We start from the raw sequence: 57,671 nt of genomic DNA, 5'->3' as shown, positions 1-57,671 counted from the left end.
CAATCCAGCCAGCGCCTGTGCGACCGTCAGCCAGCCGCGACCGGGGAAGAGTTTGGCGACCTGCGACGAGAAGATCAGGCTGTTGCCGAGCAATTCGGTAGCTGGGCCTTCGACCACAACCTCGCCTTCGCTAAGCAACACTACCCGATCAGCGCATGCAGCGGCCAGCTCGACATCGTGGGTCGCCATTACCACCGTGCGCCCTTCGTCGCACAAGCGGCGCAACATGCTGATCAAGCTGGCCTTGGCGTGATAATCAAGGCCACGGGTCGGTTCATCGAGCAAGATGAGCGATGGGTCGCCGGCCAAACCGGCGGCCAGCGCCGCTCGCTGTGCTTCGCCGCCGCTGAGATCGCGCGGATAGCGCTCGGCCAGATGATGAATGTCAAAACGCGCTAAGACCTCGGCAATAGTAGTAGGCGATGGCTGCAACCCGCGCCCGTGCAAGCTGAATGCCACCTCTTCGCGCAGGGTGTCGTGAAAGAGCATACTGCGCGGATCTTGCGGCACATACGCCACCCGGCGAGCCAGCTCCTCCACCGGAATAGGGGCAATATCGCGGCCTTCCACTTCGATCTTCCCCTCAACGGGCCGCACCAATCCGATCAGCGTCTTGAGCAGCGTGCTCTTGCCGCTGCCATTGCGGCCCATAAGGGCAATGAGCGCACCCCGCGGTAGATCGAGATTCAACCGATAGAGCGCCTCGTGCTGGCCGTACTGCACGGTGACGTTCCGCAAACGGGCTAGTGGCTGATGTTCCAGCGGCGTGGGGGCAGATGGTGGTGAGACAGGCAGATCAGCAGTCACAAAACGCCGGCCTTCTTTGATCGTCAACGGCAAGGGTTCCCAACCCAACTCAACGCCAAGCTGTTGCAGCGGCGGGCGTAGCTCGATGCGAGCCAGCATCTCGCGCGGCGCACCTACCTCAACCCTTCCACCCGGTGCGAGGTAGAGAATGCGGTCGGCGTATTGCACCACCCGTTCCAGCCGGTGCTCGCACAGCACAATGGTAATGCCAAGGTCGGCGTTGAGCTTTTGCAACGCGGTCAAGACCTCTTCCGCGCCGTGCGGATCGAGCTGGCTGGTCGGTTCATCGAGCACCAACGCACGCGGTTGGGCGGCGAGCGCGGCAGCAATCGCCACTCGCTGCTGTTCGCCGCCGCTCAGCGTGGCGACGTGGCGGTGGCGCAGATGGGCAATTGCCAACTGATCAAGCACCTCTTCCACCCGCCGGCGCATCACCGCCGGTGGCACCCCCAGATTTTCCATTGCAAAGACGATCTCGTCTTCGACCCGCTCAACGACGAACTGGCTTTCGGGGTCTTGCACCACAAAACCGATCAGATCGGCCAGATCGCGCGGCTGATGGGCGAGTGTATCACGCCCCCACACGCGCACTCGCCCGCTGAGCCGCCCGCCGTAAAAGTGGGGAACGAGGCCATTGAACAGGCGCAAGAGGGTGCTCTTGCCGGCGCCGCTCGGCCCACAGACGAGCAACAATTCGCCATCAGCGATCCGTATGCTCAGATCACGCAGGATCGGCGCGCCGGCGCCGGGGTAGGTGTAGGTGACGCGGTCGAGTTCGATCATAGGTTTGCATGTTCCTGCATATTGCAAAAGGAATGCGAAAGGGCGCGCTGTTGTTGGTTGAAACCTATTCCCGTTGGCCTCGATGTTGCCAACCTCCACCCCAGCCCTCCCTCAGTGAGGGATGGAGGAGGCTCTCACCCCCAACCTCGCTCCCACTTGACGGCGGGAGGGGAGTGTCGCTGAGGAACGGAAGCATGGGGTTTGTCCCTTCCATCTGGGCAAGCGCGAGGCATCGGCTCCGGCTGGCCGCCCCTCCTCTTGGCCCCTACCGCCTCCGCTCCCTCGGTGGTACCAGCCCCCAAAGGTTCACAACACCGCCCGTAACCCCGCCATTAGCCGCTCAATATCTGCCGGAGCATTATACGCCTGCACCGAGACCCTGATCAACGGGCGGCCTTCCCAGCTAAAACACGGCACTTCGACCCGCCACTCGCGCCACAGACGCGCCTGCACCTGTGCCGGATCGCACGGTGGTAAGGGCAGCGCGCGCATCTGCACCCACCAACCCGCATCAGCGGGAGTCAGCGGTGGCAAGTCGCTGAGCGCTAAGATCTGTTGTGAAGCAGTTTGCAACAGCTCGTGGCACGCTTGCCGCACCGCCGGCCAGCCATGCTGGCGCTGGAACTCGATCGCTGCCGGCACGGTGAGAAAGGCTGACGGATCATCGGTGCCCATCCACTCGTAATAGGCTTGGAGCGGGCGGCCTTCAGGGTAAGCGAGAAAACTGCCTTGGAGCGGGGTAGGCGGTTGCCAGCCCCAACTCACCACCAGCGGCTCAAGGCTGGCTTGGTGTTCAGGGCGGACATAAAGAAAGCCGGCTCCCTTCGGCGCGCACAGCCATTTGTGGCAATTGCCACCATAGAAATCGGCCCCTAGCTCAGCGAGATTGAGATCGATCTGGCCGGGAGCATGCGCACCATCAATCACACTGAGGATGCCGGCAGCGCGCGCCCGCCGGCAGATTTCGGCCACCGGCATAACCAATGCGGTCGGCGAGGTGATATGGCTGAGCAAGATTACACGGGTGCGCGGTGTCACGCCGCGCCAAATCTGTTCGACAATCTCATCATACGTCGCCACCGGCAGCTCAACCGGCTGGTTGACGTAGGTCGCGCCGCGTTGCAGACACACATAGCGCCATGTGCGTTCGATCGCGCCATACTCATGAGTGATGCCCAACACCTCATCCCCCGGTTGCAACGCGATTGAGCGGGCAACGATATTGAGCGCGTAGGTCACATTCGGCACAAAGACCAGATCATCCGCCAGCGCGCCAACGAATGTCGCTAACTGCGCGCGCGCTTGGCGCAGCAGGTCGGGCAAGCGGCGACCGAGAAACTCGACCGGCTGGGATTCGAGGGTGCGTTGCCATTGTTGGAAGGTATCGAACACCGGACGTGGGCAGGCGCCAAAACTGCCATGGTTGAGAAAGGTCATATCGCGCCGGAGCAAAAACTGCTCGGCGAGAGCAGGCAACGGTAGCGAGAGGGTCGGAGCAGCCATATCACATCCTTACCAATTCGATGCAATTGCAGCCATGTTCGCCGGAAACGGCATTTCGTCAAGCGGTTTGACGAGCAACGCAACCGCTTCTACCATGGCGCGACGGCGGGAACCTGAAGGGGCACAGCACACTGTACCCGTACATGAGGGATATTCTATGTGGTTGATTGTTGGGTTGGGCAATCCGGGCGAACGGTACGCGCGAACCCGGCATAATATCGGCTTTCGCAGCGTCGAAACGCTGGCCGAACGCTATGGGCTAGCATTTCGCAACCAGCGCGCCAACAGCGAGATTGCCGAAGGCAACATTCGCGGGCAGCGGGTAGCATTGGTCAAACCGCAGACCTACATGAATCTGAGTGGGCAAGCAGTGTCGGCGTTGCGCAACTGGTACAAGATCGATCCGGCGCGCGAACTGCTGGTGATCTATGACGATCTCGATTTACCGTTCGCCAAACTGCGTCTGCGCGAGCGGGGCAGCGCCGGCACCCACAACGGCATGCGCTCAATCGTCGGCCAACTGGGTACGACTGAATTCCCGCGGCTGCGGGTAGGCATTGGCCAGCCGCCGGGCAAGATGGACGCCGCCGATTACGTGTTGAGCCGGTTTACGCCGGAAGAAGAGGCGGTGCTACCTGATCTGTTAGCACGGATCGCTGATGCGGTCGAAGTCGTACTGGGCGAGGGCTTGATCACGGCGATGAACCGGTATAATCCGTTGTGATCCTCCCGCTGACTGCCAACCTGAGGTAGACTACAAAGAGAGTAGCACATTTCACTAGAAGGAGACTAGTATGCCTCTCGAAACGGCCACGCTGGCTGGCGGTTGCTTCTGGTGCCTCGAAGCAGTCTACGATCAGGTGATCGGTGTGCAAGATGTGGTCTCAGGCTACACTGGCGGCCACGTCCACAACCCGACCTACCGGCAGGTGTGCGATGGCGACACCGGCCACGCTGAAGCGGTGCAAATCCGCTTTGACCCTAGCCAAATTAGCTATCGCGAACTACTGGAAATCTTTTTCAGTATTCACGACCCAACCACGCTCAACCGGCAAGGGGCTGATGTCGGCACCCAGTACCGTTCGGCGATCTTCTACCATTCGGACGAGCAGCGGCAGATTGCCGAGCAATTGGTGCGTGAATTAAGCGAGCAGCAGGTGTTTCGCAACCCGATTGTGACCGAGATCGTACCGGCTACCACCTTCTACCCTGCCGAGGATTATCACCAAGAGTACTTTGCGCGCAACCCCTACCAGCCCTACTGCCAATTTGTGGTTGCACCCAAAGTGGCCAAGTTCCACAAGCTGTTCGCCACGAAGGTGGCGCGCTAGCGGCACACGCAAAGGCGCAATCGGTTACATTGCGTCTTTGCGTTCTGCATTGCTCTGATCGTCGCGCATAATCTGGATAAAACGCCAGCCATACTGCACAAACGACAAGCTAAACGGCACCAATGCCGCGTAGAGCGCTGGTTTGCCCCAACGCGGGCCGCCGGCAAGGTAGAGCAGGGCGACAATCGTCATTGCTAGCGTCGTGAGCTTCCCGCTGCTTTCGGCAGTAGTGATCTGTGCTTTCCGGCGCAGCACGATCAACCCGGCCAGCAGAATCCCAACATCGCGAAAGATGAGCAACCCGGTTGCCCACCACGGAAAACCGCGAGTGCGCGATAGCATCACCGCTGCCGAGTCAATCAGCGCCTTATCCGCAATTGGATCGAGGATCTGGCCTAGCTTCGAGACCTCGCCCCGGCGGCGGGCAATCGGCCCATCAAGCGCATCAGTAATCATCGTTATTGTGAGCAATAGCAATGCCCGTTTGCGCCGATCGGTGCGCTGCATGTAGTAGATCGTCGCCGGCAAGAGTAGCAACCGGCTGATGGTGAGCAGATTAGAGGGATAGAGGAGTTCTCGCGGTTCGATCAGGTCACGGAGCGCCATAGCGTTCTCCCGCTTACATCAGCGACGGTGGTGATGAAACTTGGCGAACGGTTTGCCCGAGTAGGTGACCAAAGACGAGCGCAGCGTAGGCGGTTGTGAATAAGACACCAAAGAACACGACAATTGCGCCAAGGCCGGCGACGAAATTGCACAAGATCGAGAGCAGCCACAGCACTAGCCACTCAGCCGGATTGCGCCGCAGCAACGCAACCACCTCGCCCAATTGTAATGCCGCCCCGGCAGAGCCGGTCTGCACGTAGCGACCGCTGCCCACGATCAGCAACAGTTGGGTAATTAGCGCCAACGGCACCAGCAGGAGATTCAGGCAAAGTGCCAAACCGATCAACATCCCGATCGGCGGTTCGTTATTGCCCGTTGCGACCACCACTGCCACGATCAGACACGCAAAGAGACATATGATCACAACCATTGGCAGGTAGTAGACGATAGAGATGAATGCGCCGTACAAGCCTTCGCTGAAGACAGCGCCGAACTGGTTGAGGCGCGGCAGCGGGCGATCGCTCCCCCTAGCGACGGCGCGGGCTGTGTACAAGATACAACCCAAGGCGGCAATCTGGCCGATGATTGGCACCAGTTGCAACAGGCCGACGACGACGACCACTTGCCACCAATCAGGGTCATCGAACACAAAGCTGAAGGCGCGGGTTAGATTCATGCAGGCGCTCCGGTGTCGTTATCGCGCAGTGCGCGTATGAGGAATGCTCTATTAACAACCAAGGCTTGCGTCACCACCCTTCACAAGGACGCAAACCCCTCTGCCAGTGTGCAGACACGCAACCTCTTGTCATGGTAGCGAGCTCAGTCCCCTTTATCATTGCGAGGGCGCACAGTGCCCGCAGCAATCCTCTGTTCAGGCGCCCCTCCTGCACTCGCGGGGGATTGCTGCGCCGCACTCCGCCCGGCTCGCAATGACATTGGTTCATTTGTCATTGCGAGAGGAGCAGCGCCGCAGCACTCTCCCGTTTCAGCGTGAGGAAGAGTGTAACCACTGTGTTCGCACAACAACCTTACTGTACCACAACCAAGCCAGCTACGCGCACAATTCTCGTTGCGCCTGCCGTTCGGCGGCAACGTACAATTGCACGCCAACCAGTTGGGCGAAGATGCCGACGCTGCACAAGAGCCAGCCAGCAAGGATGATGAGCAGAAGCGGAGCATTGTTCGTGATCAACCAACCAGTGAAGGCTGCGATCAACCCTGCCGGCAGATACGCTGCCAGACTGGCCAAGCGCGCGCGCCAAAAGTGTGCCCGATAGGGCGGCTGCAACGCGCGCCGCACCGTCTCGATGCTGAGGGCGTGCTCGATCTGGCCCTCTTCGGCGAAGATGAGCCGGCCAACCGGCGCAACGCCGATCAGCAAAAAGAACAGCCAGACCAATCCTATCAGCGCCACCATACCGGAGATGATCGGCTTAAGCAGCGCGGTCTGCGCTGCCAACACGAGCGCCAAACCGCTGCAACCGAGCACCAGCCCGCCAACCATCAGCGGCAACAGAAAGAACGCCAGATCGATCAACAAGGCGAAAATCCCGGTCAGCGCGCGCAGCGTCCAATCACGCCACGGCGGCAACGGAATGGGGAACCCGCGCCGGGTATTGTCGTAGCTCTCCATAATAAAGCCGGTGGCCAGCGGCAAGCCGATAATCGTCATTGCCAAGGCGCCGTGGAGCAAGCATTTGTGCCACCACGCCGGATCGCGCCAGATTAGCGCCACGGCAGCCGGTAATGTGGTAGGTGAAGGCAACGGCGCGTACACTACTCCGGCTCCCCGGCCAGATAGCGGCGCAGCAAGTCGAGCGCCGCCGTGCCGATAAACTCGCGGCCCTCGGCTGAGCGCAGGTCAAAGGGGCGGGTTAAGCGCCGTTCGCCGTTTGGCGTCACCAACGCAAAGCCTACCGCAGTAAAACCCTGTTCATTGGCGATGCTGGCTGGTTGCACACCTAACGCCAGATCGCTCTGCCAATGGTCAGCCACGGTAGATGCGCCAGCGGCAGCCAAATCTGACGCTGCCTGCTCGTCGGCTGGCCGGTCAAGCGGATGGATTTCAACGCCGCGCAGGCGCTGTTCGATATCTGGCGCAGCCAGCAGCGCATGCAATACCGGCGCTTGAATGATCCCTTCGTACAGTGACAGGGTGAGGTTTCGTTCGCGCAACAAGCGGGCCACCACCGCCGGCAACTCTTCGTCGCCGAGCAAATATTGGCCGAGGCGCTCGCGGATGATCGCCTCGGTCTGGGTGATCATCGCTTCGGCTGCGGCTTGGCTCTCGGCGCGGGCGCCGATGCGCAACTCGTAGCGCGCCCGCTTGGCCGAAATACCGACGGTCGGATTAGCCTGTTGCATGAGATCGGCGATGCGTTCGCCAATCACACTCTCGCCTAAGCCAACCGCGTGGAGGGTGCGCACGAGGATCACGGTGGTGATGCCGCGTTCCTCCCGCAAATAAGGAATGACTGCCGTCTCGAACAGATAGCGCATTTCGCTTGGCACGCCGGGCAATACGATGACCGTGCCGCGCGCGTCTTCGACTAGAAAAGCGGGAGCGGTGCCGCGCGGATTGGGGATCACGCGCGCGCCTGCCGGCACGTATGCCTGCCGGCGATTGCTCTCGCTCATCGGGCGGTTCATAGCGGCAAAGCGAGCCGCAATCTGGTCGAGCAATTCGGGGCGAAACTCAAGCGGGCGATCGAACGCCGCCGCCACCGCTTCGCGGGTCACGTCATCGAGGGTCGGGCCAAGCCCGCCGGTACAGATGACCAGATTGGCCCGGTCAAGCGCCTCACGCACCGCCTGCTCGATCCGCTTGGCGTTATCGCCGACGACCGTCTTGCGGTAGACATTCACGCCGGCGGCAGCCAGTTGGCGGGCAAGGTAGGCGCTGTTGGTGTCGATCGTTACGCCTAGCAGCAATTCTGAGCCGATCGCGATGATTTCGGCGTCCATAGATTTCCTCATGGGGCGACGCATGTATCGCCCTTACGCTGGAGCGCGATGCTGGGGCGACGCATGCGGCGCCCTTATGGTGTCGTTGATGGATCGGACGATGGCGGTTCGCTTATTCGTTTGCGATACTCGCGCCACAGCTCTTGTTCGCGTTCGGCGGCGGCACGCTGGCCGGCCGCGATTGCGGCGCGCAGCCGTTCAATGAATGACTGGCGGGTGACGCTGGCGCGGGCAGCGAGCGTCTGGCGAATGTCGCGACCCGAACGCGGGTTGAGCAACGCCACTGCTGTGACCCCGACGGCAGCGCCGATGAGCAACCCGGCAATAAACGCAGCGGTGGCCGAAGCAGTTTGGCGTTCATGTTCGCGGCGCAACGCGGCCAAGAGGCGTTGGGCGGCTTCGCGCTCGGCTGCTAACGCATCAAGCGTGGCGGCCCGTTCGGCGTGGATCGACTCGGCAAAGCGGCGCGCGACCTCGGCGATCGCGTCATTCTCAACGGTCATCGGCGTGCTCCTCAATTTGTCAGGATGGGTAGAGCCTGTCGGTGAAGCGGGTGCTCTAAACCACTTGCGCATCGCTCGCTCCCCACTGCATCCCTCTCCCTGTGCGCGGGGAGAGGGAGCATCACTCGCTTGTTCGCTATCGCCACTACCGAAACCTAACTGCGGGTGCGGATCTCTTCCAAGGCGCGGGCCAAGAAGGTCTCAACTGGCATTGCGCCAAGATCTTCACCGGCGCGGGTGCGAACGGCGACAGCATCAGCAGCTTCCTCTCTGGCGCCGATTATAAGCATATAAGGTATCTTCTGCAACTGTGCCCGCCGGATCTTCCCTTGCATGCGGTCGCGATTATCGTCAAGCTCCACCCGTAAGCCGGCAGCAAAGAGGCGTTGGCGCACGTTGCGCGCATACTCCATCTGCTTGTCGGTAATCGGGATGACCACCGCCTGCACCGGGGCCAACCAGAGCGGGAACGCGCCGCCGTAATGCTCGATCAAGACCCCCATAAACCGCTCGGTGGTACCGGTGACGGCGCGGTGCAAGACGACCGGTGTGTGCGGTTTGTCGTCTTCGCCGATGTACTCGCAGCCTAAGCGGGCCGGCTGGATGAAATCGACTTGAATCGTGCTCAATTGCCACTCGCGCCCCAGCACATCGCGGGCCAAGAAGTCGGCTTTCGGGCCGTAGAAGGCCGCTTCACCCTCGGCCTCAAAATACTCGACGCCATTGGCTTCCAGCGCCGCGCGCAAGGCAGCCGTCGCCTGCTCCCACTTTTCGTCGTCTTGCACATACTTGCCCTCGTTGCCACGCAGCGATAAGCGCACCTTGTAATCGGTGAACTTGTAGGTTCCCAACACCTCGCGGATCACTTGCAGGGCAAGGCTAAACTCTTCTTGAATCTGGTCTGGCCGGCAAAAGATATGGCAATCGTCTTGGGTCAAGGCCCGCACCCGCGTCAGGCCGCTCAACGCGCCGCTATCTTCGTAGCGATAGAGCGTGGCAAACTCGGCGAAGCGCAGCGGCAGATCACGATAGCTAATCACGCCAAGCTGGTTGTAGAGCGTCATGTGGCTAGGGCAGTTCATCGGCTTTAGCCGGAAGACCAGATCCTCGCTCTCGACCATCGGCGGGAACATGCTGTCGCGATAGTTGTCGTAGTGGCCCGACTTGCGGTAAAGCTGTTCCTTCACCACATTGCCCGTCCAGACGTGCTGATAGCCGTAACGGGTTTGCACCTCACGCACGAACTTCTCCATCTCGTGCCGGATAATTTCGCCTTTGGGCGTAAAGATTGGCAGGCCGGGGCCAATGTCGTCAGAGAAGAAGAACAGGCCCAATTCCTTGCCCAGACGGCGATGGTCGCGCTTGCGCGCCTCTTCCAACTGGTGCAGATAGGCTTCCAGCTCTTCTTTAGTATTCCAACCAGTGCCATAAATGCGCTGCAACTGGCGATTCTTCTCATCGCCGCGCCAATACGCGCCGGCAATACTCATCAGCTTAAATGCTTCGGGATTGATCTCGCCGGTATGGTTGAGGTGCGGCCCGCGGCAGAGATCCTCGAACGTGTCTTGGCGATAGGTCGAGATAACCGTATCGCCGTGGTGGGTCTCGCCGTATTCGTCCAATCCCTTCGCCAACCCTTCAATCAATTCAAGCTTGTAAGGCTGGTTGGCAAAGAGCTGGCGGGCCTCTTCGGCGCTCACCTCGCGGTAAATAAAAGGATGATTCCCGGCAATAATCCGCTTCATCCGCTGCTCGATCTCGGTCAGATCCTCGGGCGTCAGCGGGCGGGGCAAGTCAAAGTCGTAGTAAAAGCCATTCTCAATCGGCGGCCCGATCGCCACTTTACCATCAGGAAAGATTTCAAGTACAGCCTGCGCCATGACGTGGGCCAGCGAGTGGCGCAGACGGTAATACGGATCGCTCTTGGGATCAACCGGCATAGCGGGACTCCTTTACCTCAACACAATCGTCAGCATCCTATCATCAATCCGAGCGGCGACAATCTGGCGGCCCTGCCGGAGTAACTCGGCATTGAGCCGCTCGTTAAGCGCAACCGTGAGATCGCTTGCCGAAACCAGCGCCGCCAGCGGCCCCTCGATCTGCGGATCGACCGCCACCACTCGGCCATCGCGCACCGTCAGGCCTGTGCTAGCCACGCTGGTCATACCATACGCGCGCACGGTTATGATGGCGCGATCGGCAACCAACCGCACACTAGCAGCTTCAACCGGTAACACCGCGTCGATCCCGGCCAGATAGCCGTTGATCTCGGCTTCGCTGACCGTCATTTCACCGGCGGGCAACGCAGCGATCAATTCGGGTAGCGGCGCACCGGTCGTCGGAACGGGTGGCGCGAGCAGGTCGGCGATGCTACGACCAAGAGCCGCGCTGAGCTGTGGGCGGGCCAGCCATAAGAAGAGGGCGGCAATCACCAATAGACCCACGCCAAGGCGAGCCAACTGGCCGGCGCACCCGCTTGACTCACGGCGTCGCGCCGGCAACCGGCGCGCGGAAGAACGCATAGAAACTCCTTGCAGATCTCATAATGTCAACAGCTCTCCGCCCGCACGGGGACGAAGAGCTGCTTCGTGGTTCCACCCTGTGTTTACGCAACGCCAAACGACAGCGTTGCGCCTCATTGTTCGCGATAACGGGCGAATCCCGTGCTCCCATACTAGCATGCAGCGTTCCGGGAGCCGCTCGGAGGGGGTTTTCACCGGGCCCGTCACCAGACGCGCTCTCAGTCACGGCGCGCCCTCCCTGTGGCCGGAACCGGGTTACTCGTCCTCGTCGGCGCTTTGATTATCTAACCGGTTGACATGGTAGCGCGAAGCACGCGGCGCGTCAAGGAGGAATAGCCGCAAGAAGACGTAAACGACGCGAAAAAGAACCTCCTCCTTGTGCGTGTTGGGTCTTTTCGTGGCTCTTCACCGCCGGTGCGCCACAGCCTAGCAGTTATGCCCCTACCGCGCTGTAGCGAGATACCCCCTCGCGCCACAGCCAGCCCAGCAACAACCCCAACAGCACTGCCCACCCGATCTGGTGGGCAATCCCCCACGCGATCGCCGCCGGTTCGAGCCGACCCAGCAGGAGTTCCAGCGGGAAGGCCAGCATAGCGCGGAATGGCAGCCACGCCAGTACTGCTGTCACCGGCGGCGGCAACAGGTCGAGCGGAATGAGATAACCGCTGCTAAAGGCATAAACCCCAAACCAAAAATCTTGCAACGCCAACACCTGCGTCCACCAAAAACTGAGCGCGCCGATACAGCACTGGTTGAGGAAGTAGACCGTAAACGCCAGCGCGATCGTTAGCGGCAAGACGGCCCAACTAAGCGGATCGGGCTGGGGGATGGCGCCGGGAGCGATCAGGGCGGCGATCAGCGCGATTGGTGCGACCATGATCAGGCGCAGCGGTTTGTCGGCCAGTGCCATGGCTAGATAACGCCAGAGTGGATGCACCGGTCGCAACAGGTGCGGTGACAGCTCACCCAAGCGGATGTCGCGCTCCATATCCCAGATGATCCAGACCCCAGTCAGTTGGCGAATACAGAGCGCACCGACAAAATAGGCGACAAAATCGTCGCTGGCGTAGCCGCCGATCACGCCATTGCCAGCTAACGTGCGCCAGACGGCTAGCATGATCAGCGGTAGCATACCGGTGATAACCCAGATGAAAAGTTGGGCGCGGTAGGCGAGGGCATCGGCCCATGCCGCGCGTATCAAGACGGCGAATTTAGCTGGCATAGGATTGTCGCTGTCAACGTAAGAGCGATCTGCACTTCATTTATGTTATCGAGGATGATCCCAACTTCTTTCCAGTGTTTTAAGGATAGCTAGCACACATCAGCATCGATGTAGCCGATGGCTTTTGAGATGTGCCAGTTCACCCTTACCCCTAGCCCCTCTCCTGTGCCAATGGGAAAGAGGCCGCTGTATTCCGCTCCCACACTGGCGTCACCCCTCTCTTGCTGTGAAGCGGAAGAGGGGGTCGGAGGATGAAGGCTATCAGCCCGCGTAGCCGGCTTCATCGGCCTAGCCCGGCCCGGCAGGGCCGGGTTTCCTGCACAACGGTAAGCGGCTGTACTAGATCATACGTTCTGTTTGCTCCTCAACCTCTAGCAGGGGCGGTTGGGAAGGGTGAAAGCATACCAGTGGCAGTATTGTATCAGACAACTTCCCCACTTTGGATTATGATAGAAGCGGTATCGCTATTGCATTCGGAGACCCCATGCGCATCGCGTTTCTCGACTCGTGGCTCCAGCAGGTAGCCGAAGGTAGCGGCACCGCCGCTGCGATCGGCGGCTTGGGTCGCGCTCTCCGCGCCCATGGCCATCACGTGGCCCGGATTGCCCCGCCGGTGGCATGGCCGTCGCATCTCACCCTGCGCCGGCTCTTGTTTAATCTGTACGTTCCTGCGCTCCTGCGCGCGTTGCCCTACGACCTCATTGTTGGCGTGGACATTGACGGCGTATTGGTGGCGGGGCGCGTCACCACGCCGTATGTGTGCAGTGTCAAGGGGGTGATTGCCGAAGAGCTGCAACACGAACGCGGCAATGTGCGCCGCCTGCTCTGGCTGCTCTCGCGGCTCGAGCGGATCAATACCCGCCGCGCGTCGTTGGTCATCACTACCAGCGACTATTGCCGGCGTAGCATCCAGCACCACTACGGCGTGCCGGCAGAACGCATCCGGCTGGTGCCGGAAGGAATCGATCTGGCGGCGTGGCCGCCGCCGTCACCTCGTGGCGCCGGCCAGACTATTTTGTGCGTAGCTCGCCAATACCCGCGCAAACACATTGCCGACCTGATCCGCGCCTTTGCGCAGGTGCGGCAACGCCTGCCTGCCGCCGAACTGGTGATTATTGGCGATGGGCCAGAACACAACAACCTGCGCGCGCTGGCCGCTGAATTGAAGCTGGGATCGGCCTGCCAGTTGCTCGGCGCGGTACCCGACGATGATGAGGTGAAGGCGTACTACTACCGTGCCGATCTCTTCTGCCTGCCCAGCGTGCAAGAGGGGTTTGGCATCGTCTTTCTTGAAGCGATGGCCGCCGGTTTGCCGGTCGTCGCGACTACCGCCGCCGCGATTCCCGAAGTGGTGCCCCACGGTGAGGCGGGCCTTTTGGTGCCACCCGGCGATGTGCCGGCCTTAGCTGCGGCATTGACCACCCTGCTGGCCGATCCAGCCCTCCGCCAGCGATATGGCGCGTTTGGCCGCGAGTATGTCGCCCGCTTCGACTGGATGCGGGTAGCAGAACGGTTTTTGGAAGTGACGCGGGGATGGTGAATGACTTTTCCTGTCATTGTGAGGGAATGGCGGTACCCAGCCACGCTGGGTGCCGTCCGACCGACGCAATCTCCCGCTCTAGCGGGAATAGGTGCGTGCCGGCATCGCTCTCGTGCGCGGGGGAGATGACTGCGCCGCCTCTGGCGGCTCGCAATGACAGCGCGGGCGATGGCTGCGTCGCTATCGGCACACCACAACAGGACACCCTAGCCGAAACTGGCATTCCCTCTCACAATCATCAGGAGTAGTACAATCTTCCTAGCAACGCAAGCTGTGAGCGCCCCTGCGTTCAGCGAGAACGAACCCTATGTCGATTGAAGTACGTGGCCTGCGCAAATATTACCAAGTCCATCGCAAAGAGGCCGGACTCGCCGGCTCGCTACGTGCATTCGTGCGCCGGCGTTACGAGACGGTGAAGGCCGTCGATGGAATTGATTTCACTATCGCCCCCGGCGAGATGGTCGGGTTTCTTGGCCCCAACGGCGCCGGCAAAACCACGACGCTGAAGGTGCTGGCCGGCCTGCTCCATCCTACTGCCGGCGAAGTGCAGGTGCTGGGGTTTACGCCCTTTGACCGCCAGACCGCGTTTCTCAAGCAGATTACGCTAGTGATGGGGCAAAAGCAGCAATTGCTGTGGGATCTGCCGGCGATCGAAACGTTTGAAGTCAATCGGGTGATCTTCGAGGTACCCGCTGACGACTACCGGCACACGCTTCATGAGCTGGTCGAGCTACTCGAACTCGGTGATCTGCTCAATAAGCAGGTGCGCAAGCTGAGTTTGGGTGAGCGGATGAAGTGCGAATTGGCGGCAGCCCTGCTCCATCGTCCCAAGGTGCTCTTCCTCGACGAGCCGACCATTGGTCTCGATGTGACGATGCAGGCCCGTGTGCGCGAGTTTGTTGCCGAATATAACCGGCGCTACGGCGCGACGGTGCTGCTGACCAGCCACTATATGGCCGACGTAACCGCGCTCTGCCGGCGGGTGATTGTAATTAATCATGGACGCTTGCTCTACGATGGCAACTTGCAGAGCATGGTTGAGCAGGTCGCGCCGCACAAGATCATTCATCTCGTGTTGAGCGAGCCAGTGCCGGTTGAGACGTTGGCTCGCTACGGCGAGGTGCAGCGCGCTGACGGGCTTGAGGTCGAATTGAAGGTTGCCCGCCACGAAACCACCCGCACCGGCGCGCGCCTGCTAGCCGAGTTGCCGGTAGCCGATGTCAACATCGCCGAGCCGCCGATCGAAGCGATCATTGGCGAGGTCTTTGACCAACCGGTGTAGCGGCGAGGCAGGCACCGTCCCTCCTACCCAGACGTAACCACCTCCCCGGCGGCGACAATTGCGCCACGGGTTCGCATGTCGGTCAAGGTCAACATGCCATTGACCACCGCGACCGGTTGGATACTCGTATCTTCGGTTGCGGCAAGCACCACATGCGGCCCAATTTGCGCCCGGTCGTCAAGCCACGAATGGCTGATCATCGCGCCAGCGCCAACCATCACCCCACTGCCGATCACTGATCCGCCTATCATTGCTCCACTACCGATTGTTGCCCCGGCTTCAATTGCCGAAGCAATGATCAATGTCCCCGACCCAACGACCACCCGTGGGCCAATCACGGCTGGCCCAATAATCTTCGCTTGTGGACCGATTACCGCACCCTCGCCAATCACTACCACCCCTTCGATAGCAGCCGCTGGGTCAATCTGCGCAGTGCGCGCAATCTGCGATTGCGCCAGTCGCGCCAGCAAAAACCGCGCTGCCAGTAAAGCTTCCCACGGCGTACCGACCGGGATCCAGTGGCCGGTGCAGATGTGGCAGGCGACCGGATGGTGATTAGCCAATAACGCGATCAGATCGGTCAATTCGAGTTCGCCGCGCGGCGAAGGGATAATCTGGCGTAACAGCGGAAAGACGGCCTCGTCGAAATGGTAAATACCGAGGTTGGCGAGCGCATCTGCCGGCGGGTTGACCGGCTTCTCGATAATCCGGTACACTAGCCCATCTTGGACATCAAGCACGCCAAACGAGCGCGGATCGGCGACGCGCAATCCGGCAACGGCATAGCCGTGCTGGCTCACGCCAATAACATCGGCGCGGTCAATCAAATTATCGCCGTAGAGCAATAAAAACGGTTCGTCAATCGGTTCTGCGGCTAGCAATGCGCCAGCCGTGCCGTTAATCACAGTCTGATGAACGTAGCGCAGCGCCATCCCGCGATACGAGTCGCCGAACGTGGCGATGATCTGATCGGCCCGATAGCCGACCACCAGCGTCACCCGCTCTACCAACCCAACCAGTTCATCGAGGATATGGGCCAGCAGCGGTTTGCCCAGCAGCGGGATCAACGGCTTAGGGCGATGTTCGGTCAATGGCCGCGTGCGGGTAGAGGCGCCGGCAACCAGAATGACAGCGTGGCGAGCAGCAGGCATGGTCTCCTCCCTTGACGGATCGATCCAGCTTCAGGATACCATGACCTGTAGATGTACCGCCAAACTGCAATCGCAGTTAAGGCGCAAAGGTGGCAGGGGTTCTAAACGCAAAGGCACCGAGAATGCAAAGAGTTGGGGGAAACGATTCGGGCACGCTTATACCCTGCCCTCCTCCACGTCTTCTGCGCCCTCTGCGATAAACGAACACCCTAGCGAGAGATGGACGTTATCCTCCTGCCAACTGGCGGGTGAGCAAAATCGCCTGCGCCACTTCGCGCATCGTCTTGCGATTGCGCATCGCCAATTGCTGAATGCGACGGAAGGCTTCCGCTTCACTAAGACCGTGCAAATCCATCAGCACACCTTTGGCCTGCTCGATCTCCTTGCGGGTTTCGAGTCGGTCGCGCAATGCGATGACCTCACTGCGGCGCGCTTGATACACCTGCCAGCGGGCCAGCGTCACTTCGATCAACGGCATCAATTCGGCATCGCGGAAGGGTTTTGTCAAATAGCCAAAGACGCCGGCCATACGCGCTCGTTCGGCCAATTCACGCGACGTCGAGGCCGTGAGCAGGATCACCGGCGCAATTCCTTCGTGGCACAAGATGGTTGCCGCTTCTAGGCCATCAAGATGTGGCATTTTATAATCGAGCAACACCAAGTCAGGCCGCGTTTGGCGTGCCATTGCCACCGCTTGCTGCCCGTCTGCCGCTTCGCCAACGATCACATAACCAAGCGCAAACAATGTCTCGCGCAGGTGCATCCGGATCAACGATTCATCATCAGCAATCAAGAGTCGCGCTACCATGCGTGCTCCCGAAACAATAAGCACCCGCCGCCGCAACGGTGCGACGCGCAGGTGGCATCAATGCGATGGGTCAATATAAGATTAAGTATACGCTTTGGTAGCAGTGAATGCTATGGCAGAATTGCACAATGAAAGCTGGGGAAAATTTGTAGAGACGTACCTGTTACAGGTTCGCCGGTTCGACTCCGTGGCCGGCGATAATGTGGCTAAGGTCGATCGTTCCACCCCGCAGCACAAAACCGCCCGCAAACGGGTTTTCGGCCAAAAAGAGAGGCGTGTCAAGATCGACGAAGCGGAAGCCGCCCAGACCGGCAGCGAAGTGGGCCGACATCGTCATAGCGAGGATCGACTCAACCATGCCGCCAATCATCAACCCCAAGCCGGCAGCGCGGGCAATGGCTGCGATCTCTAGCGCCTCGACCACGCCTGTCTTCATCAGTTTAATGTTAATCACATGCGCCGCTCGCTCGTGAGCGATGCGCAACACATTCAACGCGCTTGAGGCTGTCTCATCGGCGGCGATTGGTGCGCCGCCCCACTGCACGAGCTGGCGCATACCGGCCCAATCATCGGCAGGCACCGGCTGCTCAACCAAAGCCGGCACAATCTGCTGCAAGCGTAACGCGCCGAGCAATTCTAGCATCACCTCGGCAGTCAAGCCGCCGTTGCCATCGAGGATCAACGGTACGTCGGGAGCAATCGCGCGGATGGCAGTGATGCGGGCTAAGTCGTGGCTCAGATCGCTGCCGCCGATCTTGACTTTGATCTGGCGAATACCTCGATCAAGAATATCGAGCGTAGCCAGCGCTGCCGCTTCAACTGTACCGGTGGTGATGGTCATATCGGTTTCGAGTGTATGCCCAGCGCCGCCAAAGAAGACGTACAGCGGCAAGCCGTAATAGCGAGTGAGCGCATCGAGCACCGCCGTCTCGATCGCGCAACGGGCCGAGCCATAGCCGCCGATCTGCTCACGCAACCGGCATGCAATGGCCCGCCATTCGCGCGCGTCAGCGCCCTCGACTGCCGAACGCACCGTCTCAATCGCCGCCCGTGCGCCGGTCTGCGTCTCGCCATTAAACGCCGGGAAGGGGGCCGCTTCACCGTAACCGCACATCCCATTGGCCAACTCGACTGTCACCAATAGATTGCGGGCAACATCTTGCGCGCCGCCAGCAATACCAAACGGACTACGCAGCGGAATATCGAGCGGCGTCACCGACAAAGCTCGGATAGTGGTTGTCATAGGCGGCTCACAACAACGTCAATCAATCCCGGCTCCCTCCGCATCCCCCTCACACCCGATACTGCCGGCGCAGATAGACCGTAATCGTTACCAACACGATCACCGCCCCTAGCGCCTGCCAAACACTCTGCAACCGCTCGCCGAGCAGCAGGGCAGCCAACGCCAGCGCGCTTACCAGCCGCCATCCCATGGTGCTGCTCACCAATGGCGCGCCGAGTTGGCGCAAAGCGGCAATCTGGCCGAGGTTCGCGCCCAGCAAGACAAAGATGATGAAAGCCGCAAACACCGCCCAATCGCGCGAGCCAATCTCGCCAAACCGCTGCCATGGCTCGCCCAAGAGCAGGCTCATTGCGCCGCAAGTGACAGTCAGCGCGATCAGTTGAATCAGCAGCATTGCTTCAGCCCGCACCTTGCCCGTCCCAGTCGCGCGCGGCACCAGCATCATATAGAGTGCCAGCGCGCACGCCGAGACAAAGGCCATCGCGATGCCCACCACATCGCTCGCTGTCAAGCGCAAGACCGTACCGCTGGCAAAATCGCCGCTCATCAGCAACAATGAGCCAACGATTGAAAGGGTAATGGCGGGAAGCGTAAACGGCGGCAGCCGCTCGCGGAAGAAGAGCTTGCTCATTAGAGCAACGATCAACGGAGTGAGCAGCGTGATCAGTTGCACATAGATCGCCAGCGTAAAGCGCGCTGAAGCCAGGTTCGTCATCGCGCGCACGCTCACCACCAGCGCAAACAGCCAGATGATCGGCGTCACCCAGACTTTGCGGTCAACATGGCGATAGGCGAAGGGGAGATAGACAAGCAGCGCGATCGCGTTGCCAAGGCTGAGAATAGCCATACTCGGCAAGTGACTAATCGTCTGGAGATAGCGGGCTAGCACCGGGTAAGCGCCCCAGCCGGTGTGGGCAAAGAGGGCAACCGCCAACCAGAGCCACGAGACTCCGGCGCGGGTTGCAGTTGCAGTGGCGGATGAATTGCTCATAGCGGGTATTATAACAAAGGTTGATTGAGCCATAAACGAAGCGGTGGGAGCATGCCCTATTGTCATTGCGAGGTGGCGTAGGGCTGCTAGCGCGGCAATCCCCCGCTTCAGCGGGAACGGAGACTGAGGGGAGCGTTCGGTGCTCGCGAGAGATGGCGTTGCTCCGCTCGCAATGACGAGCCGCAGCGCAGGAAACGGAGTGGTTGGGAATAATATTGGCATGGGCATTCATTGGCATTAGGAGCATCGCTATGCCGATTTATCTCGCCGATCTCATTGCCGCCGGCGGCGCATTGGCCAGCCCGGTGCATACCGATACCTTCACCGATTGGAGCTACGACTCGCGTTTGACCAGCGCCGGCGAATGTTTTATCGCTCTCCGCACAGCACGGGCCGACGGCCACGACTATATTCCAGCGGCAATTGCTGCCGGTGCGCGAGGTGTGTTGTGCAGCCGCCCGCCCCACGATGCCGGCAACGCGACGGTGATCGTCTGTCCTGAGCCACAGGCGTTGTTGCTGCGCTGGGCTAGCGCCCGCTTGCACGCGCTGCAGCCCACTGTCATCGCTGTGACCGGCGGGATCGGCAAGACGCTGGCCCGGCGCGCGATTGCCGCTGTGTTGAGCCGGCAGGCCACTACTTTCCAAAGCCGGCGCAATTTCAATTCGCTATTGGGATTGCCAATTGCACTCGCCCGCCTGCGCGACGGCGATCGCTATGCGGTGCTCGAATTCGCCGGCGAGCATCTTGCCCCGCTGGCGGCCGCTTTTCCACCCCACCTTGCCGTGATCACGCCCGCCGCCGATCCAACAATGGCGGCATGGTTAGCTGAGCAAGGCGCACAGCTTCTCATTGCCGCCGAACCGTTCCGTTACATCGGTGCGAACAGGATTGATCTGCGAGCGACGGCGATTGATTACCGACACGATGGCGTCTCGTTCATTGCCCAAGGCAGTGAAGGCGAACTCGCGATCACCACCCCGCTGCTCGGCCCTCCCGGCGTGGCGGCGGCGCTGGCAGCAGTGGCGGTAGGGCGCTTGTGCGGGGTGGCGCCAGAGGCGATTCAACAGGCGTTGGCCCAGCTCGTAGCGCCGGCAGGACGCCTGCGGCCTTTAGTGGGGGCACAGGGGGAGATGATTCTTGACGACAGCTTCAATGCCACGCCGCTGGCGATGCGAGCCGCCTTGCAAACATTGGCCGCTTTACCAGCGCGACGGCGGATTGCGGTGTTAGGCGCGCCAACCGAATTGCCGGCCATTGACCCGACGCCGATCTTGACCGAACTTGGTGCGCATGCGGCGCAGAGCGCCGATTACCTCGTGCTCAAGGGGATCGGCGCGGCGACGATGGCCCACGCCGCACGCCTTGCCAATCCGGCGGTAAGCATTCACGTCGTTGACACCAACGACGCAGCGCGGGCAGCACTCCCCACCGATCGGGGCAATACCGATCTCGTGTTGGTGTCGGGCGGCGCAAGCGAACGGCTCGAACAGGTAATCGCACCACTGCTCGCCGCCGATCATCCGCCTGAACACTCGCTGGTGCGGCAAGAACCGGCATGGCGTAGTGTGCGGATCGGCGATCCGGGCCGTCCGACGTGGGTGCATCTCGATTTATCCGCTATTGCCGATAACGTCCGCGCCCTCCGCGCCCATGCCGGCGTTCCGCTGATAATCGTGCTCAAAGGTGATGGGTATGGTCACGGCGCCGCGCGAGTAGCGCGGGCGGCCTTAGCTGCCGGAGCGGAGGCATTGGCCGTCGCGACGCTCGGCGAAGGGCGCGCGTTACGTGCCCAAGGCATCAACGCGCCGATTCTGGTGTTGGGGTATACCCCGCCGTGGCAGGTTGCCGACGCAATCCGGCTTGATCTGATGATCACACTCTTTGACGACGACACCGCACAGGCGCTCAGCGCCGCTGCGGTGGAATTAAGCCGGCCCGCCCGCGTTCACATCAAAGCCGACACCGGCATGGCCCGGCTAGGGCTGTCGCCTGCCGAAGTAGGCCCGTTTCTCCACCGGCTCCGCAATCACCCCGGCATCGAGCCAGTCGGTCTCTACACCCATTTTGCCCGCGCCGACGAAGCCGATCCTGCTCCAACTGAACAACAACTGGCCCGCTTTCAGGCCATCCTAGCCGAACTCACCAGCGCCGGCTTGCGCCCGCCGATCGTCCATGCGGCCAATAGCGCCGCCACGTTACGCTTTCCAGCCGCGTGCTTTGATATGGTGCGGCCCGGTCTCGCTTGCTACGGCCTTGCCCCTAGCCCGGATGCGCCGCTCTTGCCCGGCATGCGCCCAGCTCTCAGCTTTTACAGCGAAGTTGCCCAAGTGCGCGCGCATCCCGCCGGCACGCCAATCTCGTATGGCGGCGTCTACGTCACCCCGCGCCCAGCGCGCATCGCCACCATCCCAGTTGGCTACGCCGACGGTCTCCGCCGGTCGCCGCCGTGGCGCGAGGTGCTGATTCGAGGCCGCCGTGCGCCCATTGTCGGGCGCATCTGCATGGACTACATCATGGTTGATGTCACAGATATTCCGGGAGTGCAGCGCGGCGATACGGTGACGATCATCGGACGGCAGGGTGATGATGCGATTGGGGTGGATGAAATCGCCGGCTGGCTAGGCACGATCAGTTATGAAGTGTTGACTGGCATCTTGCCGCGCGTGCCGCGTGAGATTTAGTAGCATGGAATAGCAAAGAAACTCAAAAGACACAAACATATCGCGTTTTGGGTCTTGTTGCGGCTGTTCCCTTCTACAATCTCGCCGATCATCTAATATATGGCGGCGGGAGACCTGTTTTCTCTGCACCTCCTGCGCTCTCGGCGGTAAAAAACCTGCCCTTGGCCGGTTCCGCAGCGCGGACACTATCGTCCCCGGCACGCAGGCGTTGACTCTGTCGTCCAGCAATCCCACTGCGCAACCGGCGGGGCGGGCTAGTGCGCTACGGCAAGAGACGCCAATGACGCAGGAGAAAAGCCCAATCCTACGCGCTCTCTATGGTTAACATCATCTGCTGCGTAGACCTCCCTGCGTGCGCGACATAAGTTGGCAAAACGCAACGATCTATGCTATAATAGCGACGCTTATATCAGGAACGCCGGGCTGCGCCGGCCCGCGCGCGATTACACGAGGAGGAACTGCTCGTGGCGCTTGAAAAAGAGGAAAAGTCGCAAATTATTAACGGCTATCAGATCCACGAGACTGATACCGGTTCGCCCGAAGTTCAGGTCGCGCTCTTGACCGAGCGGATCAACCAGTTGATCGAGCATTTGCGCGTTCATATTCACGACCATCACTCGCGGCGCGGTCTGCTCAAGCTGGTCGGGCGGCGGCGGCGGCTGCTCAACTATCTGCAGTCCAAGGATCGTGAACGCTACCGCAATGTTATCAATCGCCTCGGTCTGCGCCGCTGATATGATAGTGGCAACCATCAGTGTAAGCTAAGGTCAACGAGGGCGCCAGCGGCATTCGCCGCCCGGCGCTCTTTGCTTGCAGTTATCTGGCGCGGTGGTTCGGGATTGGCGCATGCGCGTGAGTCGCTCGCGCGTATTCACCAGTGCCGAACTCCGCGCCCCGGCCGCTAACGCACGGCCATCATGGTTTCAGCGGGGCGCACTGGCGCCCCAGTTACAGGAGTTGTAAGGAAGTATGACAGAACGGAAGATTTATACCGTGAGTGCGGAGATCGCTGGCCGTACCTTGACCCTTGAAGCCGGTCGTTTCGCCGAACAGGCTGATGGAGCGGTGGTAGCGCGGTATGGCGATACGATGCTGCTGGCCACTGTTGTCTGCGCCAAAGAGGCGCGGGAAGGAACCGATTTCTTCCCCCTTACTATTGATTACGAAGAGAAGATGTATGCCGTGGGCAAGATTCCCGGCAATTTCTTCAAACGCGAAGGCCGCCCCACTACCACCGCTATTCTTATCTCGCGGCTGACCGACCGCCCGCTGCGCCCGCTCTTCCCCAAGGGGTTCTATAACGAGGTGCAGGTGATTATCACCACCTTCTCGATCGATATGGAGAACGACCCCGGCCCGCTGGCGATTATCGCCGCCTCGGCAGCTCTGTCGATCAGCGATATTCCTTTCGCCGGCCCGGTCGGCGCGGTGCAGATGGGCCACCTCAACGGCCAGTTGGTCGTTAATCCCAAGATGGGCGAGATGGAGCACAGCCGGCTCGATCTGGTCGTAGCTGGTACCAAAGATGCGGTGTTGATGGTCGAGGCCGGCGCATACGAGTTGACCGAAGATGAGATGTTGCAGGCGGTGATCGATGGTCACGCGGTTTGCAAGCAGATCTGCGATCTGCAAGAGCAGTTGGTACAGCTCTGCGGCAAGCCCAAGCGCCCCTTTACTCCGCCGGTCATTGATACTTCGCTTGAAGAGGCTATCAGCACGTGGATGGGTGATCGCTTGCGCCAAGCGGTGCGTAGCCCAATCAAGCAGGAGCGCGAGGCGCAGACTGAGGCGCTGAAGGCTGAGGTGATCGCCCACTTTACCGCCGATGAGCCGGAGGAAGAGATTCCCAACCGTACCAAAGAGGTCAGCAAGGCGTTCGAGAAGCTGCTCAAGGATGAAGTGCGCAACGCGATCCTCGATGAAGGGATTCGGGTTGATGGCCGCGCTCTCGATGAGATTCGCCCGATCAGCATCGAAGTCGGCGTGGTGCCGCGCGTCCACGGTTCAGCCGTCTTTACCCGCGGCCAGACGCAGGTGCTGACCATTACTACTCTTGGCTCGCCCGGCGATGAGCAGAAGGTGGATGATCTCGGAGTCGAGACGACTAAACGCTATATTCACCACTACAACTTCCCGCCGTTCAGCACCGGCGAGGTACGCCGGCTCGGTACGCCGCGCCGCCGTGACATTGGCCACGGTGCGCTTGCCGAGCGATCGCTGTACGCTGTACTGCCGAGCGAAGAGGAGTTTCCCTACACGATCCGGCTCGTCTCTGAGGTGCTCTCGTCGAATGGTTCGTCGTCGATGGCCTCGGTCTGCGGTTCGTCGCTCAGCCTGATGGATGCTGGCGTGCCGATTAAGGCCCCGGTGGCCGGCGTGGCGATGGGCCTGATCACTGGCGAAGATGGGCGTTGGCGCGTGTTGACCGATATTCAGGGGCTTGAAGACGCGCTCGGTGATATGGACTTCAAGGTGGCCGGCACTGCTAAGGGTGTCACCGGGTTGCAGATGGATATCAAGACGACCGGGATTACCTACGAGATTATGCGGCAGGCGTTTGCGCAGGCACGGGCCGGACGGCTCTTTATTCTCGATAAGATGAATGCGGTGATTAGCGCGCCACGGCCTGAGTTGTCGATCTACGCGCCGCGGATTATGACCATCCAGATTCCGGTCGAGAAGATCGGCGCGCTGATCGGCCCCGGCGGCAAGACGATCCGCAATATCTGCGATACCACCGGCGCCCAGATTGATATTGAAGACGACGGTCGCGTCTTTATCACCACTCCCGACGGTGAGGCGGCCAAGAAGGCGCTTAGTATGATCGAAGGTCTTACCCGCGAAGCAAAAGTCGGCGACATTTTCCTTGGCAAAGTGGTAAGCATCAAGCCGTTTGGCGCCTTCGTCAACATCTTGCCCGGCAAAGACGGTATGGTACATGTGTCAGAGCTTGACGATAAACGAGTCGAGAACGTCGAAGATGTGGTCTCGCTCGGTGACGAGATCAATGTGATGGTGATCGACATTGACCGCACCACCGGCAAGATTAGTCTCAGCCGGCGGGCAGTGCTCACCGGTGAGACGCCGGAAGAGCGGAAGGCAGCCGGCACTGCGCCCCGTCCGCGTCCGCGCGAGGAGTCGCGTGGCGGTCGGGATGAGCAGCGCGGCGGGCGTGAAGAGCCGCGCAGCTTGCGCGAAGAATTGCGCGGCCCGCGCCGCGATGCCGATCGCCCGCGCCCACGGCGGCGTGATGACTAAGCGCCACTGATGATATTGCGCTGAACCACATTGCCACCATCGATGATCGCGCTCAACGCCGCCACTACTCATCGTGAGCTCGGGGGTCACGGCCCCCGTCTCATCCATATCGCGCCGGCCAATGGCTTCCCACCAGAAGCCTATGTCCCCCTCGCCGCCGGTCTAGCGCCGTTTGGGCGCATTCTCGGCTACCGGCCACGCCCGTTGCGTGTCGATGGCGATGCGCAGCCGGGGGGGACATGGCGCGATTTGGCGGCGGATCTGATGGCCGACTTGCAAGCAGTTGCGCACGAACCAGTGATCGGAATCGGCCATTCGCTCGGCGGGATTTTAACTCTTTACGCTGCGGTTGAGCGGCCGGAACTGTTTCGGGCGGTGGGGTTGATCGATCCGGTCTTCTTTCGCCGCCGCTTCCAAGTGCTGATCTGGCTGCTGCGCAAAAGCGGGCAAGGTTATCGCTTTCCGCTGGCGCAAGGCGCGTTGCGCCGCCGCGACCATTTCGCCAGCATTGACGAGGCCCGCCAGCGTTGGCAGGGGCGCGGTGTGTTTGCCGATTTTACCCCCGCCGCACTCGAAGGCTATCTCAGCGGCGGCCTGAAGCCGCACGGCAACGGCTATACGCTGGCATGGCCGAAATTGTGGGAGGCGCATATCTTCGCCTCATCACCGCTCGACGCATGGCGCGATTTGCGCCGCTTGCGCCGGCCTCTCCTGATAATTCGCGGCACGCGCTCTGAGTTGATCACCGATTCGGTCTGGCGCCGTTTCCGCCGGGTAGCGCCCCACATCACCTTGGCCGAGGTTGAGGCAGGTCATATGCTGCCGATGGAAAAGCCGGATGAGGTAGCCGCGATCATCGCGCGCTGGATGCAGGGGATCGGATGATTGCGATTATCCCGTCGCCTCGTCTGGATGCACCCCACGGATCGCTAACCACAGACACCCCGCAGCAATCATCACCGCTATCGCGGCGTAGACGAGCCACGGCGATGGTACCGTTAAATTGCCCACTGATGATGGCACTTCCCACAACCATGGGCCGCTGCCCATCTCAAGTGCGCTGGCGGTGATGCCTAGCGCAATGAATGGGTGCAGGCAAAGAAAAGCGCCCATAGTGTAGACGTAGAGCGGGGTCGGTTGGCCGTCAAAGGCATTAATCAGCAACGAAATCACAAAAAACAGAAACGGCACCAACAACAGAATTGCGATCACCGTCCCCTGCGCCATGACCGTCGCCCCCAACGTCGAGCGCATCACGGTTGACCAAAACAACCCGATTGCCGCGTAACTCACCGCCGTCACTAGTAGGCCTATTACTCCGATCAGCACCTCTTGGGCAGTGACGCCGCCGAAGATCAGGGCTAATCCAGCGATCGGCAGCGAGGCCATAATCAACAACAGGGCAAAGGCAATCGCTGACACTAGCTTGCCGGTCACAATCTGCGCCGGCGACAAGAGCGACGCCAGCAAAAGATCGTATGTCTGCCGCTCTTTTTCGCCGACAATTGCGCCAGCGGTGAGCGACGGCGAGAGAAAGCAAACTTGCACAAGGGCTGCCGTCATCACGGTAAAGAAGATCGCTTTGCCGATCGAACGCGCTGTATTCGGGTCGTTCATACTAGCCGAATTGGCAAAGACGGCGTAGATCAGCAGGGTGATTGCTCCGATGATGGTTAAATAGCCGGTCAAGATCAGCCACGCATTACGCCCGCGAATCCGGCCAAACAGTTCGCGAGTTAGTACCGGGTTGGCAATCAGTTCACGCATCGGTACTCCTTTGCGACACGAAATGGAAACAGTTGCGCATGCTTATATTATCCACTACCGGATAGGAGCGCAATTGCGCCCTTGCGGGGATGGCTCTCGCTTGCGCAGGAGATTGCTTCGGACGCTTTGCGCCCTCACAATGACCGCGGGGCGGGTGGGGAACTGCCGCACTCCAGATCGTAGCATAGCTATCACTGCCCGCAGTTTACCCGATCTAGCAGCGACGTGACAGCGTAAATCGCGCGCATAGTTGGCGTCGGGACGCCGGTCAGATCGGCGAGTTCGACCACTGCCCCTAACAAGGCATCGATCTCGGTCGGACGTTTAGCCTCGATATCTTGTAGCATTGAGGTCTTATGTGCGCCGATCTCTTCGGCCATACGGATGCGGCGCTCGATCGAGACGGGGAACCGCACCCCTAGTGCCTCAGCCACCTGCTGCGCCTCAGCCATCATTGTCACCACCAGCGCGTAGGTGCCCTTATCGGCAATGATTCGGTCGAGCGTGGCGCGGGTTAGGGCGCTAATCGGGTTGAACGAGAGATTGCCCCACAGCTTGAGCCAAATTTCGTTGCGAATATCGGTTTTCACCGGTGCGCGCAAGCCAACCGATTCGAGCAACTTGCTCAGCCCGAGCGCCCGCTCGCTCCGGCTGCCGTCGGGTTCGCCGAGCGTAAGCCGGTTGCCTTCGATATGTCGGATCACGCCGGGCTGCTCGATCGCCGCCGCCGGGTAAACGACACAGCCGATCACCCGCTCGATCTCAGTATTGGCCGCGATTACGCCGCCGGGATCGACCGCCTCGATTCGGCGGCCTTCATAGGGGCCGCCGTGGCGCAAGAAGTACCACCATGGAATGCCGTTCTGGGCATAGACAACCGCCGTATCCGGGCCATAGAGCGCGCGCATCGGCGCAGCTAGCGCCGGCAGCGACTGGGCTTTGACCGCCACGATCACCATATCGTGCGGGCCGGCGGCGGTCATATCGGCAGTGGCCAACGCCGGACGCACCACCTCTTGACGACCGTCGCGGTAGAGTATCGTCAAGCCATTCGCGGCAATGGCCGCTAAATGCGCGCCGCGCGCAATCAGCGTCACTTCAGCGCCAGCCTGTATTAACTTCGCACCGAGCCAGCCGCCAATTGCGCCGGCCCCGACAATGCAGATGCGCATATCAATCCTCGTTTGTTCGCACGTGCAGGTGCTAAGAAGATATATAAGGACAATCGACAGGCTATGGTCTTCCCTGCAAACCGTTGCGCGGTTGCATTTCCCTACTCAACTCAGGATAGCATAAACATAGAGGCATAACGTTGCCCATGAAGGTGACAGTCAGCATCTCTTTGACCCGATCCGGATCGAAAGCAGGAGCCTGCGCTGGCGAAATGAGGCGTTCCCTCACCCAAACATGCAACACCTATCCACCGACGGCGCGCCGACCATGCTCTGCGCAGCGATACAGGCTCTATGCCTGCCCTGATAGGAGCGACAGCACCTTGGACGCCATCTAGGGGAGGGCGTTCATAAAAATCCCCCCATTGAGTCGTTGACAACTGCTTCAGCGAGAACATGTCGTTTAAGTCGTCCTAGTCATTGACTACGTAGGACACACTGCCTTTACAGTTCGGTGAAAAATCTTCCCCCTCGGTGCAGTTCGGTAGCGACGTAGGGGCTGGTTCCGTTGCTGACGCACCGCATGCGCGAGACGTGGGCCGCACACACCACACCCTTCGCGGCAGTCACGTTGGGGTTTTTCACGATCGTTTTGAATGTGCCGATCAACAACGCGGTGCTTACGTCGGATCGGGCTGCTCTGCCGGCTGACCGGGAGACTACTCGCACGCCATGGAATACCTTGAACGCCATTCGCATACCAATAAACTATTTAAGCTTCTTACTGATGATTTAGCTGGTAGTTAAATTGCTTAATGTCACACCGAACTAAGCATTGTTTCCACCATAAAAGCCCTCTCTTACTACCACTCCCAACTTAGGCAAATCAGTGGTCACTTGTACCGCATCTAGGGCTGGAGAATGAGGCCGAAGCGCTAGGCTTGAACAAAGGCAGACCGGCACGCACACCAATCCCAAGACGAGCCGAGCATAGCGAGGCAAAACCTATGTGTAGGCGCACCATCATAGCTTGTCTCGCAATATTAATGGTAGGAAAACCGTCTTTTCCTGAAACTCATACGCTCCTATGTCTACTGTCCCACCAACGAGACGCGGATTGCCATCTAGGTCGGTAGTAACACCAGCGGGAACAGAGACGTTATCTCCTGCGTCGATGGCGGGCGAGTCAGACTGAAGGCGATAGTTTGCCTCAGTGGGGTTCACGAAGCGCGGGTCGCCTTCCACATGGTTTGTCCCATGCGTCTCGCCTTCTTCGCCGCGAAAGCCGTCAATCAAGTTATGATCAATCACCACCGAGCGAACGCCTGCACTCACTACAATCTGGAACGAGAGGTTGCTACTGACGATATTGTTGCTCACCAGCACCTCTTCAGCTTCGTTACTGTCTACAGTAATCCCGCCACCCCAGTCGTCAAGACCGTTACCTCTTACTGTGTTGTTGACGATGGAGATACCGCGCATCGGGTGGAACGCCGAGTCGCCGTTACGTGTGATGGCGATTCCAACATAGCGGTTGTGGTACGAAAGGTTGGCATACACACGGACATTTTCCAACAGCCCGCCCCTCTCGGAAGCCAGCGCAAAACCGTCGTTCTGTACATCGTGAACAATGTTTTGGTAAACATCAATGTTATAGGTGTGTTTGTCCCAAGCGTCCACGTAGATACCCGGTCGCGGCAGGTGATGAACGTGGTTACGATAGATCTTGCCATTGGCGGAGCCGTCTTTGACATCTATCCCTTCGCCGCCATTGGTACCGGGGCCGCCGTCGTGGATATGGTTGTCCCGCACTTCAAAGGTATCCGTTCCAGCGATGGTAATATCCTCCTGCGCGCCATCGTTGCAGGCTAAGACAACCTCGTTACCTGCCACGATCACGTCGTGGCTATTCCAAACCCCAATACCTGAAGAGACGGTGTTGTGAGTATAGTTCTGCTCGATCATGATATGGCTGGCGGTGTCGGCAAAAATGCCTGCCTGCGCCGAGTTGACGACTCGCAGTCCACTGATCTTGATAAAGCTGCGCCCAGAGAGGTCGAACAGACCACTGTACTGTGGCACTTCCACGCCGTTACCGTCAATCGTGACTGTCTCGCTGGGGTAGGCAGCGTAGACGATGAAATTCCCTGCGCTACCGGAGTGTTTTGGCACAACCCGCTCACGATACGTTCCGCCACGGATATAGACCATCTCACCGGCGTTCAGCGTATCAGCCGCCTTTTGAATAGTCCGCCACGGTCGGTCAATGGTGCCGGGGTTAGCATCGTTCCCGTTGGGCGCGACGTAATGGATTCGTGCGAACGCTTCAGGTGGGACATAAATTTGATACATCTCCACCTGCTCAGTTCCAGCACGGCCCCAGTTGGTGGTGAAGAGAACGCGCGTCAGACTGCGGTTAGCAGTCGCTTGCGGTTCGGCCCAGTAATCGTGTTCTTGATTCTCATCCACTAGCGAGTATGTGTGCGCTAAGCGCACGACACGCCCGTTCGCCGCAAGTTCGATGAGGAAGACCGAGTCGTCCATCCAAGCATGCGAGACGGCATCGCCGTCGTGGGTAGAAATCACCGCCCAGCCGGGGTGGTTGAAGGCACGTCCGGAGAAGTGCAGACCAACTCTCGTGGAGGAAAAATCAATCGGCCAGAGTAGGGTGACAGCGCCTGTCGCTAGATCAAGCATAGCAATATGGTCGGTGTCTATGTCTTGATACACCAAGACCTCACGCCCTTGCGCGTCGAGTGCGGTGTCAGAGTGGCCGATGATGCGCAGCAGGCCACGCCCGTTCTGTAAGGCGCGGTCATACACCATAAGACCGCAGGGATTGGCGGTCGTGCCCAGATGCCCCAACGCACAGGATTCATCCATGGAGACAAGGAAATAATTTCCCAACGGGCTGATGGTAACGCTGTCTATCTCGCGGGCAGTTTCAGACCAGCCGCGCGTATCGAGCGTGGCCGTTACTTGATTCATCTGCAGGTCGTAAACGAGCAGCGCGCTAGTCAGCCAGTGTTCGTCTTCAGCCATTAGTCCCCACCAGCGACCATCGCGGGAAGGACTACCTTCATAACGTCCCCACACGGCGACTAAGCGCTGGTCGGGGAAATCATTGGCAAATTCGTGGACGAGAGTGGTCTGCTGGGTGGCGATATGGTACGACATCAGGCGCGTCTCGTCTGAAAAATAAATGATGTTGGGATCGGTCATGCTCCAACGTGGGTCGATACCGAGCGGTAGTGCGCCGAGCGGCTGAAGGGTCTGAGCGTGGTAAAGATACCAGCCGCCCTGCGTGCTCATAACAAGGATGCGAGTCTCGTCGGCATTGAAGGACTGGACACGCGCATAGGTGTTCTTCAGCCCGCTCGCTTCAGTTTTGTCGTTCACGCGGTCGGTAACGCGGATCACGCAGCGGCCAAAGACCGGGTCGCGGAAGGCAGTACGCGGTGTAGGTTCACTCATGGCGGGCGGTTGGCGCACAGCGAGGTCGGTGATTGGCGACGGTTCGGTATCGGAACATTGGAGCGGTACGGCGAATCCGTTCTGCAACAAAGGCGGCGAGAGTGTGTCAGTAGGCGCTACGGTTGTTTGTGGTATAGACGTAGACATACAGGAGACGAAACCTATTGCCAGCAATGTACACCAAATGATCACCTTATTTGTCATCGCATTGTGCCTTTCGCGAAAGGAGTGATAGGTGCATTACCCAACAAGTTGCCGCTCTGCTACGTCGGATGGTAGCGAATGACGCCTGTTCGCAACGAAATCTACCAGCTATAGCACGATTGAAAATAAGGTGCGCGAGGGCATTGGGACATCCTATCGTTGACGTTTCTGGTGAAGCTACACAACCGATTTGAACAAATGCTTTGGGGCTGCTATTCCGGCAAGCACTATGCCCAGTGGCGTCTATGATCTACATGCGACAGTTGTGATGATCAGAGGTGCCAGAGGTGATCGCCTTTGAGCGGCTAGCCATCGTGTTTCTCAGGTACATCGGAAGCATCGGATGGTGAAGAACAGTACTCTGCTATATCATCCTATTTTCATGCGAGCGTATCAAAAATGAAGGGTCACCTCCAACGACGGTCAACATCACCAGCAGAACATCAATATAGAATCTGAGACGTTAAGAGTTTTCATAAACGCAACGGCGCGCACGGACTAAGCATATTGTATGGTTAAGACAGCATGTCTTCCATATCATTAGCGATCTATAAATGCACAATAATGAAGGGTAAGCGACTATCCACTTCCTCATATCTCTGACAGATGTGCGCCTTTGCACGTGATCCTGCGCAACGTTGCACCTCTACGCCATTGCCTTCACAGTTTACGCAAATATACTCGCTCTAGCTCGTGCCGTGATCCCTTCACCAAAATCAGATCGGCACTCCAGCGCGTCGGCTCGATGTTTTGTTTGAGGTTCACATAGTTGATTTCGCGCCAGATCCGGCGAGCGGTAGCAATCGCCTCAGCCTCGCTCAACTCGGCGTAGCGCCGGAAATACGATGACGGATCACGGAATGCCGTTTTACGCAGTTGCAAAAAGCGCTCGATATACCAGCGTTCGAGGTCTTGTTCATTAGCATCAACATAGATCGCAAAATCGAAGAAATCCGACACATAGAGCTGCGGTTCGCGCCGGGTACTGGCGCCGCGCTGCAACACATTCAACCCTTCGACGATCAATACATCGGGGTGATCGACTACCTGAAACTGATCGGGGACAATATCGTATGTCAAGTGCGAATAAACCGGCGCAGTCACCGGGCCATACCCCGACTTGATATCAGCGATGAATTGTAACAGCCGGCGTCGATCATAGCTTTCCGGGAAGCCTTTGCGGTGCATAATGCCCCGCTCTTGCAGCACCCGATTAGGGTAGAGAAAGCCATCGGTTGTCACCAGATCCACCTTGAGCTGATCGGGGCCACGGGCCAACAGCGCCTGCAAAATACGGGCAGTGCTGCTCTTGCCCACTGCGACGCTTCCCGCAATGCCGATCACGTAAGGAACGCGGGCCGTTACCGAACCAAGAAACGAGCTTGTCGCCTGATACAACCGGCAAGCGTTTTCGTAATAAAGCTGCAACAAGCGCACTAGTGGCAGGTAGATGTCGGCGACATCTTCCATTGAGACACTATCGTTTAAGCTCACCAGTGAGTCCAACTCGTCGGCGCTCAGCGGCAAGGGTGTGCCGTTCCGTAATGCCGACCATTCCGACCGCGAAAAACTCACGTAGGGCGAGAGACGCCGTTCGAGTTCAGGCTTGGGGATCATGCCGCTTCCTGTGTGTCAACGCCGGAGGTGGTGGCCGGCAGCATCGTTGCGATGATGAGCAGTCAATGCGTTGTAATTTGCCAATAACACTATCATACCGCAATTTTGGCGTGGCTTGTAAAGCTTTTCACAGCATGTTGCGAACGGCAGGCGGTTCACCTTCCTATGGCATATGGCGGTCTAACTGCCGCCCTCCATGGCAACGCTCTGCCTAGGCTAACCCCAGCGTCTTGGCCATTGTAATCCGTTGCAGCTTACCGGTCGCACCGCGTGGCAACGCGCTGAGGATATGGATCGCGCGCGGCACTTTGAAATCGGCCAACCACCGGGCACAGTGGTCGCGCAGTTCGCGTTCGCTGGCCTCCATCCCCTCGCGCAAGACCACTGCTGCATGCACTTCTTCGCCCAAGGTAGGGTGGGGCGCCGCAAAGGCCAGCGCCTCGGCTACCGCCGGGTGGCGCAGCAGCACATCGTCAATCTCAAGCGGTGAAATCTTCTCGCCGCCGCGATTGATCAGCTCCTTGATCCGGCCGGTCAAGCACAGGTAGCCATCGTCATCGAGATAGCCCTGATCGCCGGTGCGAAACCAACCACGCACAAATGCGGCCGCATTCGCTTCAGGATTGTTCTCGTAGCCGTCAACCACATTCGGCCCCCGCACGACCACCTCGCCTTTCACTCCCTTCGGCAACAAGTTGCCGCTTTCGTCCATGATGCCGACTTCTACGCCAAAACCGATCCCGACCGAGCCGGGTTTGCGCTGGCCGGGAGGCAGCGGGTTCGAGGTCATCTGGTGCGATGCTTCGGTCATACCGTAGCTCTCGATCACTGGTGCGCCAAACACCGCCTCCATCTGCTCCATCACCACCGGGGGCAGCGGCGCGCTCGACGAGCGGATGAAGCGAAACGGGTTGGCGGCGATGATCGCGGCATTGCGCTCAGCGCGGGCCAGCAGCACCTGATGCATCGTCGGCACTGCCGAATACCACGTTGGCCGCGCTTGTTCAACCCAGCTCCAGAACTTGAGGCCATCGAAACCGGGAGGGCAGATGACCGCGCCGCCCGCCGCCAGTTGACTGAGCAACGAAGCGACAATGCCGTGAATGTGGAACAGCGGCATCACGCAGAGCGAGCGGTCGGCGGGGCTAAGCTGGTAGGTGGTGATGATGTTGGCGGTCGAAGCAACCAAATTGCGATGGCGGATCGGCACTCGCTTGGGCCGACTGGTCGTACCGCTGGTATGTAGGATCATCGCCACATCGTCGGCTTCAGCCCAGCCATCACGGCGCGGCGGGCCGGCCTCGCTGGCCGCGCTGAAGATTAAGCGGCCAGCAGCGTCGAGCGCCGCCTCGATTAACAGCATCCCCGGACGCAACGCGGCCCGCGCTTCGTCGCCCTCGCCGGGAGCTACAATCAGCGCGCGGGCATTGGTATCTTCGTAGTAGAACGCAAACTCATCGCGGCGGTACTTGGGATTGAGCGGCGCAGCGGTGGCCGCCGTCGCCGCAGCCAGAAAGGTCATCGCCATCGCCGGGCCATTACCCAGCGCGATCGCGATCCGGTCTCCCCGGCCCAACCCATGGGCTTGCAACCATTCGGCCAACCGGCTAACCTGCGTGCGCAGATCGGCAAATGCCCACACCAGCCCGCCCGGCGCGATCAACGCCGGATCGTGCTCGGCGCCAGCGCGCAAGAGGTCAAACAGTGTTGCTCTGTTTGTGGTCATAGCACCGTATTCCTCATCCACACGTGCAATGCGTGTTACCATCCGACCGCCAAGCCATCGCAACGTGGCTCGGTGCCGGCGACGTAGCAACCGCTTGGCAAGCGCCAAATGATCTGTCCTCGACCAAACCCGCTCAACTCGCTTTCGACCACTACCTGATGACCACGAGCAGCGAGACCCTCGATCACGTGGCGCGGCGTTTCGAGTTCGAGGCGCAGCGTACCGTCGCGCTCCCACCTCCACCGCGGCGCATCGAGGGCCGCCTGCGGATGCATCCCGTAATCGAGGGTATTGACAACCACCTGCACGTGACCTTGCGGCTGCATATGACCACCCATCACGCCAAAGGGGCCGATCGGTGCGCCGTCTTTGCTGAGAAAGCCGGGAATGATAGTATGGAATGGGCGTTTGCCCGGCGCAACGTGATTGGGATGGCTAGGATCGATCACAAACCCGCAGCCGCGATTGTGCAGCGCGATGCCATACTCAGGCACCACTACCCCTGACCCAAACCCCATATAGGTCGATTGGATCATACTCACCATCATACCATCACGGTCAGCGACGGCGAAATAGACCGTGCCGCCCTTGGGCAACGCCGCTGGACCATAGTCGTTGGCCTGCTCGCCGATCAACCGGCTGCGTGCCGCCAGCCGGTTACGGTCAAGCATCTGGGCAACCGGCACCGGCGCTTTGGCCGGATCGGCCACATACGCGAAGTTATCGGCAAACGCCAGCTTCATCGCCTCAATCTGCCAATGGAACGCCGCCGCTGACTCGCGGGGGAAGCGGGCCAGATCAACGTGGTCAAGGATGCCGAGCGCCATCAACGCGGCAATCCCTTGCCCATTCGGCGGAATCTCGTGAACGGTGTAGCCGCGGTATTGCATCGTGATCGGCGTCACCCACTCTGAGCGATGGGCAGCCAAATCCTCAGCTCGCAACAGGCCGCCGGTTGCGCGGGCAAAGCGGTCGATCGCCGCAGCAATTTCACCCTGATAAAACGCATCCGCGCCGTGACGGGCGATCAAGCGCAGGGTGCGGGCATGGCCGGGGCTCACGAACCGCTCGCCGGGGCGCGGGGCGCGGCCATCGCGGCTAAAGGTCGGCAGAAAACCGGCGAACGCCGGGCCGGTGCGAGCATGAGCCGCCGCCACCCCACGCGCCCAAAAGTAGGCCACCATCGGCGGTACCGGCGCACCCTCTTCGGCGTATGTAATCGCCGGTGCCAGCACCTGTGCCAGCGGCAAGCGGCCAAACCGCTCGTGCATATCGCCCCACAATCGCACCACCCCCGGCACTGTCACCGGCCACCAGCCATGCACCGGCAGCTCGGTATGACCAGCAGATGCTAACGCCTCGGCAGTCAAGCCGGCTGGCGCCGCTCCCGAACCGTTGATGCCGTAGAGCGTATTGCCGGCCCAGATCAGGGCAAAACCGTCGCCCCCCAACCCATTCGAGGTCGGTTCGAGCACCGTCAACGCCGCCGCCGTCGCAATCGCCGCATCAACCGCATTGCCGCCGGCTTGCAACACCTGCATCCCGGCCTGCGACGCCAGCGGATGGCTGCTCGCGACCACGCCACGCTCGGCCACGACCGGCACTCGCCGTCCGGGGTAGGGGAAATGGTGCAGGTTGAGATCCATGAAACAGCTCCTTCACCTCACAAAGGCGCTAAGGGTGAGATAGTTGATTATACAATGGATCGTACATCCAAATGACGCAGCTTGACATTGCCGCCCGCGAGTGTTATCCTACATAACAAAGACATAATGTGCGTTGCGATCGCAGATGATCGTTTCAGTAGTAGGATGCGGCCTGGCGTTGCACGCCGGGCGTTTTTGATCAGCTACTTCGATCGCTATCAAGGTTCTCTCATCAGTGACTATTTCACTGTCGCCAAACGAACCTGCTTTCTCTTACACTTGCCGGAAATGCTATTGAATGACGGTGGTGATATGCCATCTGACGAATGCGATAAACTGGCATTGCCGTCTCAGAGCTGCGTTGCTATCCGCATATCATCTGGCCAGCCACGCGACAGATCGGCAGTACATAGCCTGCCTGAACAGGAGCGGCTACCATGGACGATGTAACTGCTACCGCTGATCCGGTTGAATTGATTGCAGATATGCCAGACGGTCCGGTGATGAGGGATGAACTTCCGCCCCTCGCATCTGAACTGCTGAAGCACAAAGTCATGCTCACCATCGTCGAGCAACAACAGCGACGTGGTTGCCAATCCTCGCTCGAGACGGTGCAAGCTGCGTTCATCCATGCCTATCTCTCGCCCTCGGTCGAAGCGCTTATTGCCCGTCACCGCGAATATCTTCCTACCGCCGATTTTGATCTGATTCGCCGCGCGTATGCGCTCGCCGCCGTGGCCCACGAAGGCCAGCGCCGCCAATCAGGCCAACCTTACATTGATCACCCAATTGAAGTTGCCCTGATTCTGCTCGATTTGCGCCTCGATACCGAATCGATCGCCGCAGCGCTACTACATGATGTGGTCGAAGATACCGGTGTGCCGATCGAGGTGATCGAGCGTTTTTTTGGCAAGCAAGTCGCTAATCTCGTTGATGGCGTGACCAAGCTCTCGGGGTACGAGAATAAAAGCAAAGAAGAGGTGCAGGCCGGCACCTACCGCAAACTGATTATCGCTTCGGCTGATGATCCGCGGGTGGTGTTGATCAAGCTGGCCGACCGCCTGCACAATATGCGCACCATTCACGCTACTCCGCCCCACAAACAGCAGCGCGTCGCGCGCGAGACGCTTGATATTTATGCGCCGCTCGCTCACCGTCTCGGCATGTGGCAGATGAAGTCGGAGCTTGAGGATCTCGCCTTTAAGACCCTCCATCCCGATCGCTACAAAGAGATTGCCCAAGGGCTGGCGATGCGGAAGGAAGCACGCGACCGTATCGTCCAGCGGGTGATTGCCCAGTTGAAAGAGGCGCTGGCCCGCGAAGGTATAAAGGCTGAAGTGACCGGTCGCTCGAAGCATATCTATTCGATCTGGCGCAAGATGGAGCGCAAAGGGGTGCCGCTAGAGCGGATCTATGACCAGCTTGCGGTGCGAATTATTGTTGATGATCCCAACAACGAAGTGGGGGAATGTTACCGGGCACTCGGTGTTGTTCATAGCAAGATGAACTGGACGCCGGTGACGCAAGAGTTCGATGATTACATCGCCGCCCCCAAAGAGAGTTCGTACCGCTCGATCCATACCACGGTCATCCTACCCGAAGGCGTTCACTGCGAAGTGCAGATCCGCTCGCGCAAGATGCACGAAGAGGCCGAGCACGGCATTGCCGCTCACTGGCGTTACAAGGAAGGTTTCAACACTCGCAGTGATAAAGATTACGAAAACAAGATTCGCTGGTTGCGCGAGCTGATTACATGGCGCAACGAGACGACCGATAGCGAATTCGTTGATATGCTGCGCGCCGAGTTTGAAGAGCGCGTCTTTGTCTTTACGCCCAAAGGTAAGATTATCGACCTGCCCGAAGGCTCGACGCCGATCGATTTCGCTTACCGCATCCACTCGGAAGTGGGTCATAATTGTATCGGCGCGAAAGTCAACGATCGCATGGTGCAGCTTAATTACGAGCTGCGCAACGGCGAGATTGTCGAGATTCTGACCTCGAAGACGCCGCGCGGCCCTAGCCGTGATTGGCTGCGGATTGTGAAGACGCCGTCGGCCAAAAACCATATCAAACGCTACTTCCGCCGGCTCGAGCGCGAAGAGAATATCGCCGCCGGACGCGAGATGCTTGAGAAAGAACTGCGGCGCGTTGGTCTTACCCATGTGAGTTTTGAGAAGCTGGTTGAATTAGCCGGCCCGTCGGTGCGCTCGGTAGAGGATCTTTTCTACCAGATCGGGGTTGATGATATCAACGAGCGCAAGCTGGTCGCGAAATTACTCGATGGTCAAGCGCCTCCCGCACCTGCGCCGGTGCCCGCGCCCAGCCCCACCCAACCGCTGGCGCAGGTGAGCGCAAGCGGTGAGATCTATCTCGCTGGCACTGGCAAGATTCCATCACGCATCGCTCGTTGTTGCAATCCGATCTTTGGTGAACCGATCGTGGGCTTTACCACTCGCGGTCGCGGCGTTACCGTTCATCGAGCCGATTGTCGCACCCTTCAACATCTAAGTGAAGCTGAACGAGGCCGCCTCATGCCGGTCTGTTGGGGCAATGGTTCGGTGACAAACCAGACTTTCCCCGTGCCGTTACGAATTGAAGCGTGGGATCGGGTTGGTTTGTGGCGCGATATATCCAATGTGATCGCCGAGGCCGGCATTAATATCACCGAAGTCAATCATGGCAAACCACGCGCCAATGGGCGGATGGTGTTGAATGTCACCGTCTCGCTCCAGTCAATGGCTCAGCTCTCGCCGCTGATCGAGAAGATCAACCGCATTCCTGATGTGCTTGATGTCTATCGCAAGACGTAACTCCCGCGCTCAGCGATGATCGAATCACTCCGTGCCGGCCTGCTGCAATGGTTTGCCAACCATGCCCGCGACCTGCCATGGCGCCGGACTCGCGATCCGTATGCGATTATGGTTGCCGAAGTAATGCTCCAGCAGACGCAGGTTGACCGGGTGATTCCGAAGTATCAGGCCTTTTTAGCCACATTCCCTACTATCGAAGCCCTTGCTGCTGCGCCCACCGCTGATGTGATCCGGTTGTGGGCTGGGCTTGGCTACAACCGGCGCGCCGTCAATTTGCAACGGGCAGCGCAGGTGATTGTCGCTCAACACGGTGGGAAGGTGCCGGATTCGGTGGCCGCCTTGCGCACGTTGCCCGGTATTGGCCCCTATACTGCCGGCGCGATTGCCTGCTTTGCCTTCGAGCGTGATGTCGCTTTTCTCGATACCAACATCCGGCGGGTGGTGCGCCGGCTTTGCGTTGGCCCTGACCATTTGGCTGCGGTTGCCGATAGCGTATTGCTGGCCCACGCCGAGGCGCTGATTCCGCCGGGGCAAGGCTGGGCATGGAACCAAGCGATCATGGAGCTAGGCGCGCTGGTTTGCACTGCCGTTAGCCCAACTTGTTGGCGCTGTCCGCTGCGTCAGTACTGCCGCGCATACGCTGCCGCAGTCGCCGCTGATACCGCTCTGGCTGAAATGATGACCACTCCTGCGCTTAAGCGCGTTGCCGAGCCGCGCCCTGCCGAACCGTTCGTCGGGTCGCGCCGTTGGTACCGAGGCCGGATTATCGCCGCGCTGCGCGCTTTGCCTGCCGGGACGGCGTTACCCCTATTCGAACTAGGCCGGCAAGTGCGGCCTGATTTCGCGGCTGACCATGAACAGTGGCTTCTGCAATTGGTGCACGATCTCGCCCGTGATGGGTTGTTGGTGATCACGGAACAAGGCGTGCGCTTGCCCGCTTAACTCTGGCAGAGGCCGTTGAGCGTGCGGTAAGCTCATCTTGTTTGCAACCAACACGGAACGAGCTGCGTATGGCTATATGTATATGCCAATCTGGTCTTTGCCCTCGTTTAGTACGACAAAAGGTATAAAATATCTTTAGCGACTGGTGATAGACGCAGGCAGCCTGTCAGCCAATAGCTGTCGTGCAGTTTCACCAATGCCTCCTTTTTGGACAGGCAACGGCGCGCTACAAGGAGACTTCCTACATGCACACCATTCCGTCGCCCGTGCGCGGATCGCTGATCGGATTGTGGAGTGCTGCTATCGTGGTGGGGGTGATGTCTTGGCTCTTAGCACCGGCTACCCTGCTTGATGTGGGCACATGGCTGGCTATGATCCTCTTTGCGCTCGGTCTGACCATCTTTGAAGGGTTGACTATCGTGCGCCAGCATGATCGTCCACTTACTATCACCCTCGTCTTGCTCATTGCTGCAATGATCATCTTGCCGTGGCCACTGTTTCTGCTCGCGGTTGCGATTGGCGCGGTGGCCGGCGCATTAGCGCGCGCGGCGCCATGGTGGCAGGCGCTCTCGTTAGCCGCGACGCGCTGGATCGCTTTAACGGCTGGCAGTGCGGTTTTGATGATTTTTGCGCAACAGCATACCTATGGCGCAACCATTGCTTCGCCATCGGCACTCATTGGCTTGATCGGCAGCGGGTTGGTTGTCTATCTGATCGAACGGGTGGCAAGCGCGAGTTTGGTTGCGCCATTCACAGGGGAACCCTTACCGGCGGCGCTGCGCTTGCGTCTCGACGATGCCGGTTGGTATGCGCTTATCTTTGCCCCGCTAGGGGGGATGCTGGCTATCCTCTGGCAACAGGAGGTGTGGGCCTTTGCTCTTGGCATCGTCCCGCTGGCGATGGTGCAGATCAGTTTGCGTCGCCAGCACAAACTTGAAGAGGCGTTAAGCATCGCCGACGCCCAACTGCGCACCGCCAACGCCCGGCTGTTATCCCTCTCACGCCAAAGTGAACATTTGCAAAATCTGGTCGTCTCATTGATGGCTAGTCGTGATGTGCCAACAATGCTCAATCTGCTCGGCGAGCGGCTGAGCGCGCTGATGGAAGCGGATAGCGCATGGGTGACGCTGTACGATGAGCATGGCAATCTGCAATTGGTTGCGTCACACCATTTGCCGGCACCGACCGAAGGAGTGGGGCCGCAACCTATTCCCTTGCCTCGTGACTACGATCTCGCCCTCGAACGGCGGCGCGTCACCCTCTTTACCGACCAGCACGTGCAGACGCTGGCGCCAGTGGCTGCGTTGACCGAGCACTCACCTTGGCAAGCGATCATTCTCTTGCCGCTATTGGACGAGCAGCAACCGCTTGGCGCCGTCTGTTTAGCTTTTGAGCAGGTTCGTGGTCTCAAAGAGGACGAGCAACTTCTCTTGGCCGCCTTTGCCCGCCACGCTGCTGCCGTGATTCAAAACGCGCGCCTCTTTCGCCGCTGGCAAGAGATGCAGATCGAATTGGGCCGGTCGGCGAAGCTGGCGGCTGTTGGCACGTTTGCTGCCAGTATTGCGCACGAATTTAACAACCTTCTCTCTGGCATGCTCGGCTATGCCCAATTGGGTTTAGCTGATGATGATGTTGAGACGAAAAATGAGGCGTTAAAGGTGGTGCTCGATACCTGCAAGCGCGGGAGCAGCATTACCGGTAGTCTGCTTACCTTTGCTCGCCGGCGCGAATCGCGGCGTGAGTTGTCGGATCTGCGTGAAGTAGTTGACGGTACGCTCACTTTGATGGAAATTGAATTACGCAAACACGGCATTCAGGTGGTGCGCCAGATCGAGGCGGTGCCCCTAACGATCTGTGATGCCGGCCAGATTGCGCAGGTCTTCCTCAATCTGCTCACCAATGCTCGTGATGCGATGAAACCGCAGGGTGGCACGTTGACTGTCACGCTTAAGGCAGAGCAAGGCTGGATTGTGTTGCGAGTTGAGGATACCGGCTGTGGCATTCCCGAAGCCATTCGTCGCCAGATCTTTCAGCCGTTTGTCACAACGAAGAATGCTACCGGCAACCAATCGGGCACCGGTTTAGGGTTAGCAGTATCGTATGGGATCATCCAAAATCACAACGGTCGCTTCGAGGTCGAGAGCGAGGTGGGTAGGGGGACGACGATGACCATCCGCTTGCCGATTGTGCAGGAAGAGCCGGCCGAAACGGCGCCAGCGCCGATCCCATCGCTTCACCTGCTTGTCATTGACGATGACGAAACGACAGCTCGCGGATTAATTGACTTGTTGGAAAGAGCTGGCCACCGTGTCACCTATTGCGCTCACAGTGCCGAGGCGGTCGCTATCTATACCGCTAACCAGTTTGATATAGTGCTGAGCGATGTAGTGATGCCAGAACTCGATGGGATTACGTTGCTCAATGTCTTGCGCTCGTATGACCCGGTCGCTAGTGTCATTCTCTTTACTGGTCATATTGAACCGGATCAGGTAGCAGCAATGGCGGCGAGTGGCGCGTATGCGGTGCTACGCAAGCCGTTTGCCGCCGATGAGTTGATGGCTGCCGTGCAAGCCGCCTACCACGACCGCGAACGTACTCGCCGCGCTCTCGCTAGCATTACCGAACCGGCCTCGCTGCGGTGAAACAGTGTTAGCGCAAAGCCGCAAAGCGAGCCAAGATGCAGGAGAGCCGGATGGCTGTCCGGCTCCGCAGAGAACGCAAGATATTTGGGATGGGATCATCCTTCGCATACTCGGCAGTACAAATCCTCCAGCCGGAGCCTCACTCAAGAATCAGTCGCGTCCGTTGGAAGCGCCGCATCGCCGCGCCGATCAACACGCTGTCGATCACGGCCAATACAGCAATCGCAGTTAGCACCGCTTGTGGCACATTCCAACCAGCAATGAGATGCAACAGCCGTTCTTGCCACGCTGCCGGCAATGCCTGTAAGCCAAACGTCGGCACAAAGATTAACAACATCACCGCGATGCTCAACATTTGTGTGGCTTGCTGCACAGTTTTCGCCCGCAGCGACACCAAGATTCCCGCGCCGGCAGCGAGGCCGCCGCTGAGCAACGAGATGCCGATCACGCCTAACGCTACTGCTGGCGGGTAGAAGAGCAAGCGCCCTTCACCGTGAACGAGGTTGATGGTGATCAGCCCTACCAGCAGGCTGACCCACGTGAGTCCGACCCCATACGCCAACGCGGCCAGTAGTTTGCCGAATAAAATCGCCTGATCGGCCAGTCGGCTGGCGAGCAAGGTTTCCAGCGTGTGCCGTTCGCGTTCGCCAGCAAACGAATCCGCCACAACCGCATTGACCAGAAAGAGCGGTACCCAGCTCCAGTAGATGAGCGTGATCGGTGACTCAACCCACGATTTGCCCATTTGCCACGGTAACAAGATACCGAAGGAAAGGATCATGAAGAGGATGCCAAATTTGCCAACCCGATCGCCAAAGTTGAACGCCTCTTGCAGCTCTTTGCGCATGACTGTCCAGACATCAGTAAGCATGGGCTTCCTCCTCTTCCATCAAGGTCAGGAAGACCGCTTCGAGACTGGCATGGCTGCGGCGCACTTCTTCGATCTGTCCGCCGTGCTCAACCACTAGCTTCACCAGCGAGGCCGGATCGCTCGCGGTGGCGAGTTCGATCAGCAGGCGCGAGCCGTTGGCTTCCACTCGCTTCACAGCCGGTTGGGATTGGAGAACCGTCACGACATGCGGCGTGAAAGCGCGCCCGATGATTTCGAGGTGCAGCGTTTCATGGCGGCGTAGCTCGGCGAGACTGCCTTGCGCCACCAGCCGCCCTTGCCGGATAATTCCGACTCGGTGGCAGAGTTTCTCGGCTTCGGCGAGATTGTGCGTGGTGAGAAAGACGGTCACCCCTTCGCGTTCAACCAGTGTGCGCAGATCGTCGCGCAATGCGGCGGCAGCAATGGGATCAAGGCCAGCAGTTGGTTCGTCGAGGAAGATGAGTTGAGGCCGGTGCAAGAGCGCGCGCGCAATCGCGAGCTTCTGCTTCATACCGCGGCTCCACATCTTGACCTGTTCGTTGCGTCGTTCCCACAATCCCAACGGCTCTAACAGTTCGCGGATGCGTTGGTTGCGCTCGGCAGCCGGCATTCGCCAGATACGCCCATAGTAATCAAGGTTGTCAGCGGCGCTCAGCCGTTCATATAAGCCAGCGTGTTCCAACAGTGCGCCGGTGCGCTCACGCACCTCGGCAGCTTGCTGCGGCACCGGCAAGCCTAACACCTCGATCTGGCCGGCATCGGGTTGTAATAAACCTAGCAACAGCCGGATCGTAGTTGTCTTGCCCGATCCGTTTGGTCCCAAAAAGCCGAAAATTTCACCCTGCCGGACTTCAAGCGTCAATTGGTCAACTGCTCGCACCGGGCCAAAGGTGCGGGTCAGTTGCTGGGTGCGGATGGCGAACGTGTTCATTATGCGCCTCTGATCGATTAGCTTCCCAACGGCCACCACTCTCTACCCCGCCGGTGCCGGCATTATAGCTGGCGGCTCATCACTATTGCCGGTGGCGGCCACCAGATGGTGCAAACTGCACCAGTAGTACTGAAACGCTTCCTTGCCGGTCTCGGTCAACGAACAAAGGGTCAATGGCGACTTGCCGCGATAGGTCTTCTCGATCCGCACATAGCCGGCCTGTTCGAGTTTGGCGAGATGAACCGATAAATTCCCTTTGCTGAGGCCGGTCTCGCGTTGCAAAAAGAGGAAATCGGCGCTATCGACCGTATACAGCAGCGCAACGATCATCAGGCGCGCCGGTTCATGAATGACGATCAAGACTGGCCAGTTGGTGTAGCTGGAGTTTCATCATGATACCTCGATCGATGTGTGTTGGAGATAGCGGTAGAGCGTGACACTGCCGCTAATCAGCATCCACGCGCCTGCCGTTGCGATCACCAGACTGGCGCCGAGAAAACCATTCACTGGCGTCCAGTGCATGAATATGCCAAGTGCCGTCACAAATGCAGCTAAGGCGTAGAAGCGCCGCATACCAAGATATGCACCGAGGTAGCCCAAGCCGGCGGCCAAGGTCGCGCCCATAAGCACCGGCATCCATGCCTCGGCGAGCTGGACATTGAAGGTGAGGTTGGCCAATGCGATGCCTACCCCGATTCCCACCAACCCACCGAGCGCGCGTTGCCATCGAGGCGGTTGGCGATAGGCAACATAACCGGTGCGCGGGTAGGTGATGCGCATCTTGAGCGCGTGGAGGATCGTTCTGCCCAACAGGATCAGCGGGATTAGCGCGAGCGGTAGCAAGAGATTGGTTCAGTCGGCGATGTTGGCCGGCGCTGACAATAGTATAAGCTGGACAGAGCCGGTGAACAAAAAGATGCTGCCGATCAGCAATTCCGGCAAACCGTCGATCATCCAGTAGCGCCGAGTGCGTTGACTGAGGTCGGGAACCGGGTTCATGGCTACACTTTTTGTAAACTGGTCTGTGTTACAAACCTGTTTTTACTATAAGACAACCGGGATGAGCTTGTCAGGGATTTTTAGGCGGGAGCAAGCCCTCACCTCAGCCTTCCCCCTCCGAGGTCAAGGGCGGACAGAGCGTATGAACGTAGATGCAGGTTATGGCCTTAGAATGGGTCATTTGACCCTCGTCCCCAACCCTGTTCCCACTAGCGCGGGAGCGGGGCGCTGCTCCGTTTCGCTGTAGCAATATCTTTGCCGCCAATCCGGCGATTCCCCCTCTCCTGCCGTGAGGAGGAAAAGGAGGGGCGGGGGTGAGGGCTACCACCGAGTTGCAGGGGAATAGCCTCAAAGAGATACAAAAACCACAACAATTTTTTGTGCTGCTTGGGTCTTTGTAGTGGCTATTCCCCACCTCATAGCGGGAGAGGAGGCCGGGGGGAACTCAGCCCGCGCAGCGGGCTTCGTAATCGTAGCCCGGCCCTTCAGGGCCGGACTCCCTCTTACCGCTGCCGGATTGTGATCTCGTCGAAGCGCACGATGATCCCGCTCTCATCGAAACTGGTGACCGCCAACCCAACCTCGCCGCGAGTAAAGGTCGGATCGCGCGTCTGCTCCAACCGGCGGTCGTTGATGTACAGCGTAATCTCGTCGCCGCGCAGCTCGACCCGCATGCGGTTGTTTCCCGGTTTAATGGCCTCGTGCTGCGTCCAGTCAATGATCGTCTCCCACTGATTATCTTCCAGCAATTCAAGCGCGTAGTAACCGTCGTTCGAGACGCTAAACAAGTAGAAGTTGTCTGCGTCTTGATAGTGAAAGATCAATCCGGCGGCGCCAGCCGGACTATTGCGCGGGATTGAATAACTTGCTTCGATCACGACATTGCGATAGCTGCCGTCAACGAGTGCCCACACCAACAGCTCCGGCTCCTTGACTTCGATGATGTAGTTTCCCTGCTCGTAAGCGTAGCGCGCCCTGCTGTCTTCACTAGTGCCTAAGTTGCTGTCCGCTGGGTTCTCGAAATCATCGCGGAAGACAATCTCGCCGCCAATCACTGATTCCACTGCACCGCCACCGCTTGTAGAAGGCTCTCCGGTAACAGGGGTCGGTGTATTGGTCACGTCGCTGAAGCTAAATGAGGACAGCGAGATCACGATAAAGACGCATGCGCCAATAAAGATGAGCAGCAGCAAGCCAATACCGCCAACCAGCAACCAGATGAGCTTGTTGTTCGGAGGGGTAGCTTGCATCTCGACGCTCGATGGAATCTGGTGCGGCGGAGGACTGCTGGCCGGTATCCTATACGATGGCGGTGGCGGTATGAAAGGATCGGGCGGGCTGCCGGCGCTTTGGGTGGGCGGAATGACCGGTGGAGTAGGCGGGGCGGCGGGCCGGTCGGGCGGGATGATGGTGGTCGGCGGGGCGGCGGGCTGGTCGGGCGGGATGATGGTGGTCGGCGGCGCGACCTTTTCTGGCACGCGCGCGCCGCACTCCGGGCAAAAACGGTCGTTCGCCGTTAGTTTGTGGCCGCATTGCGGGCAAAAAGATGGTTGTTGCGGTTCACTCATATCTACTCCTGATCAGTGCGTGACCTCTCTGTGTCGATGGGTGGCCGGGAACGTGCGCCGCCGGCCCGCTGGCGCAGGGCCTCAGCGTGCGTGCTGCCAGTCCGTGGTACGCCAACCTCGCGCCTAGGCGAACCAGCCGCCGCCGAGTAGTGCAAATCGTTCACTCATTGGCCAATATCTCACCTAACGCTGCAATACAAGCGTGGTTCTCGTCATCGGTACCGAACGAAATCCGAATCCAACCCGGCAACCCCCAACCACTGAGCGGCGTCACCAGCACCCCGCGCTAGGCTAGTGCCGCTGCCAGCCCCTGATCGTCAGCCACCGCCACAGCTACGAAGTTTGTCTCGCCGGGAATGACGGTCAAGCCTACGGCTCGCAAACCCTCGCTCAGCACCGTGCGGCTGTGCGCAGCGTGGGCCAACGATCGTGCGAGATGTTCGGCGTCATCGAGCGCAGCTAGGCCGGCAATCTGCGCCAACGAATTGACGTTGAAGACGGGCCGCGCCCGTTCCAGATAGGCGATCAGTTCAGGCACAAAGGCATACCCAAGCCGCAGACCGGCCAATCCGTGGATTTTGGCAAAGGTGCGCAACAGCAGCAGATTATCGCGTCCGGCCCGGATGAGTGGCGGCAGATCGGGAAAGTCGGGCCGGGTGACAAACTCGATATAGGCTTCATCCACCACCACCAGTACCTCATCCGGCACCTGATCGAGGAAAGTGCGCAGTTCCGCCTCCCCGACCGTCGTGCCAGTGGGATTATTGGGATTGCAGACGAAGACGAGCCGGGTGTTCGGCGTGATCGCTGCGGCCATTGCCGGTAAGTCATGAGTCATATCGCGCAGCGGAATCTGGCGCGCAATCGCGCCTTGCGCCTGTATGCGCCGCACGTAGCTGATGAATGAGCCGTGTGCTAGCACCGCTTCATCGCCTTCTCTCAGCATGGCATGGCAAATCAACATAATTAATTCGTCAGAGCCATTGCCTAGCATCACGCTTTCCGGGGCAAGCTGGACGCGCGCGGCGAGCGCATGCTTGAGCGCTACCCCGCCGGCGTCAGGGTAGCGATGGAGTTCGGCCAACGCTGCTTGCACCGCGGCCACTGCCCGTGGTGATGGCCCTAAGGGGTTTTCGTTGGCAACCATGCGAATCGGTGGCCGCCCTGCCGGCCCAAGTCGCGGTGGCGGCGCCGGTGAGAGGGCTTGGAGAAACGGCTTCTTTCGGATCGGCACAGGCAATACTCCGGGTCACTGCAAATCTGTCGTATGGTAATGATACGGCGGTTTGCATGATGTTCTTCGTTATCATTGCGAGGGTGCGCAATGCCCGCAGCAGTCTCTGTGAGGGTGGGAGTTGCCTGCTGTTTGCCCAGTCGTCCCGGTGCGAGCCACCGGTGGCGGCAACCCACCGTCTTCTCCATTGTCATTGCGAGGGTGCGTCACACCCGCAGCAATCTCCTGCGAGAGTGAGATGAAACCACTGTTCATTCATTGCTATTGCGCGTCATCCAACCCTAAATCGCTCGCTTGCAGCAGCAATTGCCTGAGGGTAGGACGATACGTTCCATCGCCTCACCCCATTGCAATGATCTGAAGGTGCAGGATCTGACTGCCGTTTGCTCCACCATTGTCGCTTTTTGCTCACCATCCCTCATTCCCTACTCCCATCTCTCGTGGCCGCTCAACCGGCAACAACACCATAAATGTGCTACCCTGCCCTTCGCGGCTCTCGATCCAAATCTGGCCGCCGTGCAACTGCATAATCTCGCGGCTCAGATACAAACCGAGGCCCAATCCCTCGCCCCGCCGCCCCGGTGACCGGTAATAGCGTTGGAAGACCCGTTCTTGTTCGCTCACCGGAATGCCTAGCCCTTGATCGCTGACGCTGATCAAGACTGCTGGCGCGCTGTTAGCCGGCAGCAACGCGCTGCGCAGGCGCACGCTGATCACACTATCGGGTGGGCTGTATTTAATCGCGTTGTTGAGCAAGTTGGTCAATACTTGCCGGATGCGGACAGCATCGCAGACGATGAGTAATTCGGTAGTTTCGGTTTCGAGCAAGAGTTCACGATTGCCGGCGCTAGGCCGCTGTTGGTCAATCACTTGCTGGGCCAGCATCACCAGATTGGTTGGCTGGTATTGGAGATCGAACTGGCCGGCGTCGAGCCGTGACACATCGAGTAGGTTATCAACGAGACGCAGCATATGGGCGACTTGCTGGGTGAGGATGGTCAGCCCGTGAATATCGCGCGGATCGCCGTCACGCTGCTGTTCGCGGCGGAGCAGGTGATCGGCATAGCTGCGCACCGCCGCCAGCGGGCTGCGCAGTTCATGCGCAGCCACGGCCAGAAACTCGTCTTTGGCGCGCTGTACCTTCTGGTTGGTTGTGATGTCGCGGAAGGTGATCACTGCTCCTTCCACATCACCTTGTTCGTTCACCGCCGGCGCGCCAGTGAAGCTGAAAAAGCGTTCGCTCCCGTCTGCCCGCCGGCGCATCAACCGGTAGTCGTAGAAGGTGTTGCCGCGCAAGGCGCGGGTAAATGGCAGATCGTCAGGCGTCAGCGGATTGCCGTCTAAATCGCGCAAATCGTATAAGTCAGGAATGGCAGCCAACGGCATCTCAAAGCTGAGGTTGTCTTGTTCGAGCAATTCATGCGCCGCCTGATTGGCCAAGGTTAAGCGTCCGTAACGATCACAGAGCAGCACCCCCTCGGCAATTGACTCGACGACCGTATTCAGCTTGCGACGCTCGCGCTGGCTGTCTTCATACAACCGCACGTTGGCAATCGCAAAACCGACCTGATTGCAGATCGGCATCAGCAAGTCCTTATCGATCTGGCTGGTCAAGTCAAGACCGCCAAAGAGGGCTAACACGCCGGTCACAGTGCCGCCGGCCAGCAAGGGCAAGTAGGCGGCAGCCGTCATCCCGGCGGCGATCAATGCCGTCTCGCCACGTTCGCTCAGCAGGGGCCGGATCGCCGGTTGGCCGTAACGCACGACTTCGGCGCATGGACTAGCATCAACCGGCGCTTGATCAAAACAGGCCAACGCAGCCACATCAATCCCGTGCCATGCATCGATCTGTAGGCGTTCTTGCGCCGGATCGAAGATCAGGAGCGCGCCCCTGTGGGCCGGGGTCAATTCCAACACGACGGTGAGCACACTCTGCACCAGATCCGTCAAATCGGCCGCGGTACTAATTGAGGTAACGACAGCGTCAAACGCTTTCAACCGCTGATTGCTCCGCCGGATCTCATCGTACAACTGGGCATTGCGGATGGCCGCCGCGACAATGCTGGTGATCATTTCGAGATTGTCCGGCTCCAGCTCCAGTGGTTCGGTATCAACGCCAATGAGTTCGAGTACACCAACAAACTGATTGCCGGCGCGCAATGGCGTGGCCGTAATCGTCAAGCTGCGCGGCACGAGATCGCTTAACTCTTGAAAGATGGTTTGGGCCTGCGCCGAGACCAACCCCTGCAATTCGCGGTAGCTATGCTCGCCGTGCTGTTGCACGATAGTGTCACGTTGCCATGCTAGACCGGCCACGCCCTCGCCTATCCGCAATTTAATTTGCCGCCATTGCGCTTCGAGGAGCGGTGGCATCGTTAACCCAGCCTGCGCCACTGGTTGCAATCCGCTAGGTGTGGCGAGCCAGAGGATCGCCGCGCGCAGCGCCGGCCCAACCTCAACAAAACTGCCGACCAGCGCCGGAAAGAGCCGTTCTGGCTCTTGCAACGCCAGCCATGCAGTGCTCGCCTGCATCCAACGCCGCACCCGCTCGGTTGGGATAAAGCGTGTATGAGGTTGGGTCATTGCGGCTAATTCTTGTTGCGGCTCGGTCATGGCGCTTGCTCTCCGTGCGACCATGCCACAGCACGCCGGATCCCCTCGGCTAGGGGTACCTGCGGTTGATAGCCCAACAGCTCGCGGGCGCGCCGGATGTCGGCAACATAGTAACCGACTTCACCGACTCGCTTGATTGGTTGCACGATGATGTCGGGCCGGCGACCAAGGGCAAGACCGATCAATTCGGCGGCGCGAATGAGGGTGTTACCTTCACCGTAGGCCAAATTAATCGTGCGGTTACCAACTTCTCCTCTCAATAAACGGGTGATCCCGCGCACAATGCCGTCAACGCAATCGTCAATGTAGGTAAAATCGAGCACCTTATCGCCGCCGAATACCGTTACCGGCTCACTGCGGCTGATCCGATGAATGAACAACGGGATGACCCGCTCCATCCGCGCTAAGTCATTGTCGTAGCGGCCATAGACGTTCGAGAAGCGAAAGACAATATAGCGCAAGCCATAACAGCGCGAGTAGGCGTAGATCAACGCCTCGCCGGCAATCTTCGAGGCCGAGTATGGGCTTTCGGTAAAGCTGAAATCGGCCCGCGTCTCTTCGGTGAGGTAGCGGTGAATGTCACCGTAGACTTCGCGTGACGAAGCAAAAATGATTGGCAGGTCATGCGCGCGGCAATATTCGAGCACGTTGTAGGTAATGTTGATGTTTTCGAGCGCGCGGTACGGCTCGCTCACCAGCTCGTAGACCTTGGCATTGGCCGCTAGATGTACGACCAAGTCGCACGCCGGATAGGGCGCACCACCGATCCCGGCCCGGAAGTCGCGCTGCGGCGTGGCAAGGTCTTGCAAGAGCGTTGGAATGCGGTCAGTCCACGGATTGACCCGCCGGTCAATCCCAAAGACCTGATACCCCTCCGCTAGTAAGCGCAGGCCGAGATTGGTACCGATCATGCCTGACGAGCCGGTGATCAAGATGCGCATCGCCGTACTATGTTCCTTACTGCGGGATTATGCGGTCTATTGCTCCTCAGTATATCACGCTCACTCATACCGCAACGCCGCGATCGGATCGAGTCGTGCCGCCCGGTCGGCAGGATAGAGACCAAAGAAAATGCCAACGGCAATCGACGTAACCGTCGCTAGCAAAATGGCGTCAAGGCTGACTTCAGCGCGGGCATTGGGCGAGAAGTTTGCCAGCAAGGCGGTGCCGATTGCGGCTAAGCCGTACCCTAGCGCAATACCGAGCACCCCTCCCATCAGGCTCAAGACTGTCGCTTCAACCAAAAACTGGAGGCGAATGTCGTTGCGCCGCGCGCCAACCGCTTTGCGTAGCCCGATCTCGCGGGTGCGTTCGGTCACGCTGACCAGCATAATGTTCATAATCCCAATCCCGCCCACTACCAACGAAATGGCGGCAATTGCCCCCAAAAAGATGGTGATCGCGCCAGTGATGGTCGCAAACGAACTGACCAGATCTTGTTGGGTGACGATGGTGAAGTTGTTGTTTTGGTAGGTCAGTCCGTTTCGTTGGCGCAGCAAGGCGGTGATCTGGTCGATCAGCTCATCAATGCTGTCTTCATCGCGGGCCTGAATATAGACGACTGTTACTTCGACCCGGCGGGCAACATTTTGTGCCGGCGGGAAGAGTCGGGTTTGGGCGGTCGTGATCGGTACGAAGATCTGGTCATCTTCGTTCGAGGCAAAACTGCCGCCGCGTTCGGCCATCACCCCGATCACTTGAAAGCCAATCCCATTGATCCGGATGCGCTGCCCAATCGGGTCTGCGCCGTCGGGAAAGAGGCGTTGCGCCACCCGGTGGCCGAGCACCGCTTCACGCGAACGCAATTCAATCGCCCGATCGTCAAAAAAAGTTCCCTCCGCCACCCGCGCATTGCGCACTTGCGGGTAATTGGCGCTGACGCCGGCGATCAGGGCGTCGTAACTGGCCCCGCTGTAGGTTGTGAGCGCGCGCCGGCTGAACTCGGCGCAGACGGCTGCGACCGCCGGTACGTTGAGCGGATCGGCGATAGCGGCAATGTCTTCGTTGGTCAAGCGCGGCGGCACTCGCCGGTTCGTTTCCGGGTCGTTGGTGCCGGGGAAGAGAAAGACCAAATTGCTGCCCAGCCCTTGCAATTCGCTGGTGACCAGCGTTTGGATCGCGCCCCCCAATGCCAGCAGCGCAATGACGGCTCCCACGCCGATAATAATGCCGAGCATCGTTAGAATAGCCCGCAGCTTGTTGGCCAGTAGGCTATTGAATGCAATGCGAAGCGCTTCAAGGATGTTCATAGACGTTGCTCCGCGCCATCACCGGTTACGCACGCCGGGAGGTGGCCCGCCGGCGTTAAACAGGTTGATCCGCGCATCTACCCCCGGCACATACACGCAACTGGTTCAAGGTTGGGTGACGAAGGAGGCAGAAACCGTGTTGATCCGCGCATCTACCCCCGGCACATACACGCAACTGTTCAGGTCGATGTTGCCGGAGACGATCTCGATTACTTGATTGTTGCTCAACCCTAATTGCACGGCGACAGCCTGCAATGCCGGTTGCGGCGGGCGCTGCGCAATATCCACCTTGCACAAACCGGGATCGGCGGTGACATCAACGAAGAACTGGCCACTGGCGGCGCGCACTGCCCGGCGCGGCACGATCAATGCGTCGCTCTTCTCGGCCACGATAATGTCGGCGCTGGCCGACATCCCCGGCCTGACCGCCGCTGGCGGATTGTCGGTGACGATCCGTACCGTATACGCCGTGACCCCCGATTGCACAATCGAGAGCGGGTTGATCCGCGCTACCTTGCCTCGTAGATCGAGATTGGGCAGTGCATCAAGCACCAGTGTGACCGGTTGGCCCACCGCGATCTGGGCAACATCTATCTCATCAACGGTGACATCAACATAATAACCGCTGAGATCGGCCAGCACCACCGCTGGGCGAGCCGCGTTATAGAATTCACCGATCTCGAGGTTGACCTCGGCCACGACGCCGGTAATCGGGGCGGTGAGAGTCGCTCGCTCTAGCGCCAATTGCGCTTGGGCGAGGCTGGCGCGGGCACTGGCAACTTGAGCTTCGGCGCTAGCCAAATCGGCCTCGCTCGGCGGCGCAGTGATCCGTTGTAAGTTGGCCTCGGCGCTAGCAACCGCAGCTTGCGCGGCGGCCAAGCTGCCGGCTCGCTGATCGCCCAGCAACTTGTTCAGGTTGGCTTCGGCCTGCGCCAATTGGGCGCGCGCCGCCGCGACTTGGTCGCGATCAGCACCGGCCAAGATCCGTTCAAGGTTGGCCTGCGCGCTACGCAGTTGCGCTTCGGCTTGGGCAATGCCGGTAATTTCGGCTTGCTTGGCCTGCTCAAAGGCGACTTGGGCCTGCCGCATCTGCTCTTCAGCATTCTCGACCGCGCGCAATGCCGCCGCTTCTGTATCGAGTGCCGATTGTGGCAACGATTGGCCAAACCGCGCCAACTGCTGCTCGCGCTCGCGGTTTTCGTTGTAAATGCGGCTGTACTCGGCTTGGCGATCTCGCAAGGTGTTCGCCGCTTGCAACAACTGCGACTCGGCCCGCGTTTTGGCCGCCGACAGCGAGTCGCGTTGGGCTTGCAAGGCCGCTGCCGCCTGATCAACCTGCGCTTGCGCCTGCGCTACCTCGCTAGCTTTTGGCCCTCCTAAGAGCCGTTCGAGATTGGCTCGTGCCTGTTCAACTTGCGCCTGCGCCGCAGCCAGATCCTTCTCGGTCACGTTGCCGGTGGTTTGGCGCAGTTGCGCTTGCGCTTGAGCTAATTGCGCTTCCGCAGCCGCAACTTCGGCTTCGCGCGGCCCGACCCGTAGCCGGTCGAGGCTTGCTTGGGCTTGGGCTAATTGCGCCGCCGCCTGCTCGACGCGCAATTCCAGATCGCGCGTGTCGAGCCGGGCCAGCGCTTGTCCGGCTGTGACCTGATCTCCCACTTGCACCAGCACTTCGCTGATCAACCCGCTGCTGGTAAAGGTGAGATCGAGCACCTGCTGCGGCTGGATCGAACCACTCGCGTTGACCGTGGCACTAATTGGGCCGCGTTGCGGAGTGGTAAGCGCATAGTTGAGCCGGACATTCGTGGGTTGACCGCGATTAAAAAAGAAGAGACCGGCAACGATGCCTCCGATGATGAGCAACGCGCCGATCCCCCAAACGAGACGATTCTGGCGGCGGCGGAGGTGGGTTGATTGGCTCATAATGATCCTCAGTCGTTGTGACACACACACTACCTAATCATCATACTACGAAGCTGGGATAGTATTCCTACATTTGACGGGTGATTGTGAAAAAGGTTGCGGATCCGTGCGCCGTTTAGGCGCTGCGCGAGAGTGATGATGGGTTGGATTGACCATTGGTGGCGTGCGAGAGGTCGCCTTCGCTGATCAATTCAGTAATCCCATCGAGCAACAATTGCAGCAGATGCTCAAGATCGCGTAGTTGTTCGAGGCTAAACCGGGCCAGAATCCGATCCATATCAGCGCGGCGCGCCGCTTCGACGAGCGCCAATCGTTGTTCGCCTTGCCGGGTGAGCATCACTTGCACCACCCGCCGATCTTCGCCATTGCGCACTCGCCCGACCAGATGCTCGTCAATCAGCCGATCGACAATTCCGGTCAGCGTGCCGGCTGATTGTTGAGTAATCTCGGCTAATTCGCTCATGCGGCAGACGCCGGCTTCGCGAATGGCAAACAATGTGACCATCTGTGGCAGCGTCAGGTTGATTTCAGGCCGGCTGAGCGTTTGCAACAACTGCTTCTGGCTTTGCCACGTAATCTGGCGGACAATATCGTCAATTGCGCTGGTATGATGAGAGCGGGGGTTGTGCTCGTGCATGCACGTCCTCACTGGTAAGTATGCTCAAGGTGTAAATTATTCTGGCTACAAATATTTAGACTTCTGATAACCATCGTAACCGATTGCTGGTGGAATGTCAATGTCTTGCACAGGTAATATCCTAGCCTTTTTACCACTGTGCTATGCCCGATCCATTTTTGTGGTACCCTTCCGCACAGCAAGCAAACAATGATACGGAGGAAGCGATGACCACTGAGGACATGGCTCGTCTGGCTGCGCTTGGCCCGCTCGATGGCCGTTACCGCAACGATGTGGCGGCGCTGGCCGGCTTTTTCAGCGAAGCGGCGCTCTTTCGCTATCGGGTGCGGGTTGAGGTTGAGTATTTGATTTTTCTCGCGCGCGCCCGCGGCATCACGTTCGTGCCATCCCTAACCCCGCCGCAGCAAGCGGCGCTGCGCGCGCTCTACCGCCAGTTTAGCGATGAAGATGCGCTGGCGATTGCCGCGTGGGATCGACGGGTTAATCACGATGTCAAAGCGGTTGAGTATTGGTTGCGCGAAAAGCTGACGGCGCTTGGCTTGACCAGCCACCTTGAGGCGGTGCATTTTGCGATCACGTCCGAAGATGTCAACAATTTGGCCTATGCGCTTATGGTGAAAGAAGCGCGTGAGCTGGTGGTGTTACCGGCACTTGAAGCATTGCTCGAGCCACTACGCTGTTTGGCCGATGAAGAAGCGGCGACGCCGATGTTGGCTCGTACCCACGGCCAACCTGCCACCCCCACTACCTTCGGTAAAGAGATAAATGTCTTCTATATGCGCTTGCGACGCGCTATCAATGATGTCGCCGCCATCCGCATCACCGGCAAGCTCAATGGAGCCAGCGGCGTCTTTGCTGCCCATCAGGCGGCCTTGCCGCAGATCGACTGGCTTAAGTTTTCGCGCGCCTTCGTTCGCTCGCTCGACCTTGAACCGATCTTACTCACGACCCAGATCGAGCCGCACGATACCTTGGCCGCACTCTGCGACGCGCTCAAGCGGGTGAATGCCATTTTGACCGATCTTAGCCAAGATTGCTGGCGCTATATCAGCGATGGTTATCTCGTGCAGGCAGCGCGCGCTGGCGAAGTGGGTTCATCAACGATGCCGCATAAGGTGAACCCGATTGATTTTGAGAATGCCGAGGGTAATTTGGCCTTGGCCGGTGCGCTGCTCGAGCTGTTCAGCCGCAAGTTGCCCATTTCGCGCCTGCAACGCGATCTGTCCGATAGTACTGTGCTGCGCAATTTAGGGCTGGCCTTCGGCTATTGCCTGCTCGCTTATCGGCGCTTGTTGCGCGGCTTGCAGAAGGTCGCGGTTGATCGCACCCGCCTGCGCCGCGATCTCGAAGCCCATCCCGAAGTGTTGGCGGAAGCGATTCAGACCATCCTGCGCCGCGAAGGCTTTGCCGAGCCTTACGAGTTGCTGAAGGAGTTTACCCGTGGCCGCGCTCTCACCGCTGATGAGCTGGCCCGCTTCATCGCTAGTCTGCCGGTGAGCGATGCCGTGCGC

The 57,671-nt window shown here is 59.4% G+C and carries 45 protein-coding genes and 1 other annotated feature (2 of these 46 running past the window's edge); of the genes, 13 read left to right on the top strand and 32 right to left on the bottom strand.

The genetic code is table 11. From position 1 onward, the window contains the following. Nucleotides 1–1,590 carry the 5' portion of an ABC transporter ATP-binding protein gene (locus tag Q1A00_RS01375; RefSeq protein WP_298400912.1) on the bottom strand. The gene continues 51 nt to the left of window position 1, outside the view, so 1,590 of the gene's 1,641 nt are visible here — the first part of the coding sequence; the start codon lies at nt 1,588–1,590; the stop codon falls past the left edge of the window. A 306-nt stretch (nt 1,591–1,896) separates the two neighbouring features. Next, nucleotides 1,897–3,093, bottom strand: coding sequence for an aminotransferase class V-fold PLP-dependent enzyme (locus Q1A00_RS01370; RefSeq protein ID WP_299754881.1), 1,197 nt, complete (start codon nt 3,091–3,093; stop codon nt 1,897–1,899). Nucleotides 3,094–3,250: 157 nt separating this feature from the next. Here Q1A00_RS01370 and pth point away from each other — a divergent pair, with 157 nt between their 5' ends. Next, on the top strand, nt 3,251–3,817 hold the full coding sequence (gene pth / locus Q1A00_RS01365; protein ID WP_298405142.1) for an aminoacyl-tRNA hydrolase: 567 nt from the start codon (nt 3,251–3,253) through the stop codon (nt 3,815–3,817). Nucleotides 3,818–3,887: 70 nt separating this feature from the next. Further along, complete coding sequence (gene msrA / locus Q1A00_RS01360) at nt 3,888–4,424, top strand: peptide-methionine (S)-S-oxide reductase MsrA (protein ID WP_298405140.1); 537 nt, start codon at nt 3,888–3,890, stop codon at nt 4,422–4,424. A 24-nt stretch (nt 4,425–4,448) separates the two neighbouring features. Here msrA and Q1A00_RS01355 read toward each other — a convergent pair whose 3' ends face one another. The 8 genes from Q1A00_RS01355 to Q1A00_RS01320 form a co-directional block, all read right to left on the bottom strand. Continuing rightward, on the bottom strand, nt 4,449–5,030 hold the full coding sequence (locus tag Q1A00_RS01355; protein ID WP_298405137.1) for a CDP-alcohol phosphatidyltransferase family protein: 582 nt from the start codon (nt 5,028–5,030) through the stop codon (nt 4,449–4,451). A 13-nt stretch (nt 5,031–5,043) separates the two neighbouring features. Continuing rightward, on the bottom strand, nt 5,044–5,706 hold the full coding sequence (locus Q1A00_RS01350) for a DUF4013 domain-containing protein (protein WP_298405134.1): 663 nt from the start codon (nt 5,704–5,706) through the stop codon (nt 5,044–5,046). A 375-nt stretch (nt 5,707–6,081) separates the two neighbouring features. Continuing rightward, the gene (locus Q1A00_RS01345) at nt 6,082–6,807 is read right to left on the bottom strand and encodes a DUF4013 domain-containing protein (RefSeq protein WP_298405131.1); all 726 of its coding nucleotides are present in this window, start codon (nt 6,805–6,807) and stop codon (nt 6,082–6,084) included. After that, complete coding sequence (locus Q1A00_RS01340) at nt 6,807–7,994, bottom strand: CinA family nicotinamide mononucleotide deamidase-related protein (RefSeq protein ID WP_298405130.1); 1,188 nt, start codon at nt 7,992–7,994, stop codon at nt 6,807–6,809. The genes Q1A00_RS01345 and Q1A00_RS01340 overlap by 1 nt, the downstream gene beginning before the upstream one ends. A gap of 74 nt (nt 7,995–8,068) precedes the next feature. Next, nucleotides 8,069–8,497, bottom strand: coding sequence for a YtxH domain-containing protein (locus Q1A00_RS01335; RefSeq protein ID WP_298405128.1), 429 nt, complete (start codon nt 8,495–8,497; stop codon nt 8,069–8,071). A 155-nt stretch (nt 8,498–8,652) separates the two neighbouring features. Further along, nucleotides 8,653–10,437 carry a threonine--tRNA ligase gene (thrS, locus tag Q1A00_RS01330; RefSeq protein ID WP_298405126.1) on the bottom strand — a complete coding sequence of 595 codons (1,785 nt, stop codon included), beginning with the start codon at nt 10,435–10,437 and terminating at the stop codon, nt 8,653–8,655. Between the two features lie 12 nt (nt 10,438–10,449). Beyond that, nucleotides 10,450–11,019, bottom strand: a complete 570-nt coding sequence (locus Q1A00_RS01325) for a hypothetical protein (protein WP_298405124.1) — start codon at nt 11,017–11,019, stop codon at nt 10,450–10,452. Between the two features lie 44 nt (nt 11,020–11,063). Continuing rightward, nucleotides 11,064–11,300: a binding site (T-box leader), on the bottom strand. A 152-nt stretch (nt 11,301–11,452) separates the two neighbouring features. Further along, on the bottom strand, nt 11,453–12,241 hold the full coding sequence (locus Q1A00_RS01320) for an ABC-2 family transporter protein (protein ID WP_298405121.1): 789 nt from the start codon (nt 12,239–12,241) through the stop codon (nt 11,453–11,455). A gap of 484 nt (nt 12,242–12,725) precedes the next feature. Here Q1A00_RS01320 and Q1A00_RS01315 point away from each other — a divergent pair, with 484 nt between their 5' ends. After that, entirely contained in the window at nt 12,726–13,781 is a 1,056-nt protein-coding gene (locus Q1A00_RS01315) for a glycosyltransferase family 4 protein (protein WP_299754872.1), read from the top strand. A 307-nt stretch (nt 13,782–14,088) separates the two neighbouring features. Continuing rightward, entirely contained in the window at nt 14,089–15,063 is a 975-nt protein-coding gene (locus Q1A00_RS01310) for an ATP-binding cassette domain-containing protein (RefSeq protein WP_298405115.1), read from the top strand. Nucleotides 15,064–15,086: 23 nt separating this feature from the next. On the opposite strand, the gene Q1A00_RS01305 is transcribed toward Q1A00_RS01310, so the two are convergent. The 4 genes from Q1A00_RS01305 to Q1A00_RS01290 form a co-directional block, all read right to left on the bottom strand. Further along, the gene (locus Q1A00_RS01305) at nt 15,087–16,214 is read right to left on the bottom strand and encodes a sugar phosphate nucleotidyltransferase (protein WP_298405113.1); all 1,128 of its coding nucleotides are present in this window, start codon (nt 16,212–16,214) and stop codon (nt 15,087–15,089) included. 226 nt (nt 16,215–16,440) lie between these two features. After that, nucleotides 16,441–17,022, bottom strand: a complete 582-nt coding sequence (locus Q1A00_RS01300) for a response regulator (RefSeq protein WP_298405110.1) — start codon at nt 17,020–17,022, stop codon at nt 16,441–16,443. A gap of 163 nt (nt 17,023–17,185) precedes the next feature. After that, nucleotides 17,186–18,265: a dipeptide epimerase gene (locus Q1A00_RS01295; protein WP_298405107.1), complete on the bottom strand. Its 1,080-nt coding sequence runs from the start codon at nt 18,263–18,265 to the stop codon at nt 17,186–17,188. Nucleotides 18,266–18,314: 49 nt separating this feature from the next. Continuing rightward, nucleotides 18,315–19,256: a DMT family transporter gene (locus tag Q1A00_RS01290; RefSeq protein ID WP_299754866.1), complete on the bottom strand. Its 942-nt coding sequence runs from the start codon at nt 19,254–19,256 to the stop codon at nt 18,315–18,317. 251 nt (nt 19,257–19,507) lie between these two features. On the opposite strand from Q1A00_RS01290, the gene alr reads away from it, so the two are divergent. The 4 genes from alr (at nt 19,508) to Q1A00_RS01270 (ending at nt 26,083) form a co-directional block, all read left to right on the top strand. Next, nucleotides 19,508–21,940, top strand: a complete 2,433-nt coding sequence (alr, locus tag Q1A00_RS01285) for an alanine racemase (RefSeq protein ID WP_298405101.1) — start codon at nt 19,508–19,510, stop codon at nt 21,938–21,940. 464 nt (nt 21,941–22,404) lie between these two features. Further along, on the top strand, nt 22,405–22,674 hold the full coding sequence (rpsO, locus tag Q1A00_RS01280) for a 30S ribosomal protein S15 (RefSeq protein ID WP_066791488.1): 270 nt from the start codon (nt 22,405–22,407) through the stop codon (nt 22,672–22,674). 235 nt (nt 22,675–22,909) lie between these two features. Continuing rightward, nucleotides 22,910–25,198 carry a polyribonucleotide nucleotidyltransferase gene (gene pnp, locus Q1A00_RS01275; RefSeq protein WP_298405098.1) on the top strand — a complete coding sequence of 763 codons (2,289 nt, stop codon included), beginning with the start codon at nt 22,910–22,912 and terminating at the stop codon, nt 25,196–25,198. 30 nt (nt 25,199–25,228) lie between these two features. Further along, nucleotides 25,229–26,083, top strand: a complete 855-nt coding sequence (locus Q1A00_RS01270; RefSeq protein WP_298405096.1) for an alpha/beta hydrolase — start codon at nt 25,229–25,231, stop codon at nt 26,081–26,083. A 6-nt stretch (nt 26,084–26,089) separates the two neighbouring features. Here the strand turns inward: Q1A00_RS01270 and Q1A00_RS01265 are convergent, their stop codons facing one another. Together Q1A00_RS01265 and Q1A00_RS01260 are read right to left on the bottom strand one after the other, a co-directional pair. Beyond that, nucleotides 26,090–26,965, bottom strand: a complete 876-nt coding sequence (locus tag Q1A00_RS01265) for an ABC transporter permease subunit (protein ID WP_298405093.1) — start codon at nt 26,963–26,965, stop codon at nt 26,090–26,092. A 191-nt stretch (nt 26,966–27,156) separates the two neighbouring features. Beyond that, nucleotides 27,157–28,137, bottom strand: coding sequence for a 2-dehydropantoate 2-reductase (locus tag Q1A00_RS01260; RefSeq protein ID WP_298405090.1), 981 nt, complete (start codon nt 28,135–28,137; stop codon nt 27,157–27,159). A 523-nt stretch (nt 28,138–28,660) separates the two neighbouring features. On the opposite strand from Q1A00_RS01260, the gene Q1A00_RS01255 reads away from it, so the two are divergent. After that, on the top strand, nt 28,661–28,873 hold the full coding sequence (locus Q1A00_RS01255) for an anthrone oxygenase family protein (RefSeq protein ID WP_299754861.1): 213 nt from the start codon (nt 28,661–28,663) through the stop codon (nt 28,871–28,873). Nucleotides 28,874–29,100: 227 nt separating this feature from the next. On the opposite strand, the gene Q1A00_RS01250 is transcribed toward Q1A00_RS01255, so the two are convergent. From Q1A00_RS01250 to Q1A00_RS01235, 4 genes are all read right to left on the bottom strand, one after another. Beyond that, complete coding sequence (locus tag Q1A00_RS01250; protein ID WP_298482296.1) at nt 29,101–31,755, bottom strand: right-handed parallel beta-helix repeat-containing protein; 2,655 nt, start codon at nt 31,753–31,755, stop codon at nt 29,101–29,103. A gap of 660 nt (nt 31,756–32,415) precedes the next feature. Beyond that, nucleotides 32,416–33,372, bottom strand: a complete 957-nt coding sequence (coaA, locus tag Q1A00_RS01245; RefSeq protein WP_298482294.1) for a type I pantothenate kinase — start codon at nt 33,370–33,372, stop codon at nt 32,416–32,418. 211 nt (nt 33,373–33,583) lie between these two features. Beyond that, nucleotides 33,584–35,098, bottom strand: coding sequence for an acyl--CoA ligase (locus tag Q1A00_RS01240; protein ID WP_298404661.1), 1,515 nt, complete (start codon nt 35,096–35,098; stop codon nt 33,584–33,586). 35 nt (nt 35,099–35,133) lie between these two features. Next, nucleotides 35,134–36,744 (bottom strand): gamma-glutamyltransferase family protein, encoded by a 1,611-nt coding sequence (locus Q1A00_RS01235; RefSeq protein WP_298404659.1) that lies wholly within the window; start codon nt 36,742–36,744, stop codon nt 35,134–35,136. A 485-nt stretch (nt 36,745–37,229) separates the two neighbouring features. On the opposite strand from Q1A00_RS01235, the gene Q1A00_RS01230 reads away from it, so the two are divergent. The 3 genes from Q1A00_RS01230 to Q1A00_RS01220 all read left to right on the top strand — a co-directional run bounded on the left by Q1A00_RS01230 (nt 37,230) and on the right by Q1A00_RS01220 (nt 43,138). Further along, nucleotides 37,230–39,554 (top strand): bifunctional (p)ppGpp synthetase/guanosine-3',5'-bis(diphosphate) 3'-pyrophosphohydrolase, encoded by a 2,325-nt coding sequence (locus tag Q1A00_RS01230; protein WP_366144842.1) that lies wholly within the window; start codon nt 37,230–37,232, stop codon nt 39,552–39,554. 15 nt (nt 39,555–39,569) lie between these two features. Continuing rightward, nucleotides 39,570–40,496, top strand: coding sequence for an A/G-specific adenine glycosylase (locus Q1A00_RS01225; RefSeq protein ID WP_298404655.1), 927 nt, complete (start codon nt 39,570–39,572; stop codon nt 40,494–40,496). 245 nt (nt 40,497–40,741) lie between these two features. Further along, complete coding sequence (locus tag Q1A00_RS01220) at nt 40,742–43,138, top strand: ATP-binding protein (RefSeq protein ID WP_298404652.1); 2,397 nt, start codon at nt 40,742–40,744, stop codon at nt 43,136–43,138. Between the two features lie 139 nt (nt 43,139–43,277). Here the strand turns inward: Q1A00_RS01220 and Q1A00_RS01215 are convergent, their stop codons facing one another. From Q1A00_RS01215 to Q1A00_RS01160, 12 genes are all read right to left on the bottom strand, one after another. Beyond that, nucleotides 43,278–44,009, bottom strand: a complete 732-nt coding sequence (locus Q1A00_RS01215) for an ABC transporter permease subunit (RefSeq protein ID WP_298404649.1) — start codon at nt 44,007–44,009, stop codon at nt 43,278–43,280. Continuing rightward, entirely contained in the window at nt 43,999–44,940 is a 942-nt protein-coding gene (locus Q1A00_RS01210; protein WP_298404643.1) for an ABC transporter ATP-binding protein, read from the bottom strand. The genes Q1A00_RS01215 and Q1A00_RS01210 overlap by 11 nt, the downstream gene beginning before the upstream one ends. A gap of 42 nt (nt 44,941–44,982) precedes the next feature. Further along, complete coding sequence (locus Q1A00_RS01205; protein WP_298404640.1) at nt 44,983–45,300, bottom strand: transcriptional regulator; 318 nt, start codon at nt 45,298–45,300, stop codon at nt 44,983–44,985. 30 nt (nt 45,301–45,330) lie between these two features. Beyond that, nucleotides 45,331–45,720 carry a hypothetical protein gene (locus Q1A00_RS01200; protein WP_298404639.1) on the bottom strand — a complete coding sequence of 130 codons (390 nt, stop codon included), beginning with the start codon at nt 45,718–45,720 and terminating at the stop codon, nt 45,331–45,333. A 72-nt stretch (nt 45,721–45,792) separates the two neighbouring features. Further along, nucleotides 45,793–45,939 (bottom strand): hypothetical protein, encoded by a 147-nt coding sequence (locus tag Q1A00_RS01195; protein ID WP_298404636.1) that lies wholly within the window; start codon nt 45,937–45,939, stop codon nt 45,793–45,795. Nucleotides 45,940–46,442: 503 nt separating this feature from the next. Next, entirely contained in the window at nt 46,443–47,507 is a 1,065-nt protein-coding gene (locus tag Q1A00_RS01190) for a zinc-ribbon domain-containing protein (RefSeq protein ID WP_299754851.1), read from the bottom strand. 286 nt (nt 47,508–47,793) lie between these two features. Continuing rightward, a complete protein-coding gene (locus tag Q1A00_RS01185) occupies nt 47,794–48,741 on the bottom strand; it encodes a histidinol-phosphate transaminase (protein ID WP_298404632.1) in 948 nt (315 codons plus the stop codon). A gap of 408 nt (nt 48,742–49,149) precedes the next feature. After that, nucleotides 49,150–51,354, bottom strand: a complete 2,205-nt coding sequence (locus Q1A00_RS01180) for an ATP-binding protein (protein ID WP_299754847.1) — start codon at nt 51,352–51,354, stop codon at nt 49,150–49,152. Next, nucleotides 51,351–52,295, bottom strand: coding sequence for an NAD(P)-dependent oxidoreductase (locus tag Q1A00_RS01175; RefSeq protein ID WP_298404628.1), 945 nt, complete (start codon nt 52,293–52,295; stop codon nt 51,351–51,353). The genes Q1A00_RS01180 and Q1A00_RS01175 overlap by 4 nt, the downstream gene beginning before the upstream one ends. A gap of 60 nt (nt 52,296–52,355) precedes the next feature. After that, nucleotides 52,356–53,603, bottom strand: a complete 1,248-nt coding sequence (locus Q1A00_RS01170; RefSeq protein ID WP_298404626.1) for an ABC transporter permease — start codon at nt 53,601–53,603, stop codon at nt 52,356–52,358. 105 nt (nt 53,604–53,708) lie between these two features. After that, nucleotides 53,709–55,523, bottom strand: a complete 1,815-nt coding sequence (locus Q1A00_RS01165; RefSeq protein ID WP_299754842.1) for an efflux RND transporter periplasmic adaptor subunit — start codon at nt 55,521–55,523, stop codon at nt 53,709–53,711. A 115-nt stretch (nt 55,524–55,638) separates the two neighbouring features. Then, a complete protein-coding gene (locus Q1A00_RS01160) occupies nt 55,639–56,160 on the bottom strand; it encodes a MarR family winged helix-turn-helix transcriptional regulator (protein WP_298482286.1) in 522 nt (173 codons plus the stop codon). A gap of 206 nt (nt 56,161–56,366) precedes the next feature. On the opposite strand from Q1A00_RS01160, the gene purB reads away from it, so the two are divergent. After that, a protein-coding gene (purB, locus tag Q1A00_RS01155) for an adenylosuccinate lyase (protein ID WP_298404620.1) crosses the window boundary here: on the top strand, nt 56,367–57,671 show its 5' portion. The gene runs 96 nt beyond the window's last position; the window shows 1,305 of its 1,401 coding nt (coding positions 1–1,305); the start codon lies at nt 56,367–56,369; its stop codon lies off the right edge, out of view.

Origin of the sequence: uncultured Chloroflexus sp. (assembly GCF_938091255.1) — a bacterium.
GTDB lineage: Bacteria > Chloroflexota > Chloroflexia > Chloroflexales > Chloroflexaceae > Chloroflexus.
The sequence above is the reverse complement of the archived record's forward strand: the minus strand, read 5'-3'. Positions and strand labels throughout refer to the sequence as shown.

Bases quoted from the DNA above. Each gene is read 5' to 3' on its own strand.
- Q1A00_RS01170 (WP_298404626.1), bottom strand. From the start codon at position 53,603: ATGAACATCCTTGAAGCGCTTCGCATTGCATTCAATAGCCTACTGGCC.
- Q1A00_RS01340 (WP_298405130.1), bottom strand. From the start codon at position 7,994: ATGGACGCCGAAATCATCGCGATCGGCTCAGAATTGCTGCTAGGCGTA.
- Q1A00_RS01260 (WP_298405090.1), bottom strand. From the start codon at position 28,137: ATGCGCATCTGCATTGTCGGGGCCGGCGCAATTGGCGGCTGGCTCGGT.
- Q1A00_RS01255 (WP_299754861.1), top strand. From the start codon at position 28,661: ATGCGCGAGACGTGGGCCGCACACACCACACCCTTCGCGGCAGTCACG.
- Q1A00_RS01235 (WP_298404659.1), bottom strand. From the start codon at position 36,744: ATGGATCTCAACCTGCACCATTTCCCCTACCCCGGACGGCGAGTGCCG.
- Q1A00_RS01200 (WP_298404639.1), bottom strand. From the start codon at position 45,720: ATGCGCATCACCTACCCGCGCACCGGTTATGTTGCCTATCGCCAACCG.
- Q1A00_RS01175 (WP_298404628.1), bottom strand. From the start codon at position 52,295: ATGCGCATCTTGATCACCGGCTCGTCAGGCATGATCGGTACCAATCTC.
- Q1A00_RS01165 (WP_299754842.1), bottom strand. From the start codon at position 55,523: ATGAGCCAATCAACCCACCTCCGCCGCCGCCAGAATCGTCTCGTTTGG.
- Q1A00_RS01290 (WP_299754866.1), bottom strand. From the start codon at position 19,256: ATGAGCAATTCATCCGCCACTGCAACTGCAACCCGCGCCGGAGTCTCG.
- Q1A00_RS01335 (WP_298405128.1), bottom strand. From the start codon at position 8,497: ATGACCGTTGAGAATGACGCGATCGCCGAGGTCGCGCGCCGCTTTGCC.
- Q1A00_RS01315 (WP_299754872.1), top strand. From the start codon at position 12,726: ATGCGCATCGCGTTTCTCGACTCGTGGCTCCAGCAGGTAGCCGAAGGT.
- Q1A00_RS01265 (WP_298405093.1), bottom strand. From the start codon at position 26,965: ATGCGTGAACTGATTGCCAACCCGGTACTAACTCGCGAACTGTTTGGC.
- Q1A00_RS01215 (WP_298404649.1), bottom strand. From the start codon at position 44,009: ATGCTTACTGATGTCTGGACAGTCATGCGCAAAGAGCTGCAAGAGGCG.
- Q1A00_RS01240 (WP_298404661.1), bottom strand. From the start codon at position 35,098: ATGACCACAAACAGAGCAACACTGTTTGACCTCTTGCGCGCTGGCGCC.
- Q1A00_RS01350 (WP_298405134.1), bottom strand. From the start codon at position 5,706: ATGAATCTAACCCGCGCCTTCAGCTTTGTGTTCGATGACCCTGATTGG.
- Q1A00_RS01310 (WP_298405115.1), top strand. From the start codon at position 14,089: ATGTCGATTGAAGTACGTGGCCTGCGCAAATATTACCAAGTCCATCGC.
- pnp (WP_298405098.1), top strand. From the start codon at position 22,910: ATGACAGAACGGAAGATTTATACCGTGAGTGCGGAGATCGCTGGCCGT.
- Q1A00_RS01225 (WP_298404655.1), top strand. From the start codon at position 39,570: ATGATCGAATCACTCCGTGCCGGCCTGCTGCAATGGTTTGCCAACCAT.
- Q1A00_RS01195 (WP_298404636.1), bottom strand. From the start codon at position 45,939: ATGAACCCGGTTCCCGACCTCAGTCAACGCACTCGGCGCTACTGGATG.
- Q1A00_RS01370 (WP_299754881.1), bottom strand. From the start codon at position 3,093: ATGGCTGCTCCGACCCTCTCGCTACCGTTGCCTGCTCTCGCCGAGCAG.
- Q1A00_RS01220 (WP_298404652.1), top strand. From the start codon at position 40,742: ATGCACACCATTCCGTCGCCCGTGCGCGGATCGCTGATCGGATTGTGG.
- pth (WP_298405142.1), top strand. From the start codon at position 3,251: ATGTGGTTGATTGTTGGGTTGGGCAATCCGGGCGAACGGTACGCGCGA.
- msrA (WP_298405140.1), top strand. From the start codon at position 3,888: ATGCCTCTCGAAACGGCCACGCTGGCTGGCGGTTGCTTCTGGTGCCTC.
- Q1A00_RS01250 (WP_298482296.1), bottom strand. From the start codon at position 31,755: ATGACAAATAAGGTGATCATTTGGTGTACATTGCTGGCAATAGGTTTC.
- thrS (WP_298405126.1), bottom strand. From the start codon at position 10,437: ATGCCGGTTGATCCCAAGAGCGATCCGTATTACCGTCTGCGCCACTCG.
- Q1A00_RS01355 (WP_298405137.1), bottom strand. From the start codon at position 5,030: ATGGCGCTCCGTGACCTGATCGAACCGCGAGAACTCCTCTATCCCTCT.
- coaA (WP_298482294.1), bottom strand. From the start codon at position 33,372: ATGATCCCCAAGCCTGAACTCGAACGGCGTCTCTCGCCCTACGTGAGT.
- Q1A00_RS01190 (WP_299754851.1), bottom strand. From the start codon at position 47,507: ATGAGTGAACCGCAACAACCATCTTTTTGCCCGCAATGCGGCCACAAA.
- Q1A00_RS01180 (WP_299754847.1), bottom strand. From the start codon at position 51,354: ATGACCGAGCCGCAACAAGAATTAGCCGCAATGACCCAACCTCATACA.
- Q1A00_RS01295 (WP_298405107.1), bottom strand. From the start codon at position 18,265: ATGACAACCACTATCCGAGCTTTGTCGGTGACGCCGCTCGATATTCCG.
- Q1A00_RS01305 (WP_298405113.1), bottom strand. From the start codon at position 16,214: ATGCCTGCTGCTCGCCACGCTGTCATTCTGGTTGCCGGCGCCTCTACC.
- Q1A00_RS01230 (WP_366144842.1), top strand. From the start codon at position 37,230: ATGCCAGACGGTCCGGTGATGAGGGATGAACTTCCGCCCCTCGCATCT.
- Q1A00_RS01210 (WP_298404643.1), bottom strand. From the start codon at position 44,940: ATGAACACGTTCGCCATCCGCACCCAGCAACTGACCCGCACCTTTGGC.
- Q1A00_RS01300 (WP_298405110.1), bottom strand. From the start codon at position 17,022: ATGGTAGCGCGACTCTTGATTGCTGATGATGAATCGTTGATCCGGATG.
- Q1A00_RS01160 (WP_298482286.1), bottom strand. From the start codon at position 56,160: ATGCACGAGCACAACCCCCGCTCTCATCATACCAGCGCAATTGACGAT.
- Q1A00_RS01325 (WP_298405124.1), bottom strand. From the start codon at position 11,019: ATGCGTTCTTCCGCGCGCCGGTTGCCGGCGCGACGCCGTGAGTCAAGC.
- Q1A00_RS01320 (WP_298405121.1), bottom strand. From the start codon at position 12,241: ATGCCAGCTAAATTCGCCGTCTTGATACGCGCGGCATGGGCCGATGCC.
- alr (WP_298405101.1), top strand. From the start codon at position 19,508: ATGCCGATTTATCTCGCCGATCTCATTGCCGCCGGCGGCGCATTGGCC.